This is a genomic window from Streptomyces sp. NPDC053750 (assembly GCF_044544295.1).
In the GTDB taxonomy this organism is placed as follows: Bacteria; Actinomycetota; Actinomycetes; order Streptomycetales; family Streptomycetaceae; genus Streptomyces.
This window is the reverse complement of the sequence record NZ_JBITXB010000005.1, coordinates 333,332-389,911: the sequence shown is the minus strand read 5'-3', so window position 1 is coordinate 389,911 and position 56,580 is coordinate 333,332. Positions and strand designations below refer to the sequence as shown.

50 protein-coding genes and 1 tRNA gene (1 of these 51 running past the window's edge) are annotated in these 56,580 nt (G+C 72.2%); 20 read left to right on the top strand and 31 right to left on the bottom strand.

Annotated elements, in window-relative coordinates:
- Positions 1 to 80: 80 nt before the first annotated feature.
- Complete coding sequence (gene rsmI / locus ACIGO6_RS17635; protein WP_399876718.1) at positions 81 to 929, bottom strand: 16S rRNA (cytidine(1402)-2'-O)-methyltransferase; 849 nt, start codon at positions 927 to 929, stop codon at positions 81 to 83.
- 126 nt (positions 930 to 1,055) lie between these two features.
- Between rsmI and ACIGO6_RS17630 the strand changes: the two genes are divergently transcribed.
- From ACIGO6_RS17630 to ACIGO6_RS17620, 3 genes are all read left to right on the top strand, one after another.
- Entirely contained in the window at positions 1,056 to 2,801 is a 1,746-nt protein-coding gene (locus ACIGO6_RS17630) for a dolichyl-phosphate-mannose--protein mannosyltransferase (protein ID WP_399876715.1), read from the top strand.
- 1,073 nt (positions 2,802 to 3,874) lie between these two features.
- Positions 3,875 to 5,500, top strand: a complete 1,626-nt coding sequence (locus tag ACIGO6_RS17625) for a penicillin-binding transpeptidase domain-containing protein (RefSeq protein WP_399876713.1) — start codon at positions 3,875 to 3,877, stop codon at positions 5,498 to 5,500.
- 121 nt (positions 5,501 to 5,621) lie between these two features.
- Positions 5,622 to 7,295 (top strand): penicillin-binding transpeptidase domain-containing protein, encoded by a 1,674-nt coding sequence (locus ACIGO6_RS17620; RefSeq protein WP_399876712.1) that lies wholly within the window; start codon positions 5,622 to 5,624, stop codon positions 7,293 to 7,295.
- Positions 7,296 to 7,326: 31 nt separating this feature from the next.
- On the opposite strand, the gene ACIGO6_RS17615 is transcribed toward ACIGO6_RS17620, so the two are convergent.
- Entirely contained in the window at positions 7,327 to 7,704 is a 378-nt protein-coding gene (locus tag ACIGO6_RS17615) for an SsgA family sporulation/cell division regulator (RefSeq protein ID WP_399876709.1), read from the bottom strand.
- Between the two features lie 197 nt (positions 7,705 to 7,901).
- Here ACIGO6_RS17615 and ACIGO6_RS17610 point away from each other — a divergent pair, with 197 nt between their 5' ends.
- From ACIGO6_RS17610 to ACIGO6_RS17590, 5 genes are all read left to right on the top strand, one after another.
- On the top strand, positions 7,902 to 8,966 hold the full coding sequence (locus tag ACIGO6_RS17610; RefSeq protein ID WP_399876707.1) for an energy-coupling factor ABC transporter permease: 1,065 nt from the start codon (positions 7,902 to 7,904) through the stop codon (positions 8,964 to 8,966).
- A 1-nt stretch (position 8,967) separates the two neighbouring features.
- On the top strand, positions 8,968 to 9,729 hold the full coding sequence (cbiQ, locus tag ACIGO6_RS17605; RefSeq protein WP_399876705.1) for a cobalt ECF transporter T component CbiQ: 762 nt from the start codon (positions 8,968 to 8,970) through the stop codon (positions 9,727 to 9,729).
- Positions 9,717 to 10,499, top strand: coding sequence for an energy-coupling factor ABC transporter ATP-binding protein (locus ACIGO6_RS17600; protein ID WP_399876703.1), 783 nt, complete (start codon positions 9,717 to 9,719; stop codon positions 10,497 to 10,499). The genes cbiQ and ACIGO6_RS17600 overlap by 13 nt, the downstream gene beginning before the upstream one ends.
- A gap of 111 nt (positions 10,500 to 10,610) precedes the next feature.
- The gene (locus tag ACIGO6_RS17595) at positions 10,611 to 11,321 is read left to right on the top strand and encodes a hypothetical protein (RefSeq protein ID WP_399876701.1); all 711 of its coding nucleotides are present in this window, start codon (positions 10,611 to 10,613) and stop codon (positions 11,319 to 11,321) included.
- 189 nt (positions 11,322 to 11,510) lie between these two features.
- A complete protein-coding gene (locus ACIGO6_RS17590; protein ID WP_399876699.1) occupies positions 11,511 to 12,722 on the top strand; it encodes a serine hydrolase domain-containing protein in 1,212 nt (403 codons plus the stop codon).
- A 12-nt stretch (positions 12,723 to 12,734) separates the two neighbouring features.
- Here ACIGO6_RS17590 and ACIGO6_RS17585 read toward each other — a convergent pair whose 3' ends face one another.
- The 5 genes from ACIGO6_RS17585 to ACIGO6_RS17565 form a co-directional block, all read right to left on the bottom strand.
- On the bottom strand, positions 12,735 to 13,010 hold the full coding sequence (locus tag ACIGO6_RS17585; RefSeq protein ID WP_399876697.1) for a DUF1876 domain-containing protein: 276 nt from the start codon (positions 13,008 to 13,010) through the stop codon (positions 12,735 to 12,737).
- Between the two features lie 56 nt (positions 13,011 to 13,066).
- The gene (locus tag ACIGO6_RS17580) at positions 13,067 to 13,921 is read right to left on the bottom strand and encodes an EamA family transporter (protein WP_399876696.1); all 855 of its coding nucleotides are present in this window, start codon (positions 13,919 to 13,921) and stop codon (positions 13,067 to 13,069) included.
- Positions 13,918 to 14,430: a YbaK/EbsC family protein gene (locus ACIGO6_RS17575; protein WP_399876694.1), complete on the bottom strand. Its 513-nt coding sequence runs from the start codon at positions 14,428 to 14,430 to the stop codon at positions 13,918 to 13,920. The genes ACIGO6_RS17580 and ACIGO6_RS17575 overlap by 4 nt, the downstream gene beginning before the upstream one ends.
- Before the next feature lie 166 nt (positions 14,431 to 14,596).
- Complete coding sequence (locus ACIGO6_RS17570; protein WP_399876692.1) at positions 14,597 to 16,819, bottom strand: MMPL family transporter; 2,223 nt, start codon at positions 16,817 to 16,819, stop codon at positions 14,597 to 14,599.
- Between the two features lie 116 nt (positions 16,820 to 16,935).
- Entirely contained in the window at positions 16,936 to 17,538 is a 603-nt protein-coding gene (locus tag ACIGO6_RS17565) for a TetR/AcrR family transcriptional regulator (protein WP_399876690.1), read from the bottom strand.
- Positions 17,539 to 17,721: 183 nt separating this feature from the next.
- Between ACIGO6_RS17565 and ACIGO6_RS17560 the strand changes: the two genes are divergently transcribed.
- On the top strand, positions 17,722 to 21,093 hold the full coding sequence (locus tag ACIGO6_RS17560; RefSeq protein ID WP_399876687.1) for a S41 family peptidase: 3,372 nt from the start codon (positions 17,722 to 17,724) through the stop codon (positions 21,091 to 21,093).
- A gap of 66 nt (positions 21,094 to 21,159) precedes the next feature.
- Here ACIGO6_RS17560 and ACIGO6_RS17555 read toward each other — a convergent pair whose 3' ends face one another.
- From ACIGO6_RS17555 to ACIGO6_RS17540, 4 genes are all read right to left on the bottom strand, one after another.
- Entirely contained in the window at positions 21,160 to 21,339 is a 180-nt protein-coding gene (locus ACIGO6_RS17555; RefSeq protein WP_399876685.1) for a hypothetical protein, read from the bottom strand.
- A gap of 86 nt (positions 21,340 to 21,425) precedes the next feature.
- Positions 21,426 to 22,319 carry an SDR family oxidoreductase gene (locus ACIGO6_RS17550; protein ID WP_399876684.1) on the bottom strand — a complete coding sequence of 298 codons (894 nt, stop codon included), beginning with the start codon at positions 22,317 to 22,319 and terminating at the stop codon, positions 21,426 to 21,428.
- Positions 22,316 to 23,263: an alpha/beta fold hydrolase gene (locus ACIGO6_RS17545; RefSeq protein WP_399876682.1), complete on the bottom strand. Its 948-nt coding sequence runs from the start codon at positions 23,261 to 23,263 to the stop codon at positions 22,316 to 22,318. Before ACIGO6_RS17545 ends, ACIGO6_RS17550 begins: the two co-directional genes overlap by 4 nt.
- The gene (locus ACIGO6_RS17540) at positions 23,260 to 24,819 is read right to left on the bottom strand and encodes a flavin-containing monooxygenase (RefSeq protein WP_399876681.1); all 1,560 of its coding nucleotides are present in this window, start codon (positions 24,817 to 24,819) and stop codon (positions 23,260 to 23,262) included. The genes ACIGO6_RS17545 and ACIGO6_RS17540 overlap by 4 nt, the downstream gene beginning before the upstream one ends.
- Before the next feature lie 142 nt (positions 24,820 to 24,961).
- Here ACIGO6_RS17540 and ACIGO6_RS17535 point away from each other — a divergent pair, with 142 nt between their 5' ends.
- Positions 24,962 to 25,609 carry a MerR family transcriptional regulator gene (locus ACIGO6_RS17535; RefSeq protein WP_399876679.1) on the top strand — a complete coding sequence of 216 codons (648 nt, stop codon included), beginning with the start codon at positions 24,962 to 24,964 and terminating at the stop codon, positions 25,607 to 25,609.
- Between the two features lie 19 nt (positions 25,610 to 25,628).
- Here ACIGO6_RS17535 and ACIGO6_RS17530 read toward each other — a convergent pair whose 3' ends face one another.
- On the bottom strand, positions 25,629 to 26,432 hold the full coding sequence (locus ACIGO6_RS17530; RefSeq protein ID WP_399876678.1) for an exodeoxyribonuclease III: 804 nt from the start codon (positions 26,430 to 26,432) through the stop codon (positions 25,629 to 25,631).
- A 66-nt stretch (positions 26,433 to 26,498) separates the two neighbouring features.
- Between ACIGO6_RS17530 and ACIGO6_RS17525 the strand changes: the two genes are divergently transcribed.
- Entirely contained in the window at positions 26,499 to 26,984 is a 486-nt protein-coding gene (locus ACIGO6_RS17525; RefSeq protein WP_399876676.1) for a GNAT family N-acetyltransferase, read from the top strand.
- Positions 26,985 to 27,003: 19 nt separating this feature from the next.
- Here ACIGO6_RS17525 and ACIGO6_RS17520 read toward each other — a convergent pair whose 3' ends face one another.
- The 8 genes from ACIGO6_RS17520 to galU form a co-directional block, all read right to left on the bottom strand.
- Positions 27,004 to 28,743 (bottom strand): hypothetical protein, encoded by a 1,740-nt coding sequence (locus ACIGO6_RS17520; protein ID WP_399876674.1) that lies wholly within the window; start codon positions 28,741 to 28,743, stop codon positions 27,004 to 27,006.
- A gap of 236 nt (positions 28,744 to 28,979) precedes the next feature.
- A tRNA-Ala gene (locus tag ACIGO6_RS17515) sits at positions 28,980 to 29,053 on the bottom strand.
- A 48-nt stretch (positions 29,054 to 29,101) separates the two neighbouring features.
- Positions 29,102 to 30,433, bottom strand: coding sequence for a gephyrin-like molybdotransferase receptor GlpR (gene glpR, locus ACIGO6_RS17510; RefSeq protein ID WP_399876672.1), 1,332 nt, complete (start codon positions 30,431 to 30,433; stop codon positions 29,102 to 29,104).
- A 160-nt stretch (positions 30,434 to 30,593) separates the two neighbouring features.
- Complete coding sequence (locus ACIGO6_RS17505; RefSeq protein WP_399876669.1) at positions 30,594 to 31,259, bottom strand: GNAT family N-acetyltransferase; 666 nt, start codon at positions 31,257 to 31,259, stop codon at positions 30,594 to 30,596.
- 17 nt (positions 31,260 to 31,276) lie between these two features.
- Entirely contained in the window at positions 31,277 to 31,816 is a 540-nt protein-coding gene (locus ACIGO6_RS17500) for a molybdenum cofactor biosynthesis protein B (RefSeq protein WP_399876667.1), read from the bottom strand.
- Complete coding sequence (gene moaC, locus ACIGO6_RS17495) at positions 31,813 to 32,325, bottom strand: cyclic pyranopterin monophosphate synthase MoaC (protein WP_399876663.1); 513 nt, start codon at positions 32,323 to 32,325, stop codon at positions 31,813 to 31,815. Before moaC ends, ACIGO6_RS17500 begins: the two co-directional genes overlap by 4 nt.
- A gap of 86 nt (positions 32,326 to 32,411) precedes the next feature.
- On the bottom strand, positions 32,412 to 33,761 hold the full coding sequence (gene glp / locus ACIGO6_RS17490) for a gephyrin-like molybdotransferase Glp (RefSeq protein WP_399876661.1): 1,350 nt from the start codon (positions 33,759 to 33,761) through the stop codon (positions 32,412 to 32,414).
- A 5-nt stretch (positions 33,762 to 33,766) separates the two neighbouring features.
- Positions 33,767 to 34,669 carry a UTP--glucose-1-phosphate uridylyltransferase GalU gene (gene galU, locus ACIGO6_RS17485; protein ID WP_399876660.1) on the bottom strand — a complete coding sequence of 301 codons (903 nt, stop codon included), beginning with the start codon at positions 34,667 to 34,669 and terminating at the stop codon, positions 33,767 to 33,769.
- A 93-nt stretch (positions 34,670 to 34,762) separates the two neighbouring features.
- Between galU and ACIGO6_RS17480 the strand changes: the two genes are divergently transcribed.
- Positions 34,763 to 35,380 carry a 5-formyltetrahydrofolate cyclo-ligase gene (locus ACIGO6_RS17480; protein ID WP_399876657.1) on the top strand — a complete coding sequence of 206 codons (618 nt, stop codon included), beginning with the start codon at positions 34,763 to 34,765 and terminating at the stop codon, positions 35,378 to 35,380.
- Positions 35,381 to 35,446: 66 nt separating this feature from the next.
- Here the strand turns inward: ACIGO6_RS17480 and ACIGO6_RS17475 are convergent, their stop codons facing one another.
- Entirely contained in the window at positions 35,447 to 38,233 is a 2,787-nt protein-coding gene (locus tag ACIGO6_RS17475) for a penicillin acylase family protein (RefSeq protein WP_399876655.1), read from the bottom strand.
- 274 nt (positions 38,234 to 38,507) lie between these two features.
- Between ACIGO6_RS17475 and ACIGO6_RS17470 the strand changes: the two genes are divergently transcribed.
- From ACIGO6_RS17470 to mscL, 6 genes are all read left to right on the top strand, one after another.
- Complete coding sequence (locus ACIGO6_RS17470; RefSeq protein ID WP_399877029.1) at positions 38,508 to 40,109, top strand: potassium/proton antiporter; 1,602 nt, start codon at positions 38,508 to 38,510, stop codon at positions 40,107 to 40,109.
- A gap of 264 nt (positions 40,110 to 40,373) precedes the next feature.
- On the top strand, positions 40,374 to 41,690 hold the full coding sequence (locus ACIGO6_RS17465; RefSeq protein WP_399876652.1) for an MFS transporter: 1,317 nt from the start codon (positions 40,374 to 40,376) through the stop codon (positions 41,688 to 41,690).
- Between the two features lie 67 nt (positions 41,691 to 41,757).
- Positions 41,758 to 42,072 carry an FmdB family zinc ribbon protein gene (locus ACIGO6_RS17460; protein WP_399876650.1) on the top strand — a complete coding sequence of 105 codons (315 nt, stop codon included), beginning with the start codon at positions 41,758 to 41,760 and terminating at the stop codon, positions 42,070 to 42,072.
- A 94-nt stretch (positions 42,073 to 42,166) separates the two neighbouring features.
- Positions 42,167 to 43,009, top strand: a complete 843-nt coding sequence (locus tag ACIGO6_RS17455) for an S-methyl-5'-thioadenosine phosphorylase (protein WP_399876648.1) — start codon at positions 42,167 to 42,169, stop codon at positions 43,007 to 43,009.
- Positions 43,010 to 43,247: 238 nt separating this feature from the next.
- Entirely contained in the window at positions 43,248 to 43,727 is a 480-nt protein-coding gene (locus tag ACIGO6_RS17450) for a hypothetical protein (protein ID WP_399877027.1), read from the top strand.
- Between the two features lie 111 nt (positions 43,728 to 43,838).
- Positions 43,839 to 44,309: a large conductance mechanosensitive channel protein MscL gene (gene mscL, locus ACIGO6_RS17445; RefSeq protein ID WP_399876646.1), complete on the top strand. Its 471-nt coding sequence runs from the start codon at positions 43,839 to 43,841 to the stop codon at positions 44,307 to 44,309.
- A 50-nt stretch (positions 44,310 to 44,359) separates the two neighbouring features.
- Here mscL and ACIGO6_RS17440 read toward each other — a convergent pair whose 3' ends face one another.
- The 7 genes from ACIGO6_RS17440 to ACIGO6_RS17410 all read right to left on the bottom strand — a co-directional run bounded on the left by ACIGO6_RS17440 (position 44,360) and on the right by ACIGO6_RS17410 (position 52,585).
- A complete protein-coding gene (locus ACIGO6_RS17440) occupies positions 44,360 to 44,536 on the bottom strand; it encodes a hypothetical protein (RefSeq protein ID WP_399876644.1) in 177 nt (58 codons plus the stop codon).
- 120 nt (positions 44,537 to 44,656) lie between these two features.
- Positions 44,657 to 45,403, bottom strand: coding sequence for a DUF6227 family protein (locus ACIGO6_RS17435; RefSeq protein WP_399876643.1), 747 nt, complete (start codon positions 45,401 to 45,403; stop codon positions 44,657 to 44,659).
- A gap of 177 nt (positions 45,404 to 45,580) precedes the next feature.
- Positions 45,581 to 46,612, bottom strand: a complete 1,032-nt coding sequence (locus ACIGO6_RS17430) for a P1 family peptidase (RefSeq protein WP_399876641.1) — start codon at positions 46,610 to 46,612, stop codon at positions 45,581 to 45,583.
- A gap of 151 nt (positions 46,613 to 46,763) precedes the next feature.
- Positions 46,764 to 48,902 carry a fructose-specific PTS transporter subunit EIIC gene (locus tag ACIGO6_RS17425; RefSeq protein ID WP_399876639.1) on the bottom strand — a complete coding sequence of 713 codons (2,139 nt, stop codon included), beginning with the start codon at positions 48,900 to 48,902 and terminating at the stop codon, positions 46,764 to 46,766.
- Between the two features lie 256 nt (positions 48,903 to 49,158).
- Entirely contained in the window at positions 49,159 to 50,106 is a 948-nt protein-coding gene (gene pfkB / locus ACIGO6_RS17420) for a 1-phosphofructokinase (RefSeq protein ID WP_399876638.1), read from the bottom strand.
- Entirely contained in the window at positions 50,103 to 50,864 is a 762-nt protein-coding gene (locus ACIGO6_RS17415; protein WP_399876636.1) for a DeoR/GlpR family DNA-binding transcription regulator, read from the bottom strand. The genes pfkB and ACIGO6_RS17415 overlap by 4 nt, the downstream gene beginning before the upstream one ends.
- A 155-nt stretch (positions 50,865 to 51,019) precedes the next feature.
- Positions 51,020 to 52,585 (bottom strand): MFS transporter, encoded by a 1,566-nt coding sequence (locus tag ACIGO6_RS17410; protein ID WP_399876633.1) that lies wholly within the window; start codon positions 52,583 to 52,585, stop codon positions 51,020 to 51,022.
- A 63-nt stretch (positions 52,586 to 52,648) separates the two neighbouring features.
- Between ACIGO6_RS17410 and ACIGO6_RS17405 the strand changes: the two genes are divergently transcribed.
- Entirely contained in the window at positions 52,649 to 53,620 is a 972-nt protein-coding gene (locus ACIGO6_RS17405) for a helix-turn-helix transcriptional regulator (protein WP_399876630.1), read from the top strand.
- A gap of 43 nt (positions 53,621 to 53,663) precedes the next feature.
- Here the strand turns inward: ACIGO6_RS17405 and ACIGO6_RS17400 are convergent, their stop codons facing one another.
- Both ACIGO6_RS17400 and ACIGO6_RS17395 read right to left on the bottom strand, forming a co-directional pair.
- Positions 53,664 to 54,407, bottom strand: coding sequence for a TetR/AcrR family transcriptional regulator (locus tag ACIGO6_RS17400; RefSeq protein WP_399876629.1), 744 nt, complete (start codon positions 54,405 to 54,407; stop codon positions 53,664 to 53,666).
- Positions 54,408 to 54,766: 359 nt separating this feature from the next.
- The gene (locus ACIGO6_RS17395; protein ID WP_399876627.1) at positions 54,767 to 55,765 is read right to left on the bottom strand and encodes an RNA polymerase sigma factor RpoD/SigA; all 999 of its coding nucleotides are present in this window, start codon (positions 55,763 to 55,765) and stop codon (positions 54,767 to 54,769) included.
- Positions 55,766 to 55,996: 231 nt separating this feature from the next.
- Here ACIGO6_RS17395 and ACIGO6_RS17390 point away from each other — a divergent pair, with 231 nt between their 5' ends.
- A complete protein-coding gene (locus ACIGO6_RS17390) occupies positions 55,997 to 56,515 on the top strand; it encodes a GNAT family N-acetyltransferase (protein ID WP_399876625.1) in 519 nt (172 codons plus the stop codon).
- Between the two features lie 30 nt (positions 56,516 to 56,545).
- On the opposite strand, the gene ACIGO6_RS17385 is transcribed toward ACIGO6_RS17390, so the two are convergent.
- Positions 56,546 to 56,580: the end of a dioxygenase gene (locus ACIGO6_RS17385; RefSeq protein ID WP_399877024.1), read on the bottom strand. It continues 727 nt past the right edge of the window; 35 of the gene's 762 nt are visible here — the last part of the coding sequence; its start codon lies beyond the right edge, outside the window — the gene reads right to left on this strand; its stop codon occupies positions 56,546 to 56,548.

The window sequence follows — 56,580 nt, the reverse complement described above, 5'->3', positions numbered from 1 at the left end:
CGCGGCCTGTCGAGAGTTGGAGCCGATTTGGACTGTCCTTGGTCCGAGGGCCCGGACCGGGGCCCTGGGTCAAGGAACGGTCATGCGCCGGCGTTCTTCGCGGCCACCACCGCGTCGAACACCTCCCGCTTGGGCACGCCCACCTGGGCGGCGACCGCGGCGATCGCCTCCTTGCGCCGCTCCCCGGCCTCCTCGCGCACCCGCACCAGGCGCACCAGCTCCTCGGCGCCGACCTCCTCGGGTCCCTTGTCCGGCGCGCCCTCGACGACGACGGTGATCTCGCCGCGCACGCCCTCGGCGGCCCACGCGGCCAGCTCGCCCAGCCCGCCGCGCCTGACCTCCTCGTACGTCTTGGTCAGCTCCCGGCAGACGGCGGCCCGCCGGTCGGTGCCGAAGACCTCGGCCATCGCGGCGAGGGTGTCGTCGAGGCGGTGCGGGGCCTCGAAGTAGACGAGGGTCCGGCGCTCCTCGGCCACCTCGCGCAGCCGGCTCAGCCGCTCGCCGGCCTTGCGCGGCAGGAAGCCCTCGAAGCAGAACCGGTCGACCGGCAGCCCGGACAGGGCGAGCGCGGTGAGTACGGCGGACGGACCGGGTACGGCGGTGACGCGGACGTCCCGCTCGACGGCGGCGGCGACCAGCCGGTAGCCCGGGTCGGACACCGACGGCATCCCGGCGTCGGTCACCAGCAGCACGCGCGCGCCGCCCACCAGCTCCTCGACCAGCTCCGGCGTGCGGGCGGACTCGTTGCCCTCGAAGTACGACACGACGCGCCCCTTGGGCGTGACGCCGAGCGCCTGGGTGAGCCGGCGCAGCCGCCGGGTGTCCTCGGCGGCGACGACGTCGGCGCCGGCCAGTTCCTCGGCGAGCCGGGGCGGGGCGTCCTGGACGTCGCCGATGGGGGTGCCCGCCAGTACAAGGGTTCCAGTCACGCCCCCATCCTCCCAGGCTCGGGTCCTCCCGGGCGCAGGCGGACATCCTGCCGGGGGCGACGCGTCCGGACCACCGGTGGGGCCCATGCACGGGACGTGCACAGCGCGGTTCCCTACGATGGCGCGGTGACCAGTACCGCGTCCTCCACGGACCTCCGGCAGGACCAGGCCCCCCAGGACCGGCGGCCGGCCTGGCAGCAGCGGCTGCGCCGCTTCGGCCACACGGCACCGCCCGCGGCCGACGACGTCCGCGACCGGCTGGTGCCGCCGTACATGCGTCCCGGTCCGCGGCTGTGGGTCTTCCTCGGCCTGTCGAAGCCGCTCGCCGACCGGATCGTGCGCTGGTCGTCCTGGGGCGGCCCGCTGCTGGTGGCGCTGCTGGCGGGGGTGCTGCGGTTCTGGAACCTGGGCAGCCCGAAGGCGGTGATATTCGACGAGACGTACTACGCCAAGGACGCCTGGGCGCTGATCCACCGCGGTTTCGAGGTCAACTGGGACAAGGACGCCAACGACCTGATCCTGAACTCGGGCGGCGACGTCCCGATCCCGACGGACGCGGCGTACGTCGTGCATCCGCCGGTCGGCAAGTACGTCATCGGGCTGGGCGAACTGCTGTTCGGGTTCGACCCGTTCGGCTGGCGGTTCATGACGGCGCTGCTGGGCACGCTGTCGGTGCTGCTGCTCTGCCGGATCGGGCGCCGACTGTTCCGCTCCACGTTCCTGGGCTGCCTGGCGGGCGCGCTGATGGCGGTGGACGGGCTGCACTTCGTGATGAGCCGCACCGCGCTGCTGGACAGCGTGCTGATGTTCTTCGTGCTGGCCGCGTTCGGCTGCCTGGTCGTCGACCGCGACCGGGCCCGCGGGAGACTCGCCGCCGCGCTGCCGGTGGACGAGGACGGCCGGGTCCGGCCGGACGCGCACGTCGCCGAGACCCTGCGCATGGGCCGGCGGCCGTGGCGCTGGGCGGCGGGGCTGATGATGGGGCTCGCCCTCGCCACCAAGTGGAACGCCCTGTACATCATGGCGGCCTTCTGCGTGATGGCCGTGCTGTGGGACGTCGGCTCCCGACGGGTGGCGGGCGCCCGCCGGCCGCATCTGGCGGTGCTGAAGTACGACCTGGGCTGGGCGTTCCTGTCGACGGTCCCCGTCGCGCTCATCACCTACCTGTGGTCCTGGGCCGGATGGATCTTCTCGGCCACCGACGGCACCGGCGGCTACTACCGCGACTGGGCGGCCACCGACGGCAAGGACAGCTCCTGGTCCTGGCTCTTCCCCGACTGGTGGCGCAGCCTGTGGCACTACGAGACACAGGTGCTGGAGTTCCACACCCACCTGACCTCGCCGCACACCTACCAGTCCAACCCCTGGAGCTGGATCGTCCTGGGCCGCCCGGTCTCCTACTTCTACGAGTCGCCGGCGCCCGGCTCGGACGGCTGCCCGGCCGACGCGGGCGAGAAGTGCGCCCGCGAGGTCCTGGCGCTGGGCACGCCGCTGCTGTGGTGGGTGGGCTGCTTCGCGCTGCTGTACGTCCTGTGGCGCTGGGTCTTCCGCCGCGACTGGCGCGCGGGTGCCATCGCCTGTGGCCTGGCGGCCGGCTATCTGCCCTGGTTCCTGTACCAGGAGCGCACGATCTTCCTCTTCTACGCCGTCGTCTTCCTGCCGTTCCTGTGCCTGGCGGTGGCGATGCTGCTGGGGGCGATCGTGGGCCGGCCGGGCTGCGGCGACACCCGGCGGGTCGCGGGGGCGACGGCCGCGGGCGTCCTGGTGCTGCTGATCGCCTGGAACTTCATCTACTTCTGGCCCTTGTACACCGGCACCGCGATCCCGATGGAGGACTGGCGGTCGCGGATGTGGCTGGACACGTGGGTTTAGCCGGGCACATGGAGTGTGCCGGGGCCTGTCTCCGCAGGCCCCGGACATCCGACGCGGGGCTCCGTTACATGCCCTACTCCTCCTCGACGCAGGTCCTGTCGTAGTTCCGCTCGTACGCGGCGGTGTAGGCCGCGACGTACCTCGAGTTCGTCTGCTTCGGCGCAAAGGAATCGCGGTGGAGGCAGTCCACGCCGTCATTCCTCCCTGCCACTCGTCCGTCCCGATCGCCCTGCTGTTGCGGTGTGAGTGTCCTCGTCGGCGTCGGGGTGGGAGAGGGCGGCTGTTCGGGGCGCCGATCTGTGGGACTGGGCTGGTTCGGGGCCTGCTGGGCGGACGCCACCGAGGTGTCCGAGCTCTGCGACATGGCCGTGGCCGGGATCGCCAGGGCCGCGGCCGCAACGAGGGGGCTCACCACTAGCGCGATGGTTCGCTTCGGGCGCATGGCATTCTTCTTCCTCGAGACTGGTACGTGCAGACGGTGACATGCCCCGGTCGGAGCGTCCGTTGCGAGGGTGCGGACCGGGGCCGGTACCTACACTGCAGCGCGATGCGCTGGGTACCGTTCGGGCCGGTGAATCCCGGCCTCCGGCGCCGACTTCACTGCTCGCCGATCACAGCTGCAGCGGTAGCGCCTGCATTTCGACCGTATCGAGCCGGGCGAGATATGTCCATTTATGGCCAAACAGGACATCCGCGGCAACGCAACGGTCTCGATGCGTGACGACGTTCCGGGTGGCGCGAGGGTGACCCGGCGTCAGACGGACCCTCCGGCGGCGCTTGCTCCAACTCGAACACGGCTGCACCGCCGCATGAAGATGACGCGCCGTCACAAGGCGGCCAGGAACGCCTCCATGGGGTACTGCCGCGACAGGCCGACCACCGGTCAGACACTCTGACAGGGAACGCCCCGGTCTGTCCGTCGGTCCGAGTCAGCGGGCTGATCTCCGTTCGGCCAACAAACGGACACACCCGTGCCGCGTGTCGTTCCGTGCGCTTAGAGTGAGCCGCACGATCGGCCTTTCTGAACACGTTCAGAAGACGTGCGGGGAGGCCCCACGGGGAGGGGACGCCCAATGGGCAAGGGGGTGAAGGCCGCCGTCATAGGCGGTGTGTTCGCCGTGATGGTGGGCGGGGCCGGGTACGGCGCCTACAACGTCGTGTCGGCGCTGGACGGGGACGGCGGCTCGGGGAGCGCCGGTACGGCGAAGAAGAGCGGGCCGCCCAGCGGCGACGAGGTCGCGGAGACCACGGAGAAGTTCTTCGCGGCCTGGGAGAAGGGCGACGCGACGACCGCGGCGTCGCTCACGAACAACGCCGCGACCGCCGGGACGCTGCTGACCGCCTACGGCGAGGACGCGCACATCACCGGCGTCGAGATCACACCGGGCACGGCGGCCGGTACCGCCGTGCCGTTCACGGTGAAGGCGAAGGTGTCGTACGAGGGGACGACCAAGCCGCTCAGTTACCGGAGCACGCTGACCGTGGTGCGCGGGGAGACCACCGGGCGCGCGCTGGTGGACTGGGAGCCGTCCGTCGTCCACCCGGACCTGAAGGACGGGGACACCCTGGTCACCACGGAGTCGGCGACTCCGCAGATCCAGGCCGTCGACCGCGACGGCACCGTGCTGACGAAGGAGAAGTACCCCTCGCTCGGCCCGATCCTCGCCAAACTCCGGGAGAAGTACGGCGACGAGGCCGGCGGCACCCCCGGCGTCGAGCTGGCGGTCCGGCACACGGCGGCGAACGCGCCGGACACCCCGCTGCTGACGCTGACCGAGGGGAAGCCCGGGAAGCTCACGACGACGCTCAGCGCGAGCGTGCAGGCGGCGGCCGAGAAGGCGGTGAAGCGGTACGGCGAGTCCTCCGTGGTCGCCGTGAAGCCGAGCACCGGTGAAGTCCTGGCCGTGGCGAACAACCGCGCGGACGGGTTCAACGCGGCCTTCCAGGGCAAGGTCGCCCCCGGTTCCACCATGAAGATCATCACCGCCGCCATGCTCATCGACAACGACGTGACCTCGATGGACGGCCCGGCGCCCTGTCCCGACTCCGCGGTGTGGCAGGGCCAGACCTTCAAGAACCTCACCGGCATGAAGCCCAACGAGGGCGCCACGCTCGCCAACACCTTCATGCGCTCGTGCAACACCGGCTTCATCAAGCTCATCGACGATGTCACCGACGCCTCACTGACGACGGAGGCCCAGGAGCGCTTCGGGCTCGGCCAGGACAACTGGCAGACCGGCATCGTCTCCTTCGACGGCAGCGTCCCCGCCTCGCCGGGGCCGGACCGCGCGGCCAACGCGATCGGGCAGGGCCAGGTCCAGATGAACCCGCTGAACATGGCGTCGGTCACCGCAACCGCCATCACCGGCGAGTTCCGCCAGCCGTACCTGGTCCCGTTCGACCTGGACGACCGGAAGCCGGCCACCGCCAAGGGGCTGCCGCAGAGCACCGCATCCCAGCTCAAGCAGATGATGCGGCTCACCGCCACCCAGGGCACCGCCATGGAGGCCATGTCCGGGCTGAGCGGCGACATCGGCGCCAAGACCGGGTCGGCCGAGGTCGACGGTCAGGCCACGTCCAACAGCTGGTTCACCGGCTTCCGCGACGACATCGCGGCGGCGGCGATGACCGAGGAGGGCGGCCACGGCGGCGACGCGGCCGGCCCGATCGTGGCGGACGTCCTGCGGGCGGGTGGCTGATTCCGGTCTGCCGGGCACAGCGACAGACCCTAGTGTGGTCGCCGTCGTGGGAAGTGTGCAGCAGCTAGGGCGCTGCCGGTCCCGGAAGCAAGTGACGGGCAGCGCGGAGGAACGGGACACAGTGGGCAGCAGAAGGGCCGCCGACGAGCGGCGGAGGACGAGCCCCGCCGTGGTCGGCGGGGTGGCCGCCGTGGTCGTGGCCGGCGCCGGGTTCGGTGCCTACGCGCTGTACGGCGGTGGGGCCGCCGCCGAGGAGAACGCGCGGACGAGGGCCGCGGCGGCCGAGGAGAAGGTGAAGTCGGGCCCCCTGTCGGCGGCCGAGGTCACCTCGACGGCCCAGCGGTTCCTCACCGCCTGGCAGCAGGGCGACGTCGCCGCGGCCGCCGCCGCCACCGACGACGCCAAGGCCGCCGAGGCCCTGCTCACCGGCTACGCCAAGGACGCCCGGGTCACGGACGTCACGCTCACCGCGGGCACCCCGGCCGGTGACAAGGTCCCGTTCTCCGTGAAGGCGACCGTCACCCACGAGGAGACGAGCAAACCGCTGGCGTACGACAGCGCGCTGACCGTCGTCCGCGGGCCCGGCGACGGCGAGCCCCGGGTCGACTGGCACGCCGCCGTCGTCCACCCGGAGCTGAAGGACGGCGACAAGCTGGTCACCGGGGAGGCCGGGGACCCGCCGGTCGAGGCGCTGGACCGGGACGGCGGGAAGCTCACCGCCGCGACGTACCCCTCCCTCGGCACCGTCCTGGACGGCCTGCGCGAGAAATACGGCGAAAAGGCCGGCGGCACCCCGGGCATCGAGCTGCGCGTGGTCCGCGGCAAGGAGTCCAAGGCGGCCAAGGCCTCGGACAAGACGCTGCTGGAGCTGAGCGAGGGAACGCCCGGCACCGTGAAGACCACCCTGGACCCGGCCCTCCAGGCCGCCGCCGAGAAGCAGGTGGCCGGCAAGGAGCGGGCGTCGGTCGTCATGCTGCGCGCCTCCACGGGCGAGATCCTCGCGGTCGCCAACGGCGGCCACGGCTTCAACACCGCCTTCCAGGGCTCGCTGGCCCCGGGCTCCACGATGAAGGTCATCACCGGCTCGCTGCTGATCGAGAAGAAACTGGCGTCGATCGACGCGAAGCACCCGTGCCCGAAGTACTTCAGCTACGGCGGCTGGAAGTTCCAGAACGACGACGAGTTCGAGATCAAGGACGGCACCTTCCGGGCCGCCTTCGCCCGCTCCTGCAACACCGCCTTCATCAGCCAGGCCCCCGAGCTGGAGAACGACGACCTGACGAAGCAGGCGAAGGAGGTGTTCGGCCTGTCGATGAACAACTGGTCGGTCGGCGTGCCCACCTTCGACGGCGCCGTGCCGGTGCAGAGCGCCGCCTCGATGGCCGCCTCCCTCATCGGACAGGGCGGGGTGCGGATGAACCCGCTGAACATGGCGTCCGTGGCGGCGACCGTGAAGTCGGGCAGCTTCCACCAGCCGTACCTGGTCGCCCCCTCGGTCGACGGCCGGGGGCTCGCCACCGCCTCCCGCACGATGTCCGACGCCACGCTGGCGCAGTTGCGCGAGCTGATGTCCTACACGGCGGCGCACGGCACCGCGGCGGAGGCGATGGCCGGAGTGGGCGGTGACGCCGGCGCGAAGACCGGCTCGGCGGAGGTCGACGGCCAGGAGAAGCCCAACGGCTGGTTCACCGCCTACCGGGGCGACCTGGCCGCGGCGGGCGTGGTGCAGCAGGGCGGCCACGGCGCCGACACCGCGGGCCCGATCGTGGCGGCACTGCTGAAGGCGGCCGGCTGACCGCCCGCCCGCCCCGCCGCGGGACGCCCGGTCAGTGCGGCACCGGCTCGGCCGCCGCCGTGTAGGTCCGGCGCAGGAACCGGATGAGCGCCCTGGTCTCGAACTGGACCACCGAGCAGCCGTGCGGGGAGTGGAACTCGACGACGGCCTGCACCCGCCCGCACGGCCACACCCGCACCTCGCCGGCCTCGGCCGGCACCCGGAGCCCCTGCTCCAGCAGGGCCCGGGGGAAGGTCCATTCGCGGGAGCCGTGCAGTCGGCCCCGCGCCGGGAGGCCCACGGTCACCGACCGCGGATCGCCGTCGGGGTCGTAGCGCAGCACGACGGGGATGGCTCCGCCGTCGTCCCAGTCCGAGAGATCCGTGTCGGTCAAAATGTGGGCTCGTGCGTACTGTTCGACTACAGACATCGGATCGCCCCTTGCGCTGGGTCACCTTTGCGAGCGTTGTGCGTCCGGGTGTGCGGCCACCTCACTCCAATGTCCCATATTTCCTGCATTACGCCTTTCCTGGCCGACATCGGCGCGATCGGGCCGGATATCACATGTGAGATCAGCCTTTACCTTGCTCTTGCAAAAGAGTTGCAACTGGTCTCTATCATCGAACCGTGCATGTACCTGATGGATTCATCGACGCCCCGACCTCCGCCGTCACCGGCGTCGTCGCCGCGGGCGCCATCGCGGTCAGCCTGCGCGGCGCGCGCCGGGAGCTGGACGAGCGGACGGCGCCCTTGGCGGGGCTGGTCGCGGCGTTCATCTTCGCGGTGCAGATGCTGAACTTCCCCGTCGCCGCGGGCACCAGCGGGCACCTGCTCGGCGGTGCCCTCGCGGCGATACTCGTGGGCCCCTTCACAGGGGTCCTGTGCGTCTCCGTCGTCCTGCTCATGCAGGGCATCCTCTTCGCGGACGGCGGCCTGACCGCGCTCGGCGTGAACATCACCGACATGGCCATCGTCACGACCGTCGTCGCCTACGCCCTCTTCCGGGGTCTGGTGAAGGTCCTGCCGCGCACACGCCGGTCGGTCACCGTCGCCTCCTTCGTCGCCGCGCTCGTCTCCGTCCCGGCCGCCGCCCTCGCCTTCACGCTCCTGTACTGGATCGGCGGCACCACCGACGTCGCGATCGGCAAGGTCGCCACCGCCATGGTCGGCGTGCACCTCCTGATCGGCATCGGCGAGGCCGCGATCACCGCGCTGACCGTCGGCGCCGTCATCGCCGTACGCCCGGACCTGGTGTACGGCGCCCGGGGCCTGACGCAGAAGCTGAAGCTGCGCGTGGGCGGCGAGCTGGTCGACGTACCCGACGCGGAGCCCGCCCCCGCGCCCGCCGCGGCCCGCTCCCACCGCAAGGTGTGGATCACCGGCCTGGTCGCCTCCCTGGTCCTCGCCGGCTTCGTCAGCTTCTACGCCTCCGCCGACCCGGACGGCCTGGAGAAGGTGGCCGCCGACAAGGGCATCGACAAGAAGACCGAGGAGCACGCCGCCGCCGACTCGCCGCTCGCCGACTACGGCGTCGAGGACGTCACCGACGCCCGCCTGTCCGGCGGCCTCGCGGGCGTGATCGGCGTTGGCGTCACGGTCGTCGCGGGCAGCGCGGTGTTCTGGGCGGTGCGCAGGCGGCGGGCCGACGACACGTCTCCCTCCAGTACGTCCAGCAACAGCACGAGCGTCTGACATGGGCGCAGGGCACGCGCACAGGCTCTACCGGCACGGGCACTCCCCCGTGCACGCCCTGCCGCCGCACACCAAGCTCGCCGCCACGTTCGCCTTCGTCGTCGTCGTGGTGTCGACGCCGCGCGAGGCGATGTGGGCCTTCGGCCTGTACGCCGTACTGCTCGGGGCGGTGGCGGGTGCGGCCCGCGTCCCGGCCGGCTTCCTGCTCAAGCGCCTGCTGATCGAGGTCCCGTTCGTCGCCTTCGCGGTGCTCATGCCGTTCGTGGCGGAGGGCGAACGGGTCGAGGTGCTCGGCATGTCGCTGAGTGTGAACGGCCTGTGGGGCGCCTGGAACGTCCTCGCGAAGGGCACCCTGGGCGTCGCCGCCTCCGTCCTGCTGGCCTCCACCACCGAGCTGCGCGAGCTGCTGCTCGGCCTCCAGCGGCTGCGGCTCCCGCCGCTGCTGGTGCAGATCGCCTCGTTCATGATCCGGTACGGGGACGTGATCACGGACGAGATGCGGCGGATGCGGATCGCGCGGGAGTCGCGCGGCTTCGAGGCGAAGGGCGTACGGCACTGGGGCGTGCTCGCCAAGTCCGCGGGCGCCCTCTTCATCCGCTCCTACGAACGCGGCGAACGCGTGCACCTGGCCATGGTCAGCCGCGGCTACGCCGGCTCCATGCCGGTGATCGACGAGGTGACCGCGTCCCGGGCGCAGTGGTCGTACGCGCTGGCCCTCCCCGTCGCCGCCCTCGTCGTCTGTCTGCTGGGATGGACGCTGTGACTGACCCTGTGACGGACTCTGTGACTGCTTCCCTGGAGGTCTCGGGCCTCGCCTTCGCCTACCCCGACGGGCACCAGGCCCTCTTCGGCGTCGACTTCTCGATCGCGCGCGGCGAGCGGGTCGCCCTGCTCGGTCCGAACGGCGCCGGCAAGACCACTCTCGTCCTGCACCTCAACGGCATCCTGACCGGCGGTACGGGCACCGTGACGGTCGCCGGGCTGCCGGTCGGCAAGCAGCACATGGCGGAGATCCGGCGCCGGGTCGGCATCGTCTTCCAGGACCCCGACGACCAGCTCTTCATGCCGACCGTGCGCGAGGACGTGGCGTTCGGGCCGGCGGCGGCCGGGCTGAAGGGCGCGGAGCTGGAGGAGCGGGTGGACCGGGCCCTCGGCCTCGTCGGCATGGGCGAGTTCAAGGACCGGCCCCCGCACCATCTCTCCTTCGGGCAGCGGCGCCGGGTGGCGGTGGCGACCGTGCTCGCCATGGAGCCGGAGATCCTGGTCCTGGACGAGCCCTCCTCCAACCTCGACCCCGCCTCCCGCCGCGAGCTCGCCGACATCCTGCGCTCCCTGGACGTCACGGTCCTGATGGTCACCCACGACCTGCCCTACGCCCTGGAGCTGTGCCCCCGCTCGCTGATCCTCAGCGAGGGAGTGATCACGGCGGACGGCCGGACCGCCGACCTCCTCTCCGACGACGAGCTGATGCGCACCCACCGGCTGGAGCTGCCGTTCGGCTTCGACCCGCGCTCCGTGCGAACAGGCGCGTGACGTTCCGCCCGCCCGAGATCATGGCTTCCCGGAGCCTGAGCCACGCGGGCGTCACGTCCGCGTCACGCCCGCGAGGTGACGCTGGGAGGGTTGCAACGAAAGGAGCGACCCATGCGTCCCAAGCGCTACCTCGCACTGCTCGGTGTGCCGCTCGGTGCCTCGTTCATGCTGTACCCGGTCGGCTCGGCCCAGGCGGCGGAGACCTCGCCGTCGGTTACGCCCAGCCAGGTATGTAGGGCGCAATCCACTGCGCCCCCCAACCCCTTCGGCAACGTCGTGGGCAGCGGATTCGAAGGCGCCGAGCAAGTTCGGGTCACTGCGGACGGGCAAGTGATCGCGACTCCGACCGCCGTCGCCGGTGTAGTCGCCGTCAATGGCATCAACTTGTCGGCTCGGAGCTACACCCTGGAAGGCCTGACCTCCGGAAGGGCTGCTAATTGCGCTGGTCTGGCAGCGCCCACGCCCACGCCCACCGACCCGGGAACCGGAACGGGCACCACCCCCACTGCCACACGGGATGAGGGCCGCAGGGACGGATTGGCAGACGGTCTGGCCGGCTGCCGTCTGAACCGCGTGGTGACCGACGCGCAGGAAGACGAGGAAGGCCCCAGGAACGCGGACTACTTCGCCGGTTACGCGGCCGGCAAGGCTGAGGCCCTGAACCGCACTGCCTGCCTCAACAGGCCGCAGACCCCGCAGACCCCGCAGACCGGCCAGGGCGACGGGGATCAGCAGAACGGTCAGGGCCAGGGCCAGGGCCAGGGCCAGCGCGACCGCGACCGCGACCGCGACCAGCAGAACCGTGGTGGAGGCAACCGCTGAGAGCACGGCGAGCAAGCCCGGTCACGCGGCTCACATCCGTGGCGGGGGCGGTGGGACGACCACCGCCCCCGCCCACGCGTGCGGCAACATCGACGTAACGATCCTGCTCGTCCGGCCCGGCACAGGAATCGCAGGCGAAAGGCAGGCGTTGCAGCCACTGTCGCAGGCGAGTCGGAGGAGAGTACGGACGTGGACGTGCACGGCACAGTGGCCGAGGGCTTCGAGCCGGTCAGGGACGCGTTCGCACGGAACTTCGCGGCGCTCGGGGAGCGGGGCGCGGCGGTCGCCGTGTACCGGGACGGCCGCAAGGTCGTCGACCTGTGGGGCGGCACCAAGAACGTCGACGGCACGGACGGCGCCGAACCGTGGCGCCGGGGCACCGCCCAGGTCGTGCGCTCGGCGACCAAGGGCGTCGCCGCCGCCGTACCGCTGCTGCTGCACCAGCGCGGGGAGCTGGACCTGGACGCGCCGGTGGGCGAGTACTGGCCCGAGTTCAAGGCGCACGGCAAGGAGCGGGTGCTGGTCCGGCACGTGCTGAACCACCGTGCGGGGCTGCCGGTCCTGGACCGTCCGCTCACGCCCGAGGAGGCCCTCGACCCGCTGCGTGGCCTTGAGGCCGTCGCAGCCCAGGCACCCGTCTGGGAGCCGGGCACCGACCACGGCTACCACGCGCTGACGTACGGCTGGCTGCTCGACGGACTGGTCCGCAGGGTCACGGGCGGGCGGAGCACGGGCGAGTGGATCGCCGAGGAAATCGCCGGGCCGCTGGGGCTGGACCTGTGGCTGGGGCTGCCGGCCGCCGAGGAGGCGGCGGGCCGGACCGGCCGGGCCGGGCGCGTGGAGGACCCCGAGCCGTCGGGGAGCGGCCCGCGCCTGCGGCCCAAGCGCTCCGTCACCGAGGCCTACCAGGACCCGGACTCCCTCACCCGCCGCGCCTTCGCCGCGATCACGCCGTTCCCGGACCAGAACGACCCGGCGTACCGCGCATCCGCCCTGCCCGCCACCAACGGCATCGCGACGGCGGACGGACTGGCGCGCTTCTACGCCGGGCTGATCGGTGAGGTCGACGGCGTGACCGGGCGCGTACGGCTGTTCGGTCCGGACACGGTGCGACGGGCCCGGGCCGAGGAGTCGGCGGGCGCCGACCGCGTTCTCGTCGTCAACACCCGCTTCGGCCTCGGTTACATGCTGCACGGCACCGCGTCGCCGCTCCTGTCCCCCGGTTCCTTCGGTCACCCGGGCCGCGGCGGCTCCCTCGGCTTCGCCGACCCGGAGGCCGGCGTCGCCTTCGGCTACGTCACCAACGGGTTCCGCAGGACCGTGACGGCGGACCCGCGGGCGCAGGCCCTGGTGCGGGCGGTGCGGGCGTCACTGGACCAGGACCTGCCCGCTCGGACCTGAATCGGACCTGACTCAGACGTGGATCGGGTGGGAGATCCTCCCCGACGCCATGTCGATCTCGTCGTGTGCTTTGGTGAGCAGCTGCATCGCCAGCTCGTTCAACGCCCGGGCGCCGGCGACCTCCTCACCGACCCTTGGCTGCTGTGCGTCGATGCGGTGGCGGGTGGCGTGGCCGTGGCCGCGGACCTCCGCGCCGTCGGGGAGCCGCACCATCGCGACCGCCCGCGTGTGCTGGTCGTCCTCCATGAACTCCAGCTCGACGTGCCATCCCACTGCGGTGTGCATCATGAGGATCACCTCCGGAATACCTGCTTCCAGAGTGCCCCTCCCCGCCGCCGTACGCACTATCCCGGCTGCCCCGTGTGCAGCATCAGCCCGATCCCGGCGACGAGGAGGCCGGCCGCCGCGATCCGGGGCGCGCCGAACCGCTCCTTGAAGAAGAGGGCCCCGATCGCCGCGCCGACCAGGATCGAGGACTCGCGCAGCGCGGCGATCGGGGCGAGTTCGGCGCGGGTCTGGGCCCACAGGACCAGCGCGTACGCGGCGACGGACAGGGCCGCGCCGAGCAGCCCCAGCCCGGCCTGCGGCCGCAGCAGCGCCCAGGCGCCGGCTCGGTGGCGGTACAGGAAGTAGGCCGGGAGGACCGTCCCCTGCACCGCCATCAGCCAGGCGATGTACCCGAGGGAGGACCCGGAGGCGCGTACGCCCAGTCCGTCGACGACGGTGTACGCCGCGATGGTCGCCCCGGTCGCGAGGGCCGCGCCGATCGCCGCCCAGTCGGGACGCCGGCCGCGCAGCCCCCACAGGGCGACGCCGGTCAGCCCCGCGCAGGACACCAGGATGCCGGCGGTCGCCCAGCCGTCCGGCACCTCGTGCGCGAAGACGGCGGCGAGGCCGGTGACCAGAAGAGGCGCGCTGCCGCGGGCGATCGGGTAGGCCTGACCGAAGTCGCCCAGCCGGAAGGACCGCATCAGAAGCGCGTAGTAGGCGATGTGGATCGCGGCGGAGGCGAGGAGGTACGGCCATGCCCCGGCCGCCGGGAACGCCGTGAACGGCAGCAGCGCGAGCCCGATGAGCATTCCGCCGCCCGAGATCAGCGCGAAGCCGGTCAGCTTGTCCGTGATCCGGTGGGCGATGGCGTTCCAACTGGCGTGCGTGACCGCGGCGAGCAGGACGGCGCCGGCGACCAGAGGGGTCACGCGGAGCGCTCGCGCACGTCCACCAGGGTGGCGCCGGCGGTGGCGACGAGGTCCTTGGGCTCCATCGGGAAGACGGCGTAGGGGGTGCCGGCGGCGGCCCACACGACCTCGTGGGCGAGGAGGGACCGGTCGGCGAGCACCCGCGTCCTGGTCCGGTGGCCGAAGGGCGGTACGCCGCCGATGGCGTACCCGGTCGTCTCCCGTACGACGTCGGCCTTGGCCCGGGTGACCTTCCCGGCGCCGAGTTCCTCGCGGACCCGCTCCAGGTCGACGCGGGAGGCGCCGTCCATGAGGACCAGCACGGGGACGCCGTCGGCGGCGAAGATGAGCGACTTGCAGATCTGGCTCAGTTCGCACCCGATGGCGGCGGCGGCCTCGGTGGCGGTGCGGGTGGCCTCCGGGAAGCGCCGGGCCTGTCCCGCCAGGTCACCGAGGCCGAGTTCGCGCAGGGCGGCGGCGAAACGGGGGTGGGCGGCGGAGGCGTCGGGGGCGTCGTCGGTCGTCGTCATGGTCGGCACCGTAGCGGTACGTGCAGCCGGCATGCGACCCGGTTGCCGGGGCCCCGCACGGCCCGTACGCCCCCGGCCGGCCCTGGGCAACAGGAAGCCGGTGAGGGCAGCCCCGTCCCCACGGAACCCTCACCGGCTGGTCTGTTGTGCTCTCAGGCGCCGCGCGTCAGGTGCGCACCAGCGCCCGGTCCTCGTCGGGGTCGGCCGTGCGCAGGCCCTCGCCCTCGACGTCCACGTTGGGCAGCGCGCGGTCCAGCCACTTCGGCAGCCACCAGGCCTTCTTGCCGAGCAGGGCGAGCACCGCCGGGACGATGGCCATGCGGACCACGAACGCGTCGAAGAAGACGGCGATCGCCAGGCCGAAGCCGATCATCTTGACCATCGACTCGCTGGAGCCGATGAAGCCCGCGAAGACCGCCATCATGATGACCGCCGCGGCCGTGACGACCCTGGCGCCGTGCTTGAAGCCGGTGACGACCGCCTGGTTCGGCTGCTCGCCGTGGACGAAGGCCTCCCGCATGCGGGTGACCAGGAAGACCTCGTAGTCCATGGCCAGGCCGAAGACCACGCCGACCATGAAGATCGGCATCATCGACATGACCGGGCCGGTCTCCTCGACGCCCATCAGCCCGGACAGCCAGCCCCACTGGAAGACCGCGACGACCGCGCCGAGCGCCGCCATGACGGAGAGCAGGAAGCCGAGGGCCGCCTTCAGCGGGACCAGGATCGAGCGGAAGACCACGATCAGCAGGAGGAACGCCAGGCCGACGACCAGGACCAGGTACGGCACCAGCGCGTCGTTCAGCTTCTCGCTGACGTCGATGTTCATCGCCGTCGAGCCGGTGACCAAGGTCTCCGCGCCGGTGTCCGCCTGGATGTCGCCGCCCGCGTCACGGATGGCGTGCACCAGGTCCTCGGTCTGGACGGAGGACGGCTTGGAGTCCGGGATGACGGTGATCGTCGCGGTGTCGCCGCTCTTGTTGGGCGCGGGCGGGGTCACCGCCACGACGCCGTTGAGGCCCTTGATCTCGTTCGAGACGTCGGTGAACGCCTCCTTGGGGGCGTCGCTGCCCTTCGCGTCCACGACGACCATCAGCGGGCCGTTGAAGCCCGGCCCGAAGCCCTCCGACAGGAGGTCGTAGGCCCGGCGCTGGGTGGTGGACGTCGGCTGGGAGCCGTCGTCGGGCAGGCCCAGTTCCAGGGAGGCCGCGGGGATCGCGGCGGCGCCGAGGCCGATGACGCTCAGGAGGAGGACGGCGAGGGGACGGCGGACGACGAAGCTCGCCCAGCGGGTGCCCAGGTTGGCCTTGGGCTTCTGCCCCGCCTGCTCTGACTGCTCTCCCTGCTCCGCACCCTTGCGGAGGCGCTTGCCCTTCGTGCCGGTCGGCTTGACCCGGCGACCGGCGTAGCCGAGCAGCGCGGGAACCATCGTCAGGGCGATCAGGACGGCGATGGCGACCGTGCCGGCCGCCGCGACGCCCATCTTGGTGAGCATCGGGATGTTGACGACCGCGAGGCCCACCAGGGCGATGACGACCGTGAGGCCGGCGAAGACCACCGCGGAGCCGGCGGTGCCGACCGCCCGGCCCGCGGCCTCCTCGCGCTCGCGGCCCTCGGCGAGTTCGGCGCGGTAGCGGGAGACGATGAACAGGGCGTAGTCGATGCCGACCGCGAGGCCGATCATCATCGCCAGGATGGAGGTGGTGGAGCCCAGCTCCAGCACGCCGGCCAGCGCGGTGATCGAGGAGACGCCGATGCCGACGCCTATCAGGGCCGTGAGCAGGGGCAGCCCGGCCGCGACCAGCGAGCCGAAGGTGATGACGAGGACGACGGCGGCGACCGCGATGCCGATGATCTCGGTGGCGCCGGTGTGCGGGACGGCCTGCAGCGCGTCACCGCCGATCTCGACGGTCAGCCCGGCGTCGCGCGCCTGCTGGGCGGCGTCCTCCAGGGCGTCCTTGGTGGACTCCTCCAGCTCCATGCCGGAGACGTCGTACCGCACCGACGCGTAGGCGATCGTGCCGTCCTTGCTGACGGCGTTGCCCGTGTACGGGTCGGCGACGGAGGCGACCTCGGAGCCGTCGGCCAGTTCGTCGACGGTCTTCTCGACGGCCGCCTTGTTGTCGGCGTCCGTCATCGTCTCGCCGGACGGTGCCTTGAAGACGACGCGGGCGGTCGCTCCGTCGGCGCTCTGGCCCGGGAAGCGCTGTTCCAGCAGGTCGAAGGCCTTCTGGGCCTCGGTGCCGGGGATGGAGAAGGAGGTGGCGCCGGCGGGCGGGGCGCTGGCCGCGCCGACGCCGGCGAGCGTCAGCAGGGCCACCCAGATCAGGGCGACGAAATGCCGTCGCCGGAAGGCGAGCCGGCCGAGTTTGTAGAGGAACGTGGCCACGGGGGCGTACTCCCGGTCAGGTCGTGGGGTCTTCAGGGCAGGGGTGATCAGCCCGACGACGACGTGAGCGGTGACGTCAGGTGGGGCTCGGGGTGGGGCTCAGACGGGGAATCGGGTCAGGACGTGGTGCCGGCGCCGAGGGCGGGGAGGATCACGGCGTCGATGTACGAGATGAGGAAGGCCCGGGTCGGCGGCTGGTCGTCCAGCAGCGTGCGCGTGGCGAACCCGCCGACCATCATGTGCACGAGGAAGTCCAGCGCCGGGCAGTCCGGTCTGATCTCCCCGCGGTCGACGGCGCGTTGCAGCACCCGCCGGAACTCCGCCATCTCGGGTTCGATGAGCTGTTCGCGGAACGCCTGGCGCAGGTCCGGGTTCTGATGGAGCGCCATGGCCACGCCGCGCATCAGCGCGGAGTTCTGTTCCATGGTGCAGTCGTCCTCGCGGGCCAGCAGGGCGTGCAGGTCCCCGCGGAGCGAGCCGGTGTCGACGTCGCTGATCTCACCCGGCTTGTTGTGCCGGATGGCCTTGACGACCAGCTCGGGCTTGCCACCCCACTGGCGGTAGAGCGTCGCCTTGCTGGACCGGGTGCGGGCGGCCACGGCGTCCATGGTCAGGGCGTCGTAGCCGACTTCCCGGAGCAGGTCGAGCACGGCCTCGTACAGCTCGGCCTCGCGCTCGGGAGTGATCCGGCTGCGGCGCGCGGTGGCGACCTCGGTCATCACGCTCACTCCTCTCTGTTCCGTCCCGGCCGTCCCGTTGACCCGGACCGACCCGGAGAACGACACCGTTTCGTACATGACGAAGGTACCTCACCCTCTAGCGAAACGAAACGGTTTCGTTCGTGTCCTGGGTCACGGTTGTCAGCTCCCCATAAGTTGCCGGTACCCCGCGCCCGGAAAAGCATGGGAGAGGTGACTTACCTGCACCTTCCGCACCTCAGTGGCGACCAGCTGTGCTTCGTGGCCGAGGACGACCTCTGGCTCGCGGACCTCGACGGCCCGGGCCGCGCCTGGCGGCTCACCGTCGACCGCACCAAGGCCGGCCACCCCCGCTTCTCGCCCGACGGCCGCCACATCGCGTACACCAGCTGGCGCACCCTGGTGCCGGAGGTCCACCTCGTGCCGGTGGACGGCGGCCCCGGACGGCAGCTCACCCACTGGGGCGGCTCCGACACCCGGGTCTGCGGGTGGTCGCCCCCCGATCCCGACGGCACCACCGCCGTCCTCGCCGTCGCCTCGCACGGCGAGCCCTTCTCCCATCTGACCTGGGCCTACAAGGTCACCCCCGACGGCGATCCCGGCCGCAAGCTGCCCTGGGGGCCGGTCACCGACATCCAGGCCCTCGACGTCGACGGGGAGCGCCGCACCCTGCTCCTCACCGGCACCCCGCCGCACGAGCCCGCCGCCTGGAAGCGCTACCGGGGCGGGGCCACGGGCCGGCTCTGGCTGCACGGACAGCGGCTCCTGCCCGACCTCGGCGGGCATCTGGCCGCCCCGATGTTCGTCGGCGGCCGGATCGCCTTCCTCTCCGACCACGAGGGCGTCGGCAACCTCTACTCGTGCGCCCACGACGGCTCCGACCTGCGCCGCCACACCGACCACGACGCCTTCTACGCCCGGCACGCCGCGAGCGACGGCACGCGGGTGGTGTACCAGTGCGCGGGTGACCTGTGGATCGTCGACGACCTCTCGTCCGGCTCGGAGCCGCGCCGGCTCGACGTCCGGCTGAGCGGCCCGCGCGCGGGACGGCGTACGTACCAGGTGCCGGCCGCCCAGAACGTCGGCGGCCTCTCCGTCGACGAGACGGGCCGGGCGAGCGCCGTCGTCGTACGCGGCAGCCTGTACTGGCTCACCCACCGCGACGGCCCGGCCCGCACCCTCTCCGACACCCCGGGCGTACGGGTGCGGCTGCCGGAGATGCTCGGGGCGAGCGGGCGGGTCGCGTACGTGACGGACGCGGAGGGCGAGGACGCCGTCGAGATCTCCCACCTGCCCCGGGCGACCGGGGGCCGCGCACCCCGCCGACTGGCTTCCGGAGGGCTCGGCCGGGTACTCGAGCTGGTCTCGGACCCGGCGGGCGAGCGGCTCGCCGTCGCCTCGCACGACGGGCGGCTGCTGCTGCTCGACGTCGCGGAGGAGGACGCGGAGGTCGCCCGCGCGCTGGACGCGGTGGACACGGGGGACACAGAGGACACGGGGGACACCTCCGGCACCGGCACCGCCGGAGGCGACGTCACCGAGCTGATCCGTTCCTTGAACGGCCCCGTGCGCGACCTCGCCTTCTCCCCGGACGGGGCCTGGCTGACCTGGTCCCACCCGGGCATCGGACGCTCGCTGCGGCAGATCAAGATGGCCCGGATCAGCGGGCAGAACGGCAAGAACGGGCAGAACGGACAGCAGGGCCCGCTCGTCGTCGACGTCACCGACGGCCGCTTCGAGGACGAGAACCCGGTGTTCACCCGGGACGGCCGCTACCTCGCCTTCCTGTCCTGGCGCGGCTTCGACCCGGTGTACGACGTGCACACCGGCGACCTGTCCTTCCCGCTGGGCTGCCGCCCCTACCTCGTACCGCTGTCCTCCGCGACCCCCTCCCCCTTCGCGCTGAACCCCGAGGGCCGCCCCGCCGCCGGGGGCCTGGACCCGCTGGAGGACGAGCCCGGCGAGGGCGGCGCGGTGACCGTCGAGGTCGAGGGCCTGGAGAACCGGGTGACGCCGTTCCCGGTCACCGCGTCCAAGTACTCGGCGCTGCACCCGGTCGCGGGCGGCGGCCTGGTCTGGCTGCGCTGGCCGATCTCCGGCGCGCTCGGCGAGACCTTCGCCAACCCGGCGGACCCGAGCGAGCGGCCGACGCTGGAGCACTTCAACCTCGCCAAGGCGAAGAAGTCCGAACTCGTCGACCACCTCGACTGGTTCCAGGTCAGCGGCGACGGCACCCGCCTGGTCGTGCTCGACGAGGGCGACCTGCGCGCCGTACCGGCGACCGAGGCGGGCGACAGCGACTCGACCACCTGGATCGATCTGCGCCGCATCCTGCACGAGGTCGACCCGGCCGCCGAGTGGCGCCAGGCCTACGACGAGGCCGGCCGGCTGATCCGCGCCTACTTCTGGGACCCCGGCATGTGCGGCATCGACTGGGACGCCGTGCTGGACCAGTACCGGCCGCTGGTCGAACGGGTCGACTCACCGGACGAGTTCGCCGACCTGCTCCGCGAGGTGCTGGGCGAGCTCGGCACCTCGCACGCCTACGTCGCCGCCGCCCGGCGCAACGAGGGCCCGGCGCACTACCAGCGCTGGCAGGGCCTGCTCGGCGCCAACTTCGTCTGCCGGGACGGGCGGTGGCTGGTCAAGCGCATCCTGCCGGGCGACTCCTCCGACTCCAGGGCCCGTTCGCCGCTGGCGGGCACGGGCATCCGCGAAGGGGCCGTACTGACCCACGTGGACGGCCGCCCGGTCGACCCGGTGCTGGGCCCGTACCCCCTGCTGGCGGGCGCGGGCGGTACGACGGTGGAGCTGACCTTCGAGCCGGCCGAGGGCGGCCCCGGGCCCTCCCGCCGGGTCGCCGTCGTGCCGCTGGTCGACGAGCGCCCCCTGCGCTACCAGGACTGGGTGACCAAACGCCGGGAGGTGGTACGGCAGTTGAGCGGCGGACGGTGCGGCTACCTGCACATCCCCGACATGGGCGGCTCCGGCTGGGCGCAGTTCAACCGCGACCTGCGCATGGAGGTGTCCCGGCCCGCACTGATCGTGGACGTGCGCGGCAACGCGGGCGGCCACATCAGCGAACTCGTCGTCGAGAAGCTGACCCGCACCATCCTGGGCTGGGACCTCACGCGCGACGCCCAGCCGGTGTCGTACGCCTCCAACGCCCCGCGCGGGCCGGTCGTCGCGGTCGCCGACGAGGCGACGTCCTCCGACGGCGACATGATCACGGCGGCGTTCAAGCTGCTGCGGCTCGGCCCGGTGGTCGGGCAGCGCACCTGGGGCGGCGTGGTCGGCATGACCGGCCGGCACCGCCTGGGCGACGGCACGGTGATCACGGTGCCGATGAACGCGGCCTGGTTCGACGCCTACGGCTGGTCCGTGGAGAACTACGGCGTCGCCCCCGACGTCGAGGCGCTGCGCACCCCGCTGGACTGGGCCGAGGGCCGCTACCCGGTGCTGGACGAGGCGGTCCGGCTGGCACTCGAGCTGCTGGAGACCAACCCGCCCGCCACGCCGCCCGGTTACGAGGACGTACCGGACCGGTCGCGTCCACCACTGCCGCCCAGACCATGAGAATCCGGGCATGAAGAAGGGGCGCCCTCCCTGTGGGGGGCGCCCCTTCGACTCAGCGGCGGCGCGTCAGGCGTCGTAGCTCTCCTCGTAGCGCTCGTCCGCGTCCCGGCGGCGCGACGGGTCCATGTCGTCGTCGTCACGACGGCGGTCGCGGTTCTGGTGCTGGCCCTTGGCCTGCTCGGCGCGCTGCTTGCCCTGCTGCTGCATGCGCTCGGCCTTGTCCTGGAACTGGTCCTTGATACCCATGTGGGTTCACTCCTGTGATGTTCGGGCCCGGCCGGGTCGGCCTGGCTCGATCAGATTCACATGGGCCGTGACCGTGCGCATGTCGATCACTTACGGACCGTAGCCGGGGCCGTTCGCTGCTGTTCGTCGGCGGCTCCGCCCGCCCCGACCAGGCCCGGGCGCACGCTGTTCAGCCGGTCCCCGAAGCGCCGCATCTCGCGCTGTCCGACCGTGCCGATGAGCGCCGGCAGGTAACCGCGCACGCCCTGCATGCCGCGCAACCACCACTGCGCGTACACGTGGCTCGACCGGCGCTCGATGCCCTCCACGAGCCGGTCGACCGCCGGGCCCAGCGGATAGGTCTTGTTCGACGGCCAGGGCAGCCGCTGCCTGAGCTCGCGCATGACGTCGTTCTCGTCGGCGCCGCGCACCATGTCGGTGTCGGTCCACGACAGATAGCCGACGCCGACCTTCACACCCCGGTGGCCGACCTCGGCGCGCAGGCTGTGCGCATACGCCTCCACACCGGACTTGGAGGCGCAGTAGGCGGACATCATCGGCGCGGGCGTGATGGCGGCGAGCGAGGCGATCTGGAGCAGGTAGCCGCGGCTCTCCAACAGCGCCGGCAGGAAGGCGCGGGCCGTCACCGCCGAGCCGATCAGATTGACCTCGATCACCCGCCGCCAGGACTCCGGGTCGGAGTCGACGAAGGGTCCGCCGGTGGCGACACCCGCGTTGGCGACGACGATGTCGACCCTGCCGAACCGTTCTTCGACCTCCCCGGCGACCCGGGCCATCGCCTCGTGGTCGGTGACGTCGGCGTGCCAGACCTCGCTCTCGGTGTGCAGCCGTGCCGACACCTGCTTGAGCGCGTCCGGTTCCAGTCCGACCAGGGCCACCTTCACCCCGCGCGCGGACAGTTTGCGGGCCAGCAGCTCCCCGACGCCCCGCGCGGCTCCGGTGACGACGGCGACCCGCCCTTCCAGGCTCACCCTGCTCATGCGCTCTCCTCGGCGTGTACGGCGTGTGTGTCTGCGGACTTTGCGGACAGATAGGTGGCGGCGAGGGCACGTATTTTCCCGGTGATCAGCTCCGGCGCCTCCACCGGCGTCATGTGGCCGAGGCCCAGAAGCTCCGTCAGGCCGACGCAGTGGGGCAGCGCGGCGGCCAGCGAGCGGGCGTGCACGGGCGGGGTCAGCCGGTCGGCGGTGCCGACGACGACCTCGACCGGCATCGTCAACTCCCGTACGCCGTGGTCCAGGTCGAGCAGGTCGAGCACCTGCGACCAGGCGTGGCGCACCCGGCGCGGACAGGCGTGCACGATGCGGGCGCAGGCCTCGACCATGTACGGCGCCGAACCGGGGCCCATCGTCCCGTACTTGAGGACCCGGCGCGCGAGGGGCGTGACCGGCCCGAGCGGAGCGCGGGAGCCGAGGACGCGGCGGGTCAGCCAGGTCCGCACGCGGCCCTCCCGCAGCGGCACCACGGTCGAGGACGCCACCAGCCGCGAACTGCCTGTGCTGCACAGCAGGACCGCCGCCGCGTGTTCCCGCACCGCGGGCCGGGTCGCCGCGGCCATCACCGTCATGCCGCCCATGGAGTGCCCGGCGATGACGGCTCGTTCGCCCGGCGCGAGCGTGGCCCGCAGGACGGCTTCGAGGTCGTCGGCGAGGGGCTCGGTGCCGCACGCCGGGTTGGCGGGGCTGCGGCCGTGGCCGCGCTGGTCGTAGGCGACGACCCGGTGGTCGGCGGACAGGGCGCGGATCTGCGCCGCCCAGAAGGCGGTCGAACAGGTCCAGCCGTGCGCGAGGACGACCGCGGGCGCCCGCTCCGGGCCGTGCACCTCGACGTGGATGCGGGCGCCGTCGGCGGCGGTGACGGTCAGTTCGTGGGCGGGGACGGGCGGGGCGTACGGCCCGTCGGCCACGTGCAGGAGCCGGCTCACGCGCCCACCTCGGCGGCCGCGTCGGCGTTCGCGTCCGCAGCACCGGCATCGGCCACGGCGGCCGGCTCGGCCGCGGCCGGGCGCAGCACCTGGTACTCCGCCAGGTTCACGCGCCGTGTCGCGCGCCGGAACTCGGCGGTCGTGCCCGGCCAGATGGTGGTGTTGCGGCCGCTCGGGTCCAGGTACCAGCTGGTGCAGCCGCCGGTGTTCCAGACCGTGCGCTTCATGCGCTCCTGCACCCGGTGGTTCCAGTTCCGCACGGCGGTGGGGCGGGCGTCGAGGGCGGCCCGTCCTCCGAGGACGCGCAGCTGGCGCAGGTAGTCGGCCATGTAGTTCAGCTGGGACTCGATCATCAGGATCATGGACGAGTTCCCGAGGCCGGTGTTGGGCCCGATGATCGTCATCCAGTTGGGGAAGCCGGCCGCCGAGGCGCCGCGCAGCGCCTCCATGCCGCCCTTCCAGGTCTCGGCGAGGGTCCGCCCGTCCGCGCCCACGACGCGCTCGGAGATGGGCATGTCGGTGACGTGGAAGCCGGTGCCGAAGATGATCACGTCGGCCTCGGCCTCGGTGCCGTCGGCGGCGACGAGGGTGCTGCCGCGGACCTCGCTGAGTCCGCCCGTGACGACGTCGACGTTGGGCCGCGCGAGCGCCGGGTAGTACTCGCTCGACAGCAGGATGCGCTTGCAGCCGATGCGGTAGTCGGGGGTGAGCTTGGCGCGCAGGGCCGGGTCCTTGATGGCGGATGCCATGTTGCGCTTGGCGATCTGCTCGACGAAGCCCAGCTCGTTCGGGTGCTTGGTGAAGGCCTGGACCTGGAGCTCCCGGATGCCCCAGAGCAGCCCGCGGCGCAGCTTGGTGGTGACGGGCAGCGCCCGGTGCAGGGCGCGCTCGGCGCCGCTGATCGCCCGGTCCATGCGGGGCATGACCCAGGCCGGAGTGCGCTGGAAGAGGGTGAGGCGGCCGACCTTCGGCTGGATGGCGGGCACGATCTGGATGGCGGAGGCGCCGGTGCCGATCATGGCGACCCGCTTGCCGGTGAGGTCGTGGTCGTGGTCCCAGCGGGCGGAGTGGAAGACCTTGCCGGGGAAGGAGTCCAGCCCCGGGATGTCCGGCACCTTGGGGTCGGACAGCGGCCCGGTGGCGGACACGACGACGTCGGCGGTCAGCGTGCCGCTCACGGTCTCGATCTCCCACCGCAGTTGCTCGGCATCCCACGCCATCCGCTTCACCTCCGAGTCGAAGCGGATGTGGGGGCGCAGCCCGAAGGTGTCGGTCACGTGCTCCAGGTAGGCGCGGATGTGCTCCTGCCCGGAGAAGGTGCGCGGCCACTCGGGGTTGGGTGCGAAGGAGAAGGAGTACAGGTGGGAGGGCACGTCACAGGCACACCCGGGGTAGCTGTTGTCCCGCCAGGTGCCGCCGACGCTGTCGGACCTCTCCAGGACGACGAAGTCGGTGATCCCCTCGCGCCGCAGCCGCACGGCGGCCCCCAGCCCGCCGAAGCCGGACCCGACCACCGCCACCCGTACATGTTCGTGAACCTGCTCGTGCTCGGCCATCCCGGAGCCTCCACGCTTAGCCTGGACCGTCTGGAACCTTGCCAGTGAACACTGGCGCAATGGGAGCGTAGAGCAGCTCCGTACTGATGGGTAGGGGGCACGGCAAGGAAAGTTACCCGCGGTACGACTTAAGGTCGGAGGCGTGACCGAGAAGCGTGAATACCGCATGGAGGAACTGGCCCGGCTGGCCGGCATCACGGTGCGCACCCTGCGCTTCTACCGCGAACGCAAGCTGATCCCGCCGCCCCGCCGCGAGGGCCGCATCGCCTGGTACGACGACCACCACCTGGCCCGCCTGCGCACCATCGCGGCGCTGCTGGAGCGCGGCCACACCCTGAACGGCATAGCGGAACTCGCCGACGCCTTCGACCACGGCCGCGACGTCGGCGACCTGCTGGGCCTCGGCGAACCCACCGAGGAGACCCCGGTCCGCCTCACCCCCGAGGAACTCGCCGCCCGCTTCGAGGGCGAGGTCACCCCGGAGAACCTGGCCGCCGCGATGGACCTCGGCTACCTCGGCACCGACGGCGACGAACTCGTCCACATCAGCCACCGCCTGCTGGAGGTCTCCTCGGCCCTGGTCCGCGAGGGCATCCCGCTCGCCGAGGTCCTCGACGCCGGCAAACGCGTCCGCGACCACGCCGACGCCCTCGCCGAACTCTTCGCCGACCTGATCCTGCGCCACGCCCCCGCCCAGGAACTCCACCGCCTGCGCCCCCTGGCCCGCAGCGTGGTGGAGGCGGAACTGTCTCTGGCACTGGACCGGCGCATACAGAAGCGGTCCGGCTAGGGCCTGTCCGGCGCGAGGGTCAGCGGTCGTAGACCACCGTGACAGGCGCGTGGTCGGACCAGCGCTCGGCGTGCGTGGCAGCCCGCTCGACGTACCCCTTGACAGCCTTGGCGGCCAGCCCGGCCGTGGAGAGGTGGTAGTCGATGCGCCATCCTGAATCGTTGTCGAAAGCCCGCCCCCGGTACGACCACCACGAGTACGGCCCCTCCACGTCGGGGTGCAGGGCGCGCACCACATCGACGTAACCGCCCTCGGCCGGGTCGAGGACGCGGCTCAGCCACTCCCGTTCCTCCGGCAGGAACCCGGAGTTCTTCTTGTTGGCGCGCCAGTTCTTCAGGTCGGCCTCGCGGTGGGCGATGTTCCAGTCGCCGCAGACGACGACCTCGCGGCCGTCGGCGGCGGCACGCTCGCGCAGCTCCTTCAGGTAACCGAGGAACTCGCCCATGAAGCGGACCTTCTCGTCCTGGCGCTCGGTACCGACCTCGCCGGACGGGAGGTAGAGGGAGGCGACCGTCACACCGGGCAGGTCGGCCTCGACGTAGCGGCCACTGCCGTCGAACTCGGACGAGCCGAAGCCGACGCGGACGGCGTCGGGCTCGCGGCGGGTGTAGAGGGAGACGCCGGCGCGCCCCTTGGCTGCGGCGGGGGCGTGCGTGACGTGCCAGCCGTCGGGGTCGCGGACCTGCTCGGGCAGCTGCTGGGGCTCGGCCCGCACCTCCTGGAGGCACAGCACGTCGGCGGAGGTGGCCGCGAGCCATTCCACGAAGCCCTTCTTCGCGGCGGCCCGCAGACCATTGACGTTGACGGAGGTCACGGTGAGCATCCCGGCACCCTACCGGCACACTGGACGATGTCCCGCACAGGTGCGCATCAATATACGGTAGGAAGCATGAACATACGCCGGGTCCCCTTCGACCACCCCGACGCCGTGAAGCTGAACGACGAGGTCCAGGCCGAGTACGACGTCCGCTACGGCGACGGCGGCGACGCCACCGAGCTGGCCGCGTCGGACTTCGCGCCGCCGAACGGCCTGTACCTGATCGCGTACGACGAGAACGACGTCCCCGTCGCCTCCGGTGGCTGGCGCAGCCAGGACGCCAACGACGAGGGCAACCTCGACGGGGACGCCGAGCTCAAGCGGATGTTCGTGATCGAGCAGGTGCGCGGCCGCGGGCTGGCCCGCCGCATCCTGGCGGCCCTGGAGGAGGACGCCCGCGCGGCGGGCCGGCCCCGCATGGTGCTGGAGACCGGCACCAAGCAGCCGGAGGCCGTGGCCCTGTACACCTCCAGCGGCTACGAACCGTGCGAGAAGTTCGGCTACTACCGCTTCCACGAGGAGAGCCTCTGCTACGCAAAGGCTCTCCAGGTCCCGTAGCGCCTGTTCAGGCCCGTCGTCAGGCCGCGCCGGCCGTCCTGCGGCGGCGCGAGACGGCGAACAGCACGCCGCCCGCGGCGAGCGCCAGCGCGGCACCGGCCGAGGCGAGAAGAGCCGTGGAGCCGGTGGAGGCCAGCAGGCCGCCCTGGTCCGCCCGGCCACCCTGGGGCGACGCACCGCCGGTCGTGCCGCCGGTGGACCCGGCGGTGGTGCCGCCGGCGGCGGAACCCGAGCCACCGGTCGTACCGGTGCCGCCCGTGGCGCCCGAGCCGCCGGTGGTGGCGGAGCCGCCCGTGGCGCCGCCGTCGGCACCGCCCGTGGCCCCGCCGGTGTCGCCCGGCGTCTCCTCGTCGCCCGTGCCGTTCAGCACGATCCAGCCGGCGTCGTTGGACGGGTCGCCCTCCCAGGGGTTGTCCCACTGCGGCAGGGCGATCCTGCCCTTGGCGCCCTCGACGACCTTGTCGATCCGCAGCTCGAAGCCGAAGGTGCGCCGGTCGTCCTCGAGGAACGGGGTGTCCGCCCAGCAGAGGTACAGGGACGTGGTGTCGTCGTTCATGGGACGGCAGGGGCTGTTCACCACGCTGGCGCCCTCCGGGATCTCCACGCTGAAGCTCAGCGGCTCACCACCGGAGCGCAGGGCCCCGATCCAGGCGGGCCCGTGGTTGCTCAGCGCGACGTCGACCTTGACGGTCTCGCCCTGCTCACCGGCGACGCGCGCGCCGGTCAGGTCGAGGTCGTAGGTGTTCTTGGTGGCCAGGTCGACCTCGGCGTACTTCGCGTAGTCGCCGTCGTGACCGCTCTCGACCGGCTTGAGCGTGAGCGTCCTGCCGGAGCCCTGCCGGTAGTCGGCGCCCGCCCGCAGCGCGCCGGCCTCCTCGGCGCCGACCGCGTCGAAGCCGTAGTGGAAGATGTCGCCGAGCGCGAAGTCCGCGGTCTTCACCCGCACCGGCTCGCTCAGCTCGTACGACGTGCCGGGCAGGAACTCGCCCTCGAAGGTGCACAGGGCGACCTTCTGATAGCGGATCAGGTTGTCCTTGTTCTCCTCCGCGTACGAGCAGTTGTCGTACGAGTCGGGGAAGGACAGGCCCCGCGTGCCGCCGAAGCGCAGCACGACGCCGTCGGCGGACATGCTGCCGACGTTGCGGAAGCCGAGCGGGGCGCTGTAGGTGTCACCCGCCCGGAAGCCCGCGGGTTCGGCCGGGAGCGTCTTCTTCAGCAGCTCCGGACCGCCGACCAGGACGTCGACGACGTGCTCGTCGAACGTCAGGCCCTCGCCCGCACCCGTCACCTTGATCGAGCCGAAGTTCCCGGCCTCGGCGCCGTCCTTGAGGTCGACGCGGACGCGCCAGCTCGGGTTGAACGAGTCGCCGGGGTAGAGGCTGCTCTCGTTGCAGACCGCGATCAGTCCCTCCACGTCGCACGACTGCGGCAGGCCGACCTTGGCGAAGTCCTTCAGCGCGGTGGCGTCGATGGTGACCGTGTAGCCGTTGTTCGGGACCGGCTCCGGGTCCGTGTCGCTGTCCGGGTCGTACTCGCCGGGTCCGGTGAGCCCCAGGCGGATCTGCGGCTCCCCGGGCTCGTCCTCGGCCCCGTCCAGCGCCAGGTCCAGCTTGTCCGGTCCGGTGATGGTGACGGGCAGCGGCGCCTGGCCCTCCTCCGCCTGTGCGACACCGGCCAGTCCGGCCGTGGCCAGCCCCGCGGCGGCGGCGCCGGCCACTGCCACGCGCGCCCAAGGCGAGCGCAGGAAGCTACGTCTCATGGATTGTCTTCCGTTCCCCAGACGACAAGATGGCGCCACAGCGGTGGCACCGCGCACAGGTGACCCACTGGTCACGGGGAAGGTTGCGCGCCGTCCGATCACGGATTTATCTCGGCCTTACGAGCAGAGGGCCGAGCCGCAGGCCCGCAGGCCCGTGAGTCGCGAGTCCGCGAGTCCCGGAAACGACGAAGATCCCGTCCGATCGTGATGATCGAACGGGATCCCGTCAATGTGCGTGGACCTGAGGGGATTTGAACCCCTGGCCCCCTCGATGCGAACGAGGTGCGCTACCGGACTGCGCCACAGGCCCTTGCAACGAGTGAAACTTTAGCACCCCGAGCGGCCTGCTCAAAAATCGCTACTCGTTGGCCGCGCGAGGGCGGTCGCCGTCCTCGTACTGGTCGAAGAGCGGCGTCCGGCCGCGCTCCCGGGCGCGGCGGGCGGAAGCGGCGCGGCGGGCGTCGCTGCGGCCGGGGCTCTCGGGCCGCTCCTCGGCGTGGGCGGCGGGGCGGTCCGGCACGGGATCGGCCGCCACCTCCTCCTCGTCCGGGGTGACGGCGCTGGAGCGGGCCGAGCTCCAGGCGTCCGGCGCCGCGAGGTCCACGTCGGGCGTGGCGCGGGGGGCGACCGGCGCGGTCACGTAGGTGGGCAGCGGCACCGGCACCGGGTCCCAGCTGTCGCCCTGGGGCCGCCGCTGCCGTTCGCGCTGCTGGTCGACCCACTCGGCGTGGTCGGTCTGCTCCACCAGCGCCCGCCGGTCCGCGGCCAGCGCCGAGAGGCCGGGGTCGGCTTCCGTCTCGGGCCCCTCGTCCGGCTCCTCGGTGTCGGTGTCGCCGGCCGGGTCGGTGGGCGTACGCCGCCGAGGCCGGGGGTCGCGGTCCCGCAGCCGCTGCGCGGCGGCCTCGGCCTGGCGGCGGTCCATCTGGAAGGCGAACCGGCGGCGTTCCTGGGAGCGCAGGTGGGCGATGTAGGCGCTCAGCAGCACCGCGGGCACCCCGGGCGCCCACAGGAACGCGAGCCCGCCGACCGCCGCGACGACCGAGCCGAGCGTGAAGGCCAGGAACAGCATCACGGTGGTACGCCGACGGCGTGCGAGCACCTTGCTGCGCCGGGCGCGGGCCGCGGCCGCGGGTGAGTCGGACGCGCGCCGGGCCTGCGGCACGCGCTCGCGCGCCGGTGCGGCCCCGGACCCGGCCGCGGATGCGACCCGGGACTGGGATCGGGACTCGGACTCGGACTCGGACTGGGACCGGGACTCGGACTCGGACCGGGATTCGGACTCGGACCGGGATTCGCCTTCGGCCTCGGGCGAGGGCCCGGGTCTGGGGACGCGCGGGCGTCCGTCCGCCTCCGGGTGGGCCGGTCCGGGCCGCTCGGCGGGCTGCTGCGGTACGGCCGCCCGGGTGTGCCGGCGGGTTTTGGACACGGCGAACGCCCGGACGTCCACCGAGTCGGTGACGGCGTCCGGGGCGTCGGTGTCGGGCTCCGCCTCGTCGGCGGGGCGCGACCGCAGGTCCTTGGCGTACCGGCGCTCCATGCCCGCCCGTCCGGACAGCAGCCGGATGGCGGTGCTGAAGCGTTCCGTCGGACGGGCCTCGTTCAGCTCGTCCTGCCTACGGAGCCACATCGGCACCAAGTAGGCGGCCCAGGCCCCGACGATGACTGCGTAGATGAGGCCGCTGCTGCTCACGTCTCACACGGTAGAGGGGTTTGCGTGAGGCCATCCGCCAATTGGGCCGGTGTGTCGCACGATCTGGCTGATATTTCGAACTTTTTTTGCGACCGATGCGATCAGCCGACTGTCAGAGTCGCGAAATTATCCGGTCCGGGACGGTCACACTCTCGAACGTTTATTCAATTCCTGGGCTGGGGCGAGCGGGATTCCCCGGCGCGTTCCGGGTACTTCCGGTGCTTCGCCCCTGGGAGCGGGCGCGGGAGCGGTGCCAGCGGCGCAGCAGTCCCTCCGGGACCTCTTCCGCGGTGAGCGCGAAGACGAGATGGTCGCGCCAGCCTCCGTCGATGTGGAGATAACGCGGCCTGAGCCCCTCCTCCCGGAATCCCAGCTTTTCCACGACCCGGCGACTGGGCCCGTTCTCCGGGCGAATACAGACCTCGATGCGATGCAGTCCGACGGTGCGGAAACAGTGGTCCACCGCCATCGCCACGGCCGTCGGCATCACCCCGCGGCCGGCCACCCCCTCGTCCACCCAGTAGCCGACGTGCCCGGAGCACATCGAACCCCAGGTGATCCCGGCCACCGTCAACTGCCCGACCAGCCGCCCCTGGTACTCGATGACGAACGGCAGCATCCGGCCGGCGTGCGCCTCGGAGCGCAGATGCCGCACCATCTGGCGGTAGGTCGGCCGCTGGGCGAGCGGGCCGCCGGGCGCGGGCGGCGGAATGGTCGCCTCCCAGGGCCGCAGCCAGTCGCGGTTGCGCCGGTTGACCTCGCGCCAGGCCCGCTGGTCGCGCAGCTTTATCGGCCTGAGGACGATGTCGCCGTCCACCAGCTCCACGGGCCAGGATGCGCTGTTCAGCTCGCACCCCCACTGCTGCCTGGTCCGGGGTGGTCACCGCCGCGGAGCTGGTCCACGGCATGCGTCAGCAGCGGCTCCAGGACGGCGAGGCCGTCCTTCACCCCGCCGGTGGAACCGGGCAGGTTGACGATCAGCGTGCCGGCCGCCACTCCGGCCAGGCCCCGGGAGAGCACCGCGGTCGGCACCTTGTCCCGGCCGTACGCCCGGATCGCCTCCGCGATGCCCGGGACCTCGTGGTCGATCACCGCTCGCGTCGCCTCGGGCGTGCGGTCGGTGGGCGAGATGCCGGTGCCGCCGGTGGTGACGATCACGTCGTAGCCCGCTTCGGCGCCCGCGCGCAGGGCCGCCTCGACGGGGTCGCCGTCGGGGACCACCTGCGGGCCGTCGACGGTGAAGCCGAAGCGGCGCAGGCCCTCGGCGACCAACGGGCCGCCCTTGTCCTCGTAGACCCCGGCGGCGGCCCGGTTGGAGGCGGTGACGACCAGCGCGCTGTACGGCGCGAGCAGGGCACCTCCGACCGACGCGTCCAGTGTCATGTCCGGCTCCAGTCGCCGGACTTGCCGCCGGTCTTCTCCTCCACCCGCACGTCCGTGATGACCGCTCCCTTGTCGACCGCCTTGACCATGTCGATCACGGTGAGCGCGGCGACGGAGACCGCGGTGAGCGCCTCCATCTCGACACCCGTGCGATCCGTCGTCTTCACCGTGGCGATGATCTCCACGGCGTCGTCCGCGACCGACAGGTCCAGTTTCACACCGGAGACCGACAACGGGTGGCACAAGGGGATCAGGTCCGGGGTGCGTTTGGCGCCCATGATGCCCGCGATCCGCGCGGTGGCGAGGGCGTCGCCCTTGGGGACCCCCTCGCCGCGCAGCAGCTCGACCACGCGGGGTGCGACGAGGACGCGCCCGCTCGCGCGCGCGGTGCGTGCGGTCACGTCCTTGCCGGACACGTCGACCATCCGGGCGGCGCCGGCCTCGTCGATGTGCGTCAGCCGGTCCTGCGTGTCCTGTCCCTCGTGAGGGCGTCGGTCCTGCGTGCTCATGCTCGTGTGGCGCTCCCGGTCCGGGCCCGGCGCGGTGCGGCGCGTGGGCCTGCTGTGCGCGACACGGTACCGCCAACCGGGCGGGGTCAGCCGAGCAGGACCACCTCGACCTCGGCGCCGGGCTCGACGGACTCGGTGTCCTCGGGGACGACGATCAGCGCGTCGGCGTGCGCGAGGGCGGCCACGAGGTGGGAGCCGGAGCCGCCCACGGGGGCGACCGAGCCGTCGGCGTAGGTCGCGCGCAGGAACTGCCGGCGCCCCTTGGGCGAGCTCAGCGGCTTGCGGGCGGACAGGGTGGCGGTGACCGTCGGGCGGTGGACGTCCGGCAGGCCCATGAGGGTGCGGATCGCGGGGCGCACGAACAGCTCGAAGGAGACGTACGACGACACCGGGTTGCCGGGCAGCGCGAGCAGCGGGGTGTGGTCGGGGCCGATGGCGCCGAAGCCCTGGGGCTTGCCGGGCTGCATGGCGAGCTTGCGGAAGTCCACGCCGCTGCCCGGCTGGTCCTCGTCGCCGACGTGCGCCAGCGCCTCCTTGACCACGTCGTACGCCCCGACGCTGACGCCGCCGGTGGTGACCATGAGGTCGGCGCGGACCAACTGGTCCTCGATGGTGGCCCGCAGGATGTCGGCGTCGTCGGCGACGGCGCCCACGCGGTAGGCGATCGCGCCGGCGTCGCGGGCGGCGGCGGTGAGGGCGAAGCTGTTGGAGTCGTAGATCTGACCGGCGCTCAGTTCCTCGTCGGGCTGGACGAGTTCGCTGCCGGTGGAGAGCACCACCACGCGTGGGCGCGGGCGCACGCGGACCCTGCCCCGGCCGATCGCGGCGAGCAGGGCGATCTGCGGCGGGCCGAGCACCGTGCCGGCCTCCAGGGCGCGGTCGCCGGACCTGACGTCGCTGCCCTTCGCGCGGACGTGCGCGCGTTCCTCCGCCGGGCGGTACACGTGCACCTGGCCCTCGGCACCCTCGGGGGCCAGGCTGCGGGCGCGCATCCCGGCCACCGGGCCCTCGCCGAGCCCGCCGTCGGTCCACTCGACGGGCACGACGGTCTCCGCGCCGGGCGGCAGCGGGGCGCCGGTCATGATGCGGGCGGCCTGGCCGGGACCCACGGACAGCGGGTCGGCCTGGCCGGCCGCGACGTCCCCGACGTCCTCCAGGACGGCGGGGAACTCCTCGCTGGCGCCCGCGACATCGGCGACCCGCACCGCGTACCCGTCCATCGAGCTGTTGTCGAACGGCGGCAGGGAGAGCGGCACCGTGATGTCGTCGACCAGGACGCAGCCCTGGGCGTCGAGCAGGTTCAGCTCGATGGGTTCCAGGGGGCGGACGGCGGCGAGGATGTCGTCCAGGTGGTCCTGCACCGACCACAGCCGGTCCGCACCGAAGTCGGGCGTGGTGTGGTCGTGGCCGGTGTCACGGTGCGCGGCGCTGCTCAACGTCCTTACATCTCCTCGGCTACGTAACTGCGAAGCCAGGTCCGGAAGTCCGGGCCCAGGTCTTCACGTTCGCACGCGAGTCTGACAATGGCACGCAGGTAGTCGCCGCGGTCGCCGGTGTCATAGCGGCGGCCCTTGAAGACGACGCCGTGCACCGGGCCGCCGACCCTGTCGTCCTCGGCGAGCTGCTGCAGGGCGTCGGTCAGCTGGATCTCGCCGCCGCGGCCGGGCTCGGTCTTGCGGAGTATGTCGAAGATGTGCGGGTCGAGGACATAGCGGCCGATGATGGCGTAGTTGGACGGGGCGTCGGCCGCCTCCGGCTTCTCGACCAGTCCGCTGACCTGGACGACGTCGCTGTCCGCGGTGGTCTCCACGGCCGCGCAGCCGTAGAGGTGGATCTGCTCGGGCGCGACCTCCATGAGGGCGATCACACTGCCGCCGTACTGCTCCTGGACGTCGATCATGCGCTGCAGCAGCGGGTCGCGCGGGTCGATCAGGTCGTCGCCGAGCAGGACCGCGAAGGGCTCGTTGCCGACGTGCGGGGCGGCGCACAGCACGGCATGGCCGAGGCCCTTGGGGTCGCCCTGGCGGACATAGTGGATCATGGCGAGGTCACTGGACTCCTGGACCTTGGCCAGCCGGCCCGCGTCGCCCTTCTTCTGGAGGGCGGACTCCAGCTCGTAGTTGCGGTCGAAGTGGTCCTCCAGCGGGCGCTTGTTGCGGCCGGTGACCATGAGGACGTCGCCGAGGCCCGCGGTGACGGCCTCTTCGACCACGTACTGGATCGCCGGCTTGTCGACGACCGGCAGCATCTCCTTGGGAGTGGCTTTGGTGGCCGGCAGGAACCGGGTACCGAGCCCGGCCGCGGGGATGACAGCCTTGCTGATCCTGGGGTGGGACTGAGTCATGCGCGCCACCATATCCGGTGCCTTTAGGGAGAAACTGTGGCTCCGGATCATTGGCGCTCATATGAGCGTAATAGAGCGGTACGGGAGTGAGCATTGAGTCACGACGGACCCACGACCGAGTCTGACAAACGCACGTTGCGGCGGGAGCTCCTCGGGGTGCGGAACAGCTTGACGGCGGACGAGCTGGCGCAAGCGGCGAGTTCGCTGGCCGAGAGGGCGCTCGCGATGCCCGAGCTTGCGCGGGCGCACTCTGTGGCGGCCTACGTCTCCGTGGGCGCCGAACCGGGCACCTTCGCGCTGCTGGACGCGCTGCGCGCGCGGGGCGTGCGGGTCCTGCTGCCGGCGCTGCTGCCCGACAACGACCTGGACTGGGGCGTCTACACCGGGGAGGGCTCCCTCACACGCGTACGGCACGGCGGCGGGCGGATGGCCCTGCTCGAGCCCGCCGGTGAACGCCTGGGGCCGGACGCGGTGACCGGGGCGGACGTCGTGCTGCTGCCGGGCCTGGCGGTGGACGAGCGCGGCATGCGGCTGGGGCGCGGCGGCGGCTCGTACGACCGGGTGCTCGCCCGTCTGGAGCGGGCGGGCGCGCGGCCCGCCCTGCTGGTGCTGCTCTACGACGTGGAGGTCGTCGCGCACGTCCCCGAGGAGCCGCACGACCGGCCGGTGGACGCGGTGGTGACGCCGTCGGGGGTGCGGCGGTTCCGTTGACGCCGGCGCACTGACGAGAACGGCCTCCACGCGTGCGTGGAGGCCGTTCTCGTCAGGGAAGGCTGCTCACGGCTTGAGCACCAGCGTGTCGCTCGTGCTGTCGTCGACCGCCTTCTTCGAGAAGGACCACGGCAGCAGCTCTCCGTCGGCCCACTTGTCCGTCTGGTCGGTGTAGTGGGCGCTGTAGGCGTGCCCGGAGGCGCCGGTGAGGTTGATCCACCGCGACTTGTCGAGGTCGCCGAGGTTGACCACCATCCGCATGGACGGCACCCAGATCACCCCGTAGCCGCCCGCCGCGTTCCAGCCGGCGGCGTTGACCGCGGCCTCGCCGCCGCTGAGCTTCCACGGTCCTCGGTTGAGGGCGTACTTCAGGAAGCCCGGGCCCTCGGTGCCGAGGGTCTGGTTCTTGAGGAACAGGCGGTGCAGCCGGCCCCAGTTCCAGGTGTCGATGTCCTTGCCGAGCTTGGCGGTGAGCTCCCAGCGGGCGTCGATCATGGCGCGCTTGAACAGGTCGTCGCGGTTGTGGTCGGCGCCCTTGCGGGTGCCGGACGCGGGCGTCGTCCACCAGTCGCTCTTCGGCTTGTCCATCAGGGTGCGGACCACCTCGAACCAGCGGTCGCCGCCGTCCGGCTGGGCCTGTTCGGCGTCGCGCTGCCCGCACTCGCGGACCTTGTTCGTCTCGTCCGCGGGGCCGGTGGTGTTGACCGGGTCGACCCACAGGCACTGACCCTCGACCCGCAGCTCCTTGGGCAGCTTGTTGCCGAAGGCGAGCTTGAGGACGTTGCGCCAGACTGCGTTGAAGTAGGCGGCGGCGGCCGAGTCGGCGTCCTGGGTGTAGTCCCAGCCCTCCAGCAGCTTCTGCGCCTCGCGGACGTCCTTGTCACCGACGTCGATCTTCAGCAGCTGGGGCACGAGCAGCTTGGCCATCTCGCTGCTGTTGTCCAGCTGCATCTGGCGCATGTCGTCGGTGGAGATCTTGCCGCCGTCCTTGATCTTCTGCTCGATCAGGGAGGTGATCCGCTGGCTGCGGGTGCCGTAGCCCCAGTCCGTGGTCAGCGTGTACGGGTAGGCGTCCTCGTCGACCACGGCCTGGTTGGCGGTGACGATGTAGCCGCGCTCCGGGTCGTACTCGTAGGGCAGCTCGTCGGGGTCGATGTACTTGCCGGTCCAGCGGTAGTCGGAGCTCCAGCCGGGCGCCGGGACCGAGCCGTCGTGGCCCTTGGCGCGCACCGGGATCTTGCCGGGCAGCGTGTAGCCGATGTGGTTCTCGCTGTCGGCGTAGACCAGGTTCTGCGAGGGCACGTCGAACAGTGCGGCGGCCTCGCGGAAGTCGTCCCAGTTCTTCGCCCGGTCCATCGCGAAGACGGCGTCCATGGTGGTGCCCGCCTCCAGGGCGGTCCAGCGCAGTGCGACGCCGTAGCCGTCGCCGCGGTCGGGGGCGGCGGTGTCGACCGTGGCCTTCCTGCCGACCTTCACGAGCTCGTCGTCGCGGTCGGAGAGCAGGGGGCCGTTGTTGGTCTCCCGGACGACGATCTTCTTCGACTCGCCGCCGGCGACCTCGATGGTCTCCTCGCGGGTCTCGAAGGGGACCACCTTGCCGTCGTACTGGTAGCCCTCGCCGGTGATCTTCTCCAGGTAGAGGTCGGTGACGTCGACGCCGGAGTTGGTCAGGCCCCAGGCGATGTCCTGGTTGTGGCCGATTATCACGCCGGGCATGCCGGCGAAGGTGTAGCCGGCGACGTCGTACTGGCACTTCGCGGAGACGCTGCGGCAGTGCAGGCCCATCTGGTACCAGACGGACGGCAGCGACGGCGACAGGTGCGGGTCGTTGGCCAGCAGGGGCTTGCCGGTGATGGTGTGCTCGCCGGAGACGACCCAGGAGTTGGAGCCGATGCCGTTGCCGTTCACGCCGACGGCGGTGGGCAGGTCGTCCAGGACGTTCTGGAGGCCCGCCAGTTGGCTCTGCAGGGCGTCGCCCGTCCCCGTGCCGGTCCCGGAGCCGGAGGGGTCCGTTCCTGTGCCGGACCCGGAGCCGCCGTCGTCACTGCCGTCACCGCCGTCACTGCCGCCGTCGAACGTCTCGGTGAGCTCGTCGTACTGGCCCTCCTGGACGATCGCCTTGTTCCGGTCGTACGGGTACTCCGGGTACAGGTCGGCGATCTGCTGGGGGCCGAGACGGCTGGTCATCAGGGCGCGGTCGATCTCGTCCTGCATGTTGCCGCGCAGGTCCCAGGCCATCGCCTTCAGCCAGGCGACCGAGTCGACGGGGGTCCACTCCTGGGGCTTGTAGTCGTTGGTGAAGCCGAGGGCGGCGTACTCCAGGGAGATCTCCGCGCCGTCCTTGCCCGCCAGGTAGGCGTTGACCCCCTTGGCGTAGGCCTGGAGGTACTTCTTCGTGGAGTCCGACAGCGTCTCGTCGTACTCCTTCTGCGCCACCCGGTGCCAGCCCAGGGTGCGCAGGAACTCGTCGTTGTCGACCTGGCTCTCGCCGAACATCTCCGACAGGCGCCCGGCGGTCATGTGCCGGCGCACGTCCATCTCGTAGAACCGGTCCTGCGCCTGGACGTAGCCCTGCGCCATGAACAGGTCCTCGTCGGTGGAGGCGTAGATCTGCGGGATGCCGTAGCCGTCGCGCTTGACGTCGACCGGACCCGACAGGCCCTCCAGCGTGATCGACCCCTTGGTCTGCGGGAAGGACGCGCGGACGGTGCTGATGGACCAGTACGCCCCGTAGGCGAGGCCGCCGATGATGGCCAGGACCAGCACGAGAACGAGCAGGCGCGCTTTGCGCCCCTTCTTCCTGCCGGACTTGCCGGGCTGCTGACCCGAAGAGGCGGTGTTGGTGGGGGGCATCGCTGTCCTTGCTGTCCTAACACGAGCGGCAGGGGCGGGCTGTGCTTTGTACTGAACGCTGGAGCAACTGTAGGCGCAGGGCCCGGTCCCCCTTGACGCGGAGTCGGGTACGGGAACGCACGAGCGTTCGATCTTGCCAAGCCGAGCGTCAAGAAAGCGTCAAGAGTTAGGTAAGGTAACGAAGTAGTTGTCCGCATGGGCGCGTGGATTCGTGTGCCATGTATCCGTGTGCCATGTGCGCGCGGGCCATGTGTGCGCGGGCCGTGTGCGCGCCATGTATGCGTGTGCCTCGGAGGCGCGCCGTCGCGTGCCGTGCGGCGCATTCGTCCGCGCTGTCCGTACCGGCGCCAGGGAAGGGAACCGGCCGCTGACTGTCCACCACCTCAACCAGCTCCTGCTCGTCTGCGCGCTCGTCCTGCTCATCGCCGTGGCGGCGGTCCGGATCTCCTCGCGCACCGGGCTCCCCAGCCTGCTCATCTACCTGGCCATCGGCATCGCCATGGGCCAGGACGGCATCGGTGACATCCACTTCGACAACGCCGAACTGGTCCAGGTCATCGGCTACGCGGCCCTGGTCGTGATCCTGGCCGAGGGCGGTCTCGGCACCAAGTGGAAAGAGGCGAAACCGGCCCTTCCGGCCGCCTCCGCGCTCGCCCTGGTCGGCGTCGCGGTGAGCGTCGGCGTGACCGCGGCCGGCGCGCACTACCTGACCGGGCTGGAATGGCGGCAGGCACTGATCGTCGGAGCGGTGGTGTCCTCCACGGACGCGGCGGCCGTGTTCTCGGTGCTGCGCAGGATCCCCCTGCCCAGCCGCATAACGGGCACGCTCGAGGCCGAGTCGGGCTTCAACGACGCCCCCGTGGTCATCCTCGTGGTCGCCTTCTCCGCGGCCGGCCCGATCGAGCACTGGTACGTCCTGCTGGGCGAGATCGCCCTGGAGCTGGCCATCGGCGCCGCCATCGGACTCGCGGTGGGCTGGCTCGGGTCGTGGGGCCTGAGGCACGTCGCACTGCCCGCCTCCGGCCTCTACCCCATCGCCGTCCTGGCCATCGCCGTCGCGGCCTACGCGGCCGGCGCCATGGCCCACGGCAGCGGCTTCCTGGCCGTCTACCTCGCCTCCATGGTCATGGGCAACTCCCGGCTGCCGCACTGGCCCGCCACCCGCGGGTTCGCCGACGGGCTCGGCTGGCTCGCCCAGATCGGCATGTTCGTGCTGCTCGGCCTGCTGGTCACCCCGCACGAGCTGGGCGACGACATCCTGCCCGCCCTGCTCATCGGGCTGGTCCTCACCATGGTGGCGCGCCCGCTGAGCGTCGTGCTGTGCCTGGTGCCCTTCCGGGTGCCGTGGCAGGAGCAGGCCCTGATGTCCTGGGCCGGACTGCGCGGCGCCGTGCCCATCATCCTGGCGACGATTCCCATGGTGGAGGGGGTCGCGGACAGCCGGCGGATCTTCAACATCGTCTTCGTGCTGGTCGTCGTCTACACCCTGGTCCAGGGACCGACGCTGCCCTGGCTGGCCCGCAAGCTGCGCCTGGGCAAGGGCGACGAGGCCGCCGACCTCGGCATCGAGTCGGCGCCCCTGGAGCGGCTGCGCGGGCACCTGCTGTCGGTCTCGATCCCCGAGGGCTCGAAGATGCACGGCGTCGAGATCAGCGAGCTGCGGCTGCCGGCCGGGTCCGCCGTCACCCTCGTCGTCCGCGACGGGACGTCCTTCGTGCCGCTGCCGACGACGGGGCTGCGGCGCGGCGACGAACTGCTCGTGGTCGCCACCGACCCCGTCCGGGACGCCGCCGAGGCGCGGCTGCGGGCCGTCGGCCACGGCGGCAAGCTGGCCGGCTGGCTGGGCACCGCCGACAACGGCGGCAGTCGCAGGTGAGCGCATATCGCAGGTGAACGTGTGGGGGGTGCCCGCTTTCACAGGTCGGGGCCCGCTCGACCCCTGTACGATGAAGGCGGCACCTGATCGAACCAACTCTGCCTGACGCAGAGCTGGCGCGACCGTATGGCGGCCGGCACGCCCCCCTTCCGCACCGGGCTCCGGCATCTACCGCAGTCCGCGCAAGAGGACAGCTCTCGGCGCTCCCGCACGGCGACAGCCACGAGGCGGACCGCGCTACCAGGCGGCAGAAAGGCACGGGCCGTGGCATCCACGGTCACCCCGTCGAAGAAGTCGCCGGAGGACGCGCGGCACACCGCGCCCACCTCCGCCCGCCCGGGATACGGGCAGCTGCTGCGCACCCGCGGCGCCTGGACGTTCCTGCTCCCCGGCTTCGCGGCACGCCAGCCCTTCGCGATGCTGACGATCTCCATCGTGCTGCTCGTGCAGCACACCACCGGCTCCTACGGCGTCGCGGGCGCCGTCGCGGCCGTCACCGGCGTCTCCATGGCCCTGTTCGCCCCCTACAGCGGCCGGCTCGCCGACCGCCACGGGCAGCGGGCCGTCCTGCTCCCCGGCGTACTCGTCCACGCGGCGTCCGGTCTCACCCTGACCGCCCTCGCGCTCGCGGACGCACCCCTGTGGGCGCTGTTCGCGGCGGCCGTGCCCACCGGCGCCTCGGTCCCGCAGGTCGGGCCCATGGTGCGGGCCCGCTGGGGCGTGAAACTCAAGGGCTCCCCCCTGATGACCACGGCCGCCGCCTTCGAGTCCGTCACCGACGAGCTGACCTTCGTCCTCGGCCCGCTGGTGGCGACCGCCCTGTGCACGGCCGTGGACCCGGCCGCGGGCCTGCTCACGGAGGCCGCGCTCACCCTGGTGGGCGGACTGCTCTTCGCCGCCCAGAAGAGCACCCAGCCGGCGGTCGGCGCCGCCGACGGGGACCACGCGCGCGTGGAGCACGTTTCAGCGCTGCGCATCCCCGGGGTGCGTGTCCTGATCGTGGCCTTCCTGGGCATCGGTTCCGTCTTCGGCGGCATGCAGGTCTCGCTGGCCGCGTTCACCGAGTCGATCGGCGAGCCCGGCCTGAACGGCGTCCTGTACGGCGTCTTCGCCGCGGGCAACATGCTCTCCGGCCTCGCCTGCGGCGCCATCGCCTGGAAGGTCGCCCCGCAGCGGCGCCTCCTCGTCGGGTACGCCGCCCTGGCGCTGACCGCGTCCGGCCTGTGGGCCGCGCACTCGGTGCTCGTGCTGGCCGGTCTCGGCCTGCTCGTCGGCATGTGCATCGCCCCCGCCCTCATCACCGGCTACACGCTGGTCGAGGGCCTGGTCCCGGCCGGCGCCCGCACCGAGGCCTTCACCTGGCTGACCGGCGCGGTGGCACTGGGCCAGGCGGCGGCGGTGACCGTCTCCGGACAGCTGGAGGACCGCTTGTGGGACGGCGCGGGCTTCCTGGTCCCCATGGGCGGCACGGTGCTCGCCCTGGCGACCCTGGTGGCGCTGCGCTCGCGGCTGGCGCCACGGCCCCACGGGCGGACGGTCGCACGTGGCGTCGGTCACCGCACGCCCGCCACAGTGGACTGAACCGACGGAATACGTCACTATGGACCGTCGTTAGCACTCATCGAGTGAGAGTGCCAGGAGGAAGACAGTGCCGACGTACCAGTACCAGTGCACCGAGTGCGGCGAGGGCCTCGAGGCGGTGCAGAAGTTCACCGACGACGCCCTCACCGAGTGCCCGAACTGCCAGGGGCGCCTGAAGAAGGTCTTCTCGGCGGTCGGCATCGTCTTCAAGGGCTCCGGCTTCTACCGCAACGACAGCCGCGGCAGCTCTTCCAGCAGCTCGCCGGCGTCGTCGTCGAAGTCCGCCTCGTCCGCCACGACGTCTTCGTCGTCGTCCTCGGACTCGGGTTCGTCGTCTTCGTCGTCGAGCACCGGCAGCTCCGCCGGCACCACCGCCGCGTAAGTCTTCTCCGGGCCGCGCCCGGACTCCTCACGGGACCCTGTCGTCGTCCGACGACGGGGTCCTCGGTGTTTCCGCGGGCGGTTAGGGTGCGGGCATGGCGAACAAGGTGAAGGCCGAGATCGGCGTGATCGGCGGCTCCGGTTTCTACTCGTTCCTCGACGACGTGACCGAGGTGCGGGTCGAGACCCCGTACGGGCCGCCCAGCGACTCCCTCTTCCTCGGCGAGGTCGCCGGCCGGCGGGTCGCCTTCCTCCCCCGGCACGGGCGCGGCCACCATCTGCCGCCGCACCGGATCAACTACCGGGCCAACCTGTGGGCGCTGCGCTCGGTCGGCGTGCGCCAGGTCCTCGGCCCGTGCGCGGTGGGCGGACTGCGCCCCGAGTACGGGCCGGGCACGTTGCTGGTGCCGGACCAGTTCGTCGACCGTACGAAGTCGCGGCCGTCGACGTACTTCGACGGGCTGCCGATGCCCGACGGCACGGTGCCCCACGTGGTGCACGTCTCGCTGGCCGACCCGTACTGCCCCGCCGGGCGGGCCGCTGCGCTGAAGGCGGCGCGGGGGCGGGACTGGGAGCCGGTGGACGGCGGCACCCTGGTCGTGGTCGAGGGGCCGCGCTTCGGAACCCGTGCGGAGTCGCTGTGGCACCGGGCCCAGGGCTGGTCGGTGGTGGGCATGACCGGCCATCCGGAGGCCGCGCTCGCCCGCGAACTGGAGCTCTGCTACACCTCGCTGACCCTCGTCACCGACCTCGACGCAGGCGCGGAGAGCGGGGAGGGGGTCTCGCACGAGGAGGTGCTGCGGGTGTTCGCGGCGAACGTGGACCGGCTGCGGGGCGTCCTGTTCGACGCGGTGGCCGCGCTGCCGGCGGCCGGGGAGCGGGACTGCCGGTGCGGGGAGGCGCTGGGCGGGATGGATCCGGGGATCACGCTGCCGTAGCGGCGGGCGGACGGGCCGCGGGGCGGGGCGGGGCGGGGCGGGCTGGAACGTCCTGTTCGGGTGAGGGAGTTTTCCACAACCGGCCGGTGGTCCACGGGCTCCGACGAGCGGCTGCGAAAAGCCTCATCGTGGACGCGTAAGCCGATCCCTCGTCACAGGCGGTGGTCCCGTGTCCATGTCCCGCTCAGCCGTCCCCTTCCCGCCCCCGCTCGGTACCGACGCACCGCCCACGTGCGAGGTGCCGCACTTCGCCCCGGTGCGGGTGCGCGGCGGGCGTCATCAGCTGCACCGGCTCGTACGGCACCGGCGGCGGGCCATGGCCGCCGGGCTCGCCGTCACCGCCGCGGCACTGATCGCGGCGGGCCCGCACCCGGGAGCCGGCGGGCACGAAACCCAGCGGGCGCGCGGACACCCGGTGACCGAGCCGGTGCGCAAGCGGCACGGTACGGAGCTGGTGGCGGCCCCGGTGCGGATCGCCGACGCGGCCGCGGTGCGGCTGCTCAGGCCGGGCGACCGGGTCGACGTCGTCGCGGCGGGGGACGGCGGCGCGGGCGACGCCGCCGTGGTCGCCCGCGGAGTGCGGGTGACGGACGTGCCGGATCCCGCGGACGGCAGCTCGGCGGACGGTGCGCTGGTCGTGGTCTCGGTGCCGCGCGCCACCGCACACCGGCTGGTCGGCGCGGGTGCCCTGTCGCGGCTGGCGGTGACGCTGTGCTGAGCTCGTCAAGTCCCTCGTTCGAGGGACAGGATTGGACAGAATGGCCTAGCGCTGACGTAGGTTGCGGAGCGTTTTGTTCCCCCACCTGTACGAGCGAGGAGTGCCACCGCGGTGAGCGAGAAGCAGGAACCGAGCGTCTGGCAGGGCTTCAAGGCCTTCCTGATGCGCGGAAACGTCGTCGATCTGGCGGTCGCGGTGGTCATCGGCGCCGCCTTCACCAACATCGTGAACTCGGTGGTGAAGGGGGTCATCAACCCCCTCGTCGGAGCGTTCGGCACCCAGAGCCTGGACAGTTACAGCTCCTGTCTCAAGGGCCCGTGCACCGGTACCGGCGACAGCGCGACCGGCGTGCGCATCCTGTGGGGTTCGGTGCTGGGCGCCACCCTGACGTTCGTGATCACCGCCGCGGTCGTCTACTTCCTGATGGTCCTGCCCATGTCGAAGTACCTGGCCAGACAGGAGGCGCGCCGCAAGGCCAAGGAGGGCGCGGAGGAGGTCATCGAGGTCTCCGAGCTGGAGGTGCTCAAGGAGATCCGCGACGCGCTGGTCGCGCAGCGCGGTTCGGGACACGACCGCACCTAGCGCGACCGCGCACAGCGAGCGACTCGGCAGCGGGCGGGCCGTCGCCCGGCTCAGAGGTGGTGGGGCGGCTTCTCGTCGAGGAAGCGCTTCAGATCGGCCGCGCCGTCGCCGGCGGACTGCTCGCCCCAGCCGCGGTCGGTGTCGTCCGAGGACTGCTGGTCCAGCGGGTCGTCGAAGACCAGCGCGGGCTTGGGCGCGCGGGGCTCGGGCGCGGGCGTCGTACTCATACGTCCAGGGTACGGGGCGCCCCGCGGACGGCGTGCCGCCCGCCCGGGCGATGGGCGTGGGCGACTTCCGGGCCGGGTTCCCTCGGGTCCGGCCCGGCGCCGTACTCCCGGACCGCCCGCTCAGGAGACCTGCGCGGCGCGCCGCTCCATCGCCCGGCGGGCCGCGGCCTCGCTGTCGTAGACCTCGCACATGTGCCGCCCGTCGGGCGTGGCCGTGTGCTCGACCTCCCAGAGGGAGACCTCCACACCGTCACCCAGCAGGAACGCGTGCTCGTAGAGCGAGAAGCCGACCCCGGCGCGGCCCGTGCGGCCGGGACCGCCGAAGGCCTGGGTGATCTCGTGCGCCGACGCCGCCGTCAGCAGGGCGGCCACCTCCGCGCCGGGCCGGTCCGCGTTCTCCGCGCGGCGCAGCAGCCGTCGGGCGTGATCCGCCGAACCGTCGATGACGTAGGTGTGCCGCGGCGCGGGGACCGCGGACAGCTGCACCTGCACCGGCAGTTCGAACTCCGGGGTGTCCGGCGGCAGGGCCAGCCGGGCGGTCGCGGTGCGCACCTCCTCCTCGTCGACGTACACCTCGTGCTGCGGCTCACTGCCCGGCGTGGTGTTGTGGACCAGCTCCCAGAGTGTGAGGGCCGTGCCGTCGGCGAGCAGCCAGGTGTGCCGGTACGTCTCGCGGTGCAGCCCCGCGCTGTGGTGCGCGGAGTGCAGGGAACCGTCGTGCGCCAGCGCACAGTCCAGTTGCCGTATCGTCTCGTCGGGCAGCTCGAACGAGTTCAGGGCGCGACCGAGCAGTCGCAAGAGGTGCTCCTCCGGAGACTCGGGCGACTCGGGTGGTTCGTACGCTGCCGCATCGTACGGAACGCTCAAGGTTTCTCCCGGCGTTGCTGCATGTCACCTTGTGGGTGCATACCGTAGCCCCTCGGTCGGACATCATGTCCGGGAACCGAGAAAACGTCCGTACGAAAAACGGCCGAGCCGCGCGAAAAGTTCCCGCGCCATCCGACGTACCGTCACAATCCGCTGCTCAACGGGGTTGTGGGCCCCCTACGACTCCCCGTACAACTCCCCGTACGACGGCCACGCCCCGCCCGGGCCGTCCACCGGATCGGCGGCCCGTACGGCGCGCACGATGGCGCGCGTCACCATGTCCGCGCCCGCCGCCAGCACCTCGTTCAGCGCGAGCGGCTGCGCCGGGTCGAGCGGGCACCGCCCGGTCGCCAGGGCGAAGACCGTGTCCCCGTCGCTGAGCAGGTGCACCGGCCGTACCGCACGCGCGATGCCGTCGTGCGCCGTGCCGGCCAGTTTCTGCGCCTGTGCCTTGGTCAGGTCCGCGTCGGTGGCGACCACGGCCAGCGTGGTGTTGAGCGGGGGCGGCGCGTTCCTCGCCGCGACCTCGGCGAGGCGCAGCCCCGCGGCCTCGTGGACGCCCGGCTCCGGATACTCCACCCGCCGGCCCCCGAACAACTCCCCGTACAGCACCCCCGTCTCCGGATCCGTCACCGAACCCGCCGCGTTCGCCACCACCAGCGCCGCCACCGTGATGCCCGAGTCCAGCACGGTGCTCGCGGTGCCGATCCCGCCCTTGAGCGAGCCGACCACGGCCCCCGTACCCGCCCCGACACAGCCCTCGGCCACCGGCGCGCCCGGCGTGCTCGCGTGGGCCGCCTCGACCGCCGCCCGTCCGGTGGCCGCGCCCGGCCTGGCCCGGAAGTCGCCCCCGCGTCCCAGGTCGAAGACACAGGCGGCGGGCACCACCGGCACGACGTGCGCGGGGTCCGGCCCGACGCGCACCCCGCGTCCCCGTTCCTCCAGCCAGGCCATCACACCGGACGCCGCGTCGAGCCCGTACGCGCTGCCGCCGGTCAGCACGATCGCCTCGACCTTCTGCACCAGGTTCCGCGGGTCGAGCGCGTCGGTCTCCTTGGTACCGGGGCCGCCACCGCGCACGTCCACGGCGGCGACCGCCCCGCCCTCCGGCGCGAGCACCACCGTCGTGCCTGTGAGCCACCCGCCGCCGGTGCGCGTCGCATGCCCGACCAGCACGCCGGCGACGTCCGTCAATGCGTCAACTGTCATGCCGCCAGTGTCGTCCAACCGGCCTCGCCCGCCGGGACGAGCCGGGAGGACCGAGCCGGGAGGGACGAGCCGGGAGGGACGAGCCGGGAGGGACGAGCCAGGAGGGCGAAACGCCGTCCGCGGGACGAGCCGCTCGACGCTCCGTCCTCGTTTACGCGGCCACCGGCTGCTTCGCGCCCGGCGCCGAGGCCGACGGTCCGGCACCGCCGGGTCCCTGTTCCGCCGCTCCCGGCGTCCGCGTGCGCAGGCCCTTGAGGACGAGTACCAGGGCCGTGGTGACGCAGACGCCCGCCGCGATGGCGACCAGGTAGAGCAGCGGGTTGCCGATCAGCGGGACCACGAAGACGCCGCCGTGCGGGGCGCGCAGCGTGGCGCCGAAGGCCATCGACAGGGCGCCGGTGATCGCGCCGCCCACCATGGAGGACGGGATCACCCGCAGCGGGTCGGCCGCGGCGAACGGGATCGCGCCCTCGGAGATGAAGGAGGCGCCCAGTACCCAGGCGGCCTTGCCGTTCTCGCGCTCGGTGGCGTTGAAGAGCTTGCCGCGCACGGTCGTCGCCAGGGCCATCGCCAGCGGCGGGACCATGCCGGCCGCCATGACCGCCGCCATGATCTTCATCGCCGAGTCGCTGGGGTCGGAGACCGCGATGCCGGCGGTGGCGAAGGCGTAGGCGACCTTGTTGACCGGACCGCCCAGGTCGAAGCACATCATCAGGCCGAGGAGCGCGCCGAGCAGGATCGCGTTGGCGCCGGACAGGTCGCTCAGCCAGTCGGTCATCGCCTTCTGCGCGGACGCGATGGGCTTGCCGATCACGACGAACATCAGGAAGCCGACGATCGCCGAGGAGATCAGCGGGATCACCACCACGGGCATGATGCCGCGCAGGGCCGCCGGGATGCGGATCCGCTGGATCGCCATCACCACGGCGCCGGAGATGAGCCCCGCCGCCAGGCCGCCGAGGAAACCGGCGTTGATGGTCAGGGCGATCGAGCCGCCGACGAAGCCGGGGACCAGGCCGGGCCGGTCGGCCATGCCGTAGGCGATGTAGCCGGCCAGCACGGGGACGAGGAAGGCGAAGGCGACGCCGCCGATCTGGAACAGCAGCGCCGCCCAGCTGTCCGCCTGGGACCACACGAAGTGGTCCATCACCGACGGCGCCTTGTTGATCTCGTAGCCGCCGATCGCGAAGCCGAGGGCGATGAGCAGACCGCCTGCGGCGACGAACGGGACCATGTAACTGACGCCGGACATCAGCCACTTGCGCAGCTTGGTGCCGTAGCCTTCGCCGGCCTCGCCGCCGCGCTCGACCGGCGTCGTGCCGGCGGCACCGGCGGGGCCTGCGGCCGTGACCTCGCCGCGGGCCGCCTTCCCGCGGACCTCGCCGATCAGCTCGCCGGGCCGGTTGATGGCCGCCTTCACGCCGGTGTCGACGGTGGGTTTCCCGGCGAAGCGTTCCTTGTCGCGGACGGGGACGTCGTGGGCGAAGATCACGCCGTCCGCCGCCTCGATCACCGCCGGGTCGAGCCGGGCGAAGCCGGCCGATCCCTGGGTCTCGACGACGACTTCGACGCCCGCCTCGCGGCCGGCGTTCTCCAGTGACTCGGCCGCCATGTAGGTGTGCGCGATGCCGGTGGGGCAGGAGGTGACGGCGACGATACGGAAGGGGTGCGCGGGTCGCCGGGGCTCCGCCGCCGCCTCCTGCGTCTCGTCGGTGCTGCCCGTGGCGGCCTCGGCGGAGGCCGCCGCCGAGACCGCCACGGAGTCCTCGTCGACCGGCGAGGACTCCTGCGCATTGCGCTGTACCTCGCCCTGCGCCTCGCCCGGTACGTCGCCTTCGGTGCCGGTCGGCTCCTCCCCACGGATCAGCGCCGCGGCGGCCGACGCGTCGCCCACCGACCGCAGCGCGGCGGTGAACTCGGCGTTCATCAACTGGCGGGCCAGGGAGGAGAGGATCGTCAGGTGGGCGTCGTCGGCGCCCGCCGGAGCGGCGATGAGGAAGATCAGGTCGGCCGGGCCGTCCGCCGCCCCGAAGTCGATGCCGGCCGGGCTGCGGCCGAACGCGAGCGTCGGCTCGGTGACGTGCTCGCTGCGGCAGTGCGGGATGCCGATGCCACCGTCGAGACCGGTCGGCATCTGCGCCTCACGGGCGGCCACGTCGGCGAGGAAGCCCTCCAGGTCGGTCACCCGGCCCTGGGCCACCATCCGTTCGGCGAGGGCGCGCGCCGCCGCTTCCTTGGTGTCGGCGGACAGGTCGAGGTCGACCAGATTCGCGGTGATCATGTCGCTCATCGCGGGCTCCTTAGCTCGCGTATCGCCCGGAACATGGGGTGAAGGGCGGGGACGGGGACGGGGGTACTGCGGTGAGGGGCGGAGGTACCGCATTCGAGGACGACGGAGGTACGGCGGCCGGGGACGGGAACGGGGACGGAAGTACCGCGACCGGAGCCAGGAGCGGACGTACCGCGCCCGAGGCCCGGGCAGGCCCCGGGTGCAGGACCGGACAGCCGGCCGGACCGACCCCCGCCCACGCACCCGGACCCGCACCTCATGGCGCCGGCTCCCTCAGCACCCGGTCCACCGGCACCTCCGCCGTGACCGTCACCTCCGCCGGCGCCAGGTCGGACGGTGTCGGCATCACACTGCCGGGCAGCTGGACGGCGGCGGCACCGTGGGCGACGGCGGAGGCGAGGGCATCGGGCCCCGCTCCCCCGGCGACGAGGAACCCGGCCAGAGAGGCGTCGCCGGCGCCGACGTTGCTGCGTACGGCGTCCACGGGGGCGCTGCCGTACCAGGTGCCCGCGTCGTCCACGAGCAGCTGGCCGTCGGCGCCCAGGCTGGCGAGCACGGACCGGGCACCCAGCTCGCGCAGTTCCTCGGCGGCCTTGACGGCGTCGCCGACGGTGGCCAGGGGGCGGCCGACGGCCTCCGCGAGCTCCTCGGCGTTCGGCTTGACCACGTCCGGGCGCTCGCGCAGTGCCTGGAGCAGAGCGGGCCCCGAGGTGTCGAGGGCGATGCGGACGCCCGCGGCGTGCGCCCGGGCGACCAGGTCGGCGTACCAGGAGGGCGCGAGTCCGCGGGGCAGGCTGCCGCAGCAGGTGATCCAGTCCGCGCCGCGCGACTGCCGCCGTACGGTTTCCAGGAGCAGCTCCCGCTCGTCCGCCGACAGTTCGGGACCGGGTGCGTTGATCTTGGTCAGGACTCCGTCGGTTTCGGCGAGCGCGATGTTGGAGCGGGTGGCGCCGGCGATCGGCACCTGCGCGACCTCGATGCCCTGCGCGTCCAGCAGGTCGGCGACGAGGGCGCCCGGGGCGCCGCCGAGGGGCAGCACCGCGACGGTGCGCCGTCCGGCCGCCGTCACCGCACGCGAGACGTTCACGCCCTTGCCGCCGGGGTCCACGCGTTCGCCGGTGGCGCGGACGACCTCGCCGCGGTCGAGGCGGGGAACCTCGTAGGTGCGGTCCAGCGACGGGTTGGGGGTGACGGTGAGGATCATGCGCGTACTACTTCCGTGCCGTCGCGCTCGATGGCGTCGGCGTCGTCGGGGCTCAGCCCGCTGTCGGTGATCAGCAGGTCCACGTCGCTCAGGTCGCCGAAGCGGGCGAAGTGCTCCTGGCCGTGCTTGGAGGAGTCGGCGAGCAGCACCACGCGCCGGGCGGCCGCGACGGCGGCCCGCTTGACGGCGGCCTCGGCGAGGTCGGGGGTGGTCAGGCCGTACTCGGCGGAGAAGCCGTTGGCCGCCACCATCAGCACGTCGGCGCGGATCTCGCCGTACGCGCGCAGCGCCCAGGCGTCCACCGCGGCCCGCGTCCGGTGCCGCACGCGTCCGCCGACCAGGTGGAGCTGGATACCGGGGTGGTCGGCGAGGCGGGCCGCGGTGGGCAGGCTGTGGGTGACGACGGTGAGGGACGTCTCCGGCGGGAGGGCGGCGGCCATGCGAGCCACCGTCGAGCCGGCGTCGAGGATCAGTGTGCCCTCGGTCGGCAGTTCCGCCAGGGCCGCCTTGGCGATCCGGTCCTTCTCGTCGGCCGCTGTGGACTCCCGTTCGGCGAGGTCGGGCTCGAAGTCGAGCCGCCCGGCCGGGATCGCGCCGCCGTGCACCCGGCGGAGCAGGCCGGCGCGGTCGAGGGCCTTGAGGTCGCGGCGGATGGTCTCCGCCGTCACCTGGAACTCCTCGGCCAGCGACACCACGTCCACCCGGCCGCCGTCCCGGGCGAGCCGGAGGATCTCCTGCTGCCGCTCCGGTGCGTACATGCCCGTTCGCCTCCGACTGTGCCCGAACCTGTGGTTTCAGTCGGAGGCTACGCGCGGTTTTCTGGAATGTAAACAGAGAAGCAGAAGCAGACGGATACAAACGGGCATGACCGGGCATCAGAGGGGCGCCCGACGGGGCGGGGTGGATTCGGTCCCTAGACCAGCGCCTTCTCCTTCTCCCCCGCCTGCTCCCCCGCCCGGTCCTCCGCCTGGGCCCCTTCCACGTGCTGGGCCGGACGCCTGGGCAGCGCGAACATCAGCAGGAAGATGGCGGCCATCACCGCGGCCACCCAGCCGAGCGCGTTCTGGAAGGCGTCCGCGTAGGCCGGGCCGATGCGGTCGGGGGTCAGGCGGTCGCTCATCGTCCCGAAGAAGACCACCGAGACCAGCCCCAGCCCCAGCGCGTTGCCCATCTGCTGCACGGTGTTGATGAGCCCGGACGCGGCCCCGGCGTGCTCGCGCGGCACCTGGGACAGCACCGCGTCCGTCAGCGGGGCGACGATCAGCCCCATGCCGACGCCCATCACGACGAGCGGCAGCGCCATCTGCCAGGAGGTGATGCCGAGCCCGTACCGCTCGGACTCCCCGATGTAGAGCAGTACTCCGGCTGCCATCACCAGCGCTCCCGCCTGGAGCACCTTGCGCCCGAAGCGCGGGACCAGCTTCTGCACCGACACCCCGGCCGCCACGGAGACGGCGATCGAGAACGGTACGCCGGTCAGACCGGCCCGCAGCGGCGTCCAGCCGAGCCCCTCCTGCATGTACAACGTCCACACCAGGAAGAAGATGCCGAGCGCGACACCGAAGACGGTCTGTACGGCGATGCCCGCCGCGAAGCTCTTCACCTTGAACAGCGACAGCTCCACCAGCGGCGAACCGTCCCGCGCGGTCTTCCGCCTCTCGTACGCCACCAGCACCGCGAGGACCACGAACGCGCCGGCCATCGAGACGTACCCCCACAGCGGCCAGTCCAGCTCGCGGCCCCGGGTGAGCGGGTAGATCAGCATCAGCAGGCCGAGGGTGACCAGGGCGACGCCCACCAGGTCCAGCTTGAGGGCGCGCGGGGCCTTGGACTCCGTGATGAAGCGGCTGCCGAGGACGAGGCCCGCGATGCCGACGGGCAGGTTGATGAGGAAGATGGGCCGCCACTCGAGCCCGAAGAGGTTCCACTCGGTGAGCAGCGCGCCCAGCAGCGGCCCGGAGACGGCCCCCAGCCCGACGATCGCGCCGAACAGCCCGAACACCTTGCCGCGTTCGTGCGCCGGGAAGGTGGCGTGCACGATCGACAGCACCTGCGGCACCATCAGCGCCGCCATGGCGCCCTGGAGGATGCGCGAGGCGACCAGCATCTCCGGGTTCACGGCGAGGCCGCACAGCGCGGACGCGACGGTGAAGCCGCCGATGCCGACCAGGAAGACCCGCTTGCGGCCGTGGATGTCACCGAGCCGTCCGCCGGTGATCAGACCTGCGGCGAAGGCGAGGGCGTAACCGGCGGTGATCCACTGGATCTGGCTGAAGGAGGCGCCCTCGTCCCGCCGGATCGACGGGATGGCGATGTTGACGATGGTGACGTCGACCAGGTCCATGAACGCCGCGGTCATCACGATCGCGAGGGCGAACCAGCGACGTCGGTCGCCCGCGGCGGGCTGGGCCGGCGATGTGTCCGGTGCGTCCGGGGTGGGTGGGGTGGTCGGTGTGGGCGGGGTGTGCGAGGAGGTCATGGAAGGAAAGCTAGGCACTCAGTAGGACAGATCACGTCCTAGAGGTGCGGCATCCTCGGATCCATGACGACGGACACTCCGGCTCGGCTCCTGACGCTTCTCTCGCTCCTCCAGACGCCCCGCGAATGGCCCGGCGGTGAGCTCGCCGACCGGCTCGGGGTCTCCCGCCGCACGGTCCGGCGGGACATCGACCGGCTGCGCGAGCTGGGCTACCCCGTGCAGGCGACCATGGGCGCGGACGGCGGCTACCGGCTGGTGGCCGGCAAGGCGATGCCGCCGCTCGTGCTCGACGACGAGGAGGCGGTGGCCATCGCCGTCGGACTGCGCGCCGGCGCCGGGCACGCCGTCGAGGGGGTGGACGAGGCGTCGGTGCGGGCGCTGGCCAAACTGGAACAGGTGCTGCCGGCGCGGCTGCGGCACCGGGTCACCACGCTCCAGGCCGCGACGACGCCGCTGACCAGCGGGGACGGACCGAGCATCGCGCCCGAGACGCTGACCGTCATGGCCTCGACGGTGGCCGGGCGCGAGCGGCTGCGGTTCGCCTACCGAGCGGGCGACGGCACCGAGTCGCGACGCGTGACGGAGCCGTACCGGCTGGTGTCGACGGGGCGCCGCTGGTACCTGGTCGCCTACGACCTCGACCGGGACGACTGGCGGACCTTCCGGGTGGACCGGGTGAGCGAGCCGTTCGCGACCGGGGCGCGGTTCGCTCCGCGGGAGCTGCCGACCGGGGACGCCGCGGAGTATCTGCGGCGGTCGATGCAACGGCGGGGCGACTCCTACGACATCGAGGTCGAGTTCGACGCGCCGGCCGAGGTCGTCGCGGCGCGGCTGCCGCAGTGGCTGGGAGCACCTGAGGCGGTGCCCGGCGGTACGTCGTGCGTCCTGCGGGCGACCGTGTCGGACTCGGTGGAGTGGATGGCGGTGCGGCTGGCGATGCTGGGGCTGGAGTTCCGGGTGCGGGAGCCGGCCGAACTGGTGGAGCGCGTACGGGACCTGGGGGCGAGGCTGGGACGTGCGGCGGGGGGTGGGTGAGGGCCGGCACCCGGCCCCAGCCCCGTCCGGATCGCGGGGGCGCCTACTCCATGAGGCCGGCGCCGCCCTCCCAGGCGAACGCCCGCAGCACCTCGAGATGGCGCAACGCCGACTCCAAGGGGCTCCTCCCCTCCCCGGCCGGAAGGCCCTCCGCAGCGGACGCCCAGTGCTCCGCCGCCACGCGGACCGCGGTGCCCGCCACGGCGGCCGCGAAGTGGAGGTCGGGGGAGGCCGCCAGGCGTGCGGCAACGTTGTCGTCCCCTTGGGCCATCCGCGTGGCCAGAACCTCCGCGAGCCCCCGCTCCGCCGTGTGGCAGACGTCCGCCCACACCTTCCGCAGGGCGGGACTCGTCTCAGCCAGGCGGATCAGGGCGCGGGCCCATTCCCAGGAAGTGGCCGACACGCCGACACCGGGCGTCAGCGTGTGCCGTACGGCGTGTTCGAGGGCCTCGGGCGGGGACAGGTCGGCCGGAGCCTCGCGTACGGCCTCGGTCCAGCGCTCGGCGCCCAGGGCGTAGAGCGGGGCGACGGCCTCTTCCTTGGTCGCGAAGTAACGGTAGAAGGTGCGCGGGGCGACACCGGCGGCCCGGGCGATGTCCTCGGCCCGGGTGGCCCGCAGGCCCTGCCGCACGAAGAGGCGGGCCGCCGCCCGGGCGATCTCCGTCCGGGTTTCGGCCTTGCGCCGCTCGATCAACGAGACCGCCCCCGCGGCGGGGACGGACACGCGGGACGCCTCGTCGGCGGGAAACGGTCCTGGCACGGGGAATGCTGAGGTGGTGCTACTCACTTCGGCAGGCTATGCCGCTGTGGCAGAATCTGCCATTCGGCGGGCCACCCCGGGGTTCAGGTCCGGGGTGCCCCGCCTCTCCACCTTCTCTGGAACGGAAGGAGCCGGGCCGGCGCCCCGGGGGGAGAAGCGCCGAGCCCGGCTCGGGAAAGTCCCGGCGCCGGGGGGAGTGCGTCGGGACGTGGTCACAGGGCGGTCGGTCCGGGACACGCGGCCCCGGCCCGCGCTGCAGGGCCCGGAGTTCTTTTTCCCGGGCCCCCGCCGATTGAAGCAGCGTTGTACGGCCATGTTTGCGCGGGGCTTCGGCCACCGGCGTACGCCCCACGCGTCATCTCACGCCCCCCGCCTCACGACCCGGGCTACGCCGCCGCCTCGAAGCCGGTGTCACGGGCCAGCTTCTTCAGCTCCAGCAGCGCGTGCTTCTCGATCTGCCGGATGCGCTCACGGGTGAGCCCGTGCTCCTTGCCGACCTCGGTCAGCGTACGCTCGCGGCCGTCGTCGATGCCGTACCGCATCTTGATGATGGAGGCCGTGCGCGGGTCGAGGCGGCCGATGAGGTCGTCGAGCTCCTCGCTGCGCAGCAGCGTCATCACCGACTGCTCGGGCGACACGGCGGAGGTGTCCTCCAGCAGGTCGCCGAACTGGGTCTCGCCCTCGTCGTCCACCGACATGTTCAGCGAGACCGGGTCGCGGGCCCAGTCGAGCACGTCGGTGACGCGCTCCGGCGTCGAGCCGAGCTCGGCGGCGATCTCCGCGGGCTCCGGCTCGCGGCCGTGCTCCCGGTTGAACTCGCGCTGCACGCGCCGGATCCGGCCCAGCTCCTCCACCAGGTGGACGGGGAGCCGGATGGTGCGCGACTGGTCGGCGATCGACCGGGTGATGGCCTGACGGATCCACCAGGTCGCGTACGTGGAGAACTTGAAGCCCTTGCGGTAGTCGAACTTCTCGACCGCGCGGACCAGACCGGCGTTGCCCTCCTGGATCAGGTCCAGGAGCGGCAGACCGCTGCGCGGGTAGCGGCGGGCGACCGCGACGACCAGGCGGAGGTTGGAACGGATGAAGACGTCCTTCGCCCGCTCGCCCTCGGCGATCAGGGCCTGGAGCTCCTCACGGGTGGCGTCCGCCCCGGTCTCCTCGTAGCCTTCGAGGACCTGCCGCGCGAAGACACCCGCCTCGATGGTCTGGGACAGCTCGACCTCCTTGGCGGCGTCGAGCAGCGGGGTCCGCGCGATCTCGTCGAGGTACATGCCGACCAGATCGCGGTCGGCGAGCTCGCCGCCGCTGGCGCGGACGCTGGTTGCCGCGTCGGCCGTCTCGCCGGTGGCGGACTTACGACGGGCGACGGCACGGGTTGCCATGCGTGCTCCCTTGCGATGAGTGTTCAGCGGGCGGTCCTGCGGACGTTCGGCACCGTGTGGGTCGTCCTTGGTCTCCGGGTCGGTCGGTCTGTCTGCCCGGCGTCTGTCCGGACTCTCCTCGGGTGCCCTGCATCCGATGGAAACAACGACTGGAATCCGGACAGAATTCCCAACCCGCCCCCCGATTTTTCTGATCATGCAGTACCCTGTCCCGCCACATGAGGAGGCGTGATGCCGTCGGGACGCACAGAGGTCCAGGTCAGGCCGGGAGTCGAGGCGGATCTCGAGGCCCTCACCGACCTCTACAACCACTACGTACGTGAGACGCCCATCACGTTCGACACCGAACCCTTCACCCCGGAAGAGCGCCGCCATTGGCTGCTCTCCCACCCTGAAGACGGCCCGCACCGGCTGAGGGTTGCCACGGACGCGGACGCACAGGAGATTCTGGGCTACGCCACATCCAGCCCCTATCGCGCGAAGCCCGCCTACGGGACCTCGGTGGAGACGACCGTCTACGTCGCCCCGCGGGCCGGCGGCCGCGGCATCGGCACGCTCCTGTACAGGTCCCTCTTCGAGGCCCTCGCCGGCGAGGACCTGCACCGCGCCTACGCGGGCATCGCGCAGCCCAACGAGGCCTCCGCCCGGCTGCACGAGCGCTTCGGCTTCCGGTACGTCGGCACGTACCGGGAGGTGGGCCGCAAGTTCGGCCGGTACTGGGACGTGGCCTGGTACGAGAAACCGCTGTAGCCCGGCGGAAACCTGGCAGGGCCCGGCGGCTCAGCCGAACTGCACCGACCGCTTCGCCAGCCCCA

Coding starts and splice junctions, on each gene's coding strand:
- ACIGO6_RS17625 (WP_399876713.1), top strand. CDS start 3,875: ATGGGCAAGGGGGTGAAGGCCGCCGTCATAGGCGGTGTGTTCGCCGTG.
- ACIGO6_RS17615 (WP_399876709.1), bottom strand. CDS start 7,704: ATGTCTGTAGTCGAACAGTACGCACGAGCCCACATTTTGACCGACACG.
- cbiQ (WP_399876705.1), top strand. CDS start 8,968: ATGGGCGCAGGGCACGCGCACAGGCTCTACCGGCACGGGCACTCCCCC.
- ACIGO6_RS17600 (WP_399876703.1), top strand. CDS start 9,717: ATGGACGCTGTGACTGACCCTGTGACGGACTCTGTGACTGCTTCCCTG.
- ACIGO6_RS17595 (WP_399876701.1), top strand. CDS start 10,611: ATGCGTCCCAAGCGCTACCTCGCACTGCTCGGTGTGCCGCTCGGTGCC.
- ACIGO6_RS17585 (WP_399876697.1), bottom strand. CDS start 13,010: ATGATGCACACCGCAGTGGGATGGCACGTCGAGCTGGAGTTCATGGAG.
- ACIGO6_RS17575 (WP_399876694.1), bottom strand. CDS start 14,430: ATGACGACGACCGACGACGCCCCCGACGCCTCCGCCGCCCACCCCCGT.
- ACIGO6_RS17565 (WP_399876690.1), bottom strand. CDS start 17,538: ATGACCGAGGTCGCCACCGCGCGCCGCAGCCGGATCACTCCCGAGCGC.
- ACIGO6_RS17560 (WP_399876687.1), top strand. CDS start 17,722: ATGGGAGAGGTGACTTACCTGCACCTTCCGCACCTCAGTGGCGACCAG.
- ACIGO6_RS17555 (WP_399876685.1), bottom strand. CDS start 21,339: ATGGGTATCAAGGACCAGTTCCAGGACAAGGCCGAGCGCATGCAGCAG.
- ACIGO6_RS17550 (WP_399876684.1), bottom strand. CDS start 22,319: ATGAGCAGGGTGAGCCTGGAAGGGCGGGTCGCCGTCGTCACCGGAGCC.
- ACIGO6_RS17540 (WP_399876681.1), bottom strand. CDS start 24,819: ATGGCCGAGCACGAGCAGGTTCACGAACATGTACGGGTGGCGGTGGTC.
- ACIGO6_RS17530 (WP_399876678.1), bottom strand. CDS start 26,432: ATGCTCACCGTGACCTCCGTCAACGTCAATGGTCTGCGGGCCGCCGCG.
- ACIGO6_RS17525 (WP_399876676.1), top strand. CDS start 26,499: ATGAACATACGCCGGGTCCCCTTCGACCACCCCGACGCCGTGAAGCTG.
- ACIGO6_RS17520 (WP_399876674.1), bottom strand. CDS start 28,743: ATGAGACGTAGCTTCCTGCGCTCGCCTTGGGCGCGCGTGGCAGTGGCC.
- ACIGO6_RS17500 (WP_399876667.1), bottom strand. CDS start 31,816: ATGACACTGGACGCGTCGGTCGGAGGTGCCCTGCTCGCGCCGTACAGC.
- moaC (WP_399876663.1), bottom strand. CDS start 32,325: ATGAGCACGCAGGACCGACGCCCTCACGAGGGACAGGACACGCAGGAC.
- galU (WP_399876660.1), bottom strand. CDS start 34,669: ATGACTCAGTCCCACCCCAGGATCAGCAAGGCTGTCATCCCCGCGGCC.
- ACIGO6_RS17475 (WP_399876655.1), bottom strand. CDS start 38,233: ATGCCCCCCACCAACACCGCCTCTTCGGGTCAGCAGCCCGGCAAGTCC.
- ACIGO6_RS17470 (WP_399877029.1), top strand. CDS start 38,508: ATGTATGCGTGTGCCTCGGAGGCGCGCCGTCGCGTGCCGTGCGGCGCA.
- ACIGO6_RS17455 (WP_399876648.1), top strand. CDS start 42,167: ATGGCGAACAAGGTGAAGGCCGAGATCGGCGTGATCGGCGGCTCCGGT.
- ACIGO6_RS17440 (WP_399876644.1), bottom strand. CDS start 44,536: ATGAGTACGACGCCCGCGCCCGAGCCCCGCGCGCCCAAGCCCGCGCTG.
- ACIGO6_RS17430 (WP_399876641.1), bottom strand. CDS start 46,612: ATGACAGTTGACGCATTGACGGACGTCGCCGGCGTGCTGGTCGGGCAT.
- ACIGO6_RS17425 (WP_399876639.1), bottom strand. CDS start 48,902: ATGAGCGACATGATCACCGCGAATCTGGTCGACCTCGACCTGTCCGCC.
- pfkB (WP_399876638.1), bottom strand. CDS start 50,106: ATGATCCTCACCGTCACCCCCAACCCGTCGCTGGACCGCACCTACGAG.
- ACIGO6_RS17415 (WP_399876636.1), bottom strand. CDS start 50,864: ATGTACGCACCGGAGCGGCAGCAGGAGATCCTCCGGCTCGCCCGGGAC.
- ACIGO6_RS17410 (WP_399876633.1), bottom strand. CDS start 52,585: ATGACCTCCTCGCACACCCCGCCCACACCGACCACCCCACCCACCCCG.
- ACIGO6_RS17405 (WP_399876630.1), top strand. CDS start 52,649: ATGACGACGGACACTCCGGCTCGGCTCCTGACGCTTCTCTCGCTCCTC.
- ACIGO6_RS17395 (WP_399876627.1), bottom strand. CDS start 55,765: ATGGCAACCCGTGCCGTCGCCCGTCGTAAGTCCGCCACCGGCGAGACG.
- ACIGO6_RS17390 (WP_399876625.1), top strand. CDS start 55,997: ATGCCGTCGGGACGCACAGAGGTCCAGGTCAGGCCGGGAGTCGAGGCG.